The following is a 57,435-nucleotide window of genomic DNA, read 5'->3' as shown; positions in this document are numbered from 1 at the left end:
CTACGCGATGGGCATCACGGTCGGCTACAACTACATCCACGGTGAAATCTTCGCCGAGTACGACCTGTTCGAAGAGGCGCTGGAAGAAGCGCGCGCGGCCGGCTTCCTCGGCGACAAGATCATGGGCAGCGACTTCACGTTCCAGTTGCACGCCTTCCACGGCTACGGCGCCTACATCTGCGGCGAAGAGACCGCGCTGCTCGAGTCGCTCGAAGGCAAGAAGGGCCAGCCGCGCTTCAAGCCGCCGTTCCCGGCCTCGTTCGGCCTGTACGGCAAGCCGACCACGATCAACAACACCGAAACTTTCGCCGCGGTCCCGTTCATCATGAACATGGGCGGCGAGGCCTACGCGGCGCTGGGCAAGCCGAACAACGGCGGCTCCAAGATCTTCTCGATCTCGGGCGACGTCGAGCGTCCGGGCAACTACGAAGTCCCGCTGGGCACGCCGTTCGCGACCCTGATGGACCTGGCCGGCGGCATGCGCGGCGGCAAAAAGATCAAGGCCGTGATTCCTGGCGGTTCGTCGGCGCCGGTGGTGCGCGGCGACCTGATGATGAACACCGACCTCGACTACGATTCGATCGCCAAGGCCGGCTCGATGCTCGGTTCCGGCGCCGTGATCGTCATGGACGAGACGCGCTGCATGGTCAAGTCCTTGCTGCGCCTGTCGTACTTCTACTACGAGGAATCGTGCGGCCAGTGCACGCCGTGCCGCGAAGGCACCGGCTGGATGTACCGCATGATCCATCGCATCGAGCACGGCCAGGGCCGTCCGGACGACCTCGACATGCTCAACTCGATCGCCGACAACATCCAGGGCCGCACCATTTGCGCGCTGGGCGATGCGGCGGCGATGCCGGTACGGGCGTTCGTCAAGAACTTCCGCGAAGAATTTGAATATCACATCGAGCACAAGCATTGCCTCGTGCCCGCTTATATCTAAGGCCAGAGAAATCTCATGGTTGAAATTGAAATTGACGGTAAGAAGGTAGAAGTCCCACCGGGTTCGATGGTGATGGACGCTGCCAACAAGATCGGTACGTACATCCCGCATTTCTGCTATCACAAGAAATTGTCGATCGCGGCGAACTGCCGCATGTGCCTGGTCGAAGTGGAAAAGGCGCCGAAGCCGCTGCCGGCCTGCGCCACCCCGGTCTCGGCCGGCATGATCGTGCGCTCGAACAGCGAAAAAGCTGTCCAGGCGCAGAAATCGGTCATGGAATTCCTGCTGATTAATCACCCGCTCGATTGCCCGATCTGCGACCAGGGCGGCGAATGCCAGCTGCAGGACCTCGCGGTCGGCTACGGCAAATCGAACTCGCGCTACGAAGAAGAAAAGCGCGTGGTGCCGCCGAAAGACGCCGGCCCGCTGATCTCGATGGCCGAGATGACGCGCTGCATCCACTGCACCCGCTGCGTGCGCTTCGGCCAGGAAGTGGCCGGCGTGATGGAGCTGGGCATGCTGGGCCGCGGCGAGCACGCCGAAATCACCTCCTTCGTCGGCAAGACCGTCGACTCGGAAGTGTCGGGCAACATGATCGACCTGTGCCCGGTCGGCGCCTTGACCTCGAAGCCGTTCCGCTACCAGGCCCGTACCTGGGAACTGTCGCGCCGCAAGTCGGTGTCGCCGCACGATTCGCTCGGCTCGAACCTGATCGTCCAGGTCAAGGGCGGCAAAGTCATGCGCGTGCTGCCGCTGGAAAACGACGCGATCAACGAATGCTGGCTGTCCGACAAGGACCGCTTCTCGTACGAAGGCCTCGACAGTGCCGAGCGCCTGACCGCGCCGATGATCAAGCAGGGCAACCAGTGGCAGGAAACCGACTGGCAGACCGCGCTCGAATACGTCGCCCACGGCCTGCGCAACATCAAGCATGAGCATGGCGCCGATGCGGTCGCCGCCGTCGCCACGCCGCACTCGACGCTGGAAGAGATGACCCTGCTGGCGAAAGCCATGCGCGGCTTCGGTTCCGAGAACATCGACTTCCGCCTGCGCCAGACCGACTTCGCCCTCGACGGCCAGGTCACGCCCTGGCTGGGCATGCCGATTGCCGCGCTGTCGACCGTCAAGCGCGCGCTGGTCATCGGCTCGTTCCTGCGCAAGGACCACCCGCTGGTCGCCACCCGCCTGCGCGCTGCCGTCAAGGGCGGCGCCAAGCTGACGGTGCTCAACGGCGCCGACGACGAGCTGCTGATCCCTGGCGCGACCCGCATGAGCGCGGCGCCGTCGGACTGGGTCGCGGCCCTGTCGGACATCATTGCCGCCATCGCGAAAGACAAGGGCATCGACGCCCCGGCCGGTTTCGACGGCATCAAGGCCGACGCGCCTGGCGTCAAGGTTGCCGCCAACCTGGCAGGCGAGGGCGATGCCGTCGTCCTGCTCGGGAACGCCGCGATGTACCACCCGCAGGCGTCGCAGATTCACGCGGCCGCCCAGTGGATCGCCAACGCCACCGGCGCCAAGCTCGGTTACCTGGTCGACGCCGCCAACACGGTCGGCGGCTACCTGGCCGGGGCCACCGCGAAGAACGCGGTCGAACTGTTCTCGCAGCCGAAGAAAGCCTACGTGCTGCTGAACGCCGAGCCGGAACTGGACGCGGCCAACCCGCAACAGGCCGTCGCCGCGCTGAAAGGCGCCGAGATGGTCGTCGCGATGAGCGCGTTCAAGCACGGCATGGACTACGCCGACGTGCTGCTGCCGATTTCGCCGTTCAGCGAAACCTCGGGCACTTTTGTGAACTGCGAAGGCCGCGCGCAAAGCTTCAACGGCACGGTCAAGCCGCTGGCGGACGCCCGCCCGGCCTGGAAAGTGCTGCGTGTGCTGGGCAACCTGCTGGGCCTGAGCGGTTTCGAGTACGAGACTTCCGAAGCGATCCGCGACGAAGTGCTGGGCAAGGGCGTGACCGACCTGTCGGCCAAGCTGTCCAACACCTCGACCATCGCCGTGACCGCCGCCAAGTTCGGCAAGGGTGAGGCGCTCGAGCGCGTCACCGACGTGCCGATCTACTTCGCCGACGCGATCGCGCGCCGTTCCGAGCCGCTGCTGCGCACGGCCGACGCGCAGGCGCCGCTGGCGCACCTGCCGGCCGCGCTGGCTGAAAAGCTGGGCGTGAAAGCGGGCGACACCGTCAAGGTCACCCAGGGAACCGGTTCGGCCATCCTGGTCGCCGCGATCGACAAGGGCCTGCCGGCCAACGCCGTGCGCGTCGCGGCGGCGCACCCGTCGACCGCGATGCTGGGCGCGATGTTCGGCGCCATCAACGTTGAAAAAGCAGGAGAGGGCGCGTAATGAATGACTTGATCGTGAACCTCAACACCCACGGCTCCGCCATCCTCGGCCCGGTGTGGCCGGTGGCGTGGACCCTGATCAAGATCCTGTGCGTGCTGCTGCCGCTGATGGGCCTCGTCGCCTACGCAACGCTGTGGGAGCGCAAGCTGATCGGCTGGATCCAGATCCGTATCGGCCCTAACCGCGTCGGCCCGGCCGGCCTGCTGCAGCCGATCGCCGACGCGCTCAAGCTGCTCTTGAAAGAGATCGTCGTCCCGACCAAGGCCACCACCAGCCTGTTCATCCTCGGCCCGATCCTGACGATCGCGCCGGCGCTGGCCGCCTGGGTCGTGGTGCCGTTCGGACCGCAAGTCGCGCTGGCCGACGTCAACGCCGGCCTGCTGCTGCTGATGGCGATCACCTCGCTCGAAGTCTACGGCATCATCATCGCCGGCTGGTCGTCGAACTCGAAGTACTCGTTCATGGGCGCGATGCGCGCGTCGGCCCAGATGATCTCCTACGAAATCCCGATGGGCTTCGTGCTGGTGGTGATCCTGCTGGTCTCCGGTTCGCTGAACTTCTCCGAGATCGTCGCGGTCCAGCAGCGCGGTGCGATGGTCGATCACGGCCTCGCCTTCCTGTCGTGGAACTGGCTGCCGCTGCTGCCGCTGTTCGTGGTCTACCTGACCTCCGGCCTGGCGGAGTGCAACCGCCACCCGTTCGACGTCGTCGAGGGCGAGTCGGAAATCGTCGCCGGCCACATGGTGGAATACTCGGGCATGTCGTACGCGATGTTCATGCTGGCCGAATACGCCAACATGATCCTGATCGGCGTACTGGCCTCGATCATGTTCCTCGGCGGCTGGGCTGCGCCGTTCACGTTCCTCGAATTCGGCGGTTTCGGCGGCTTCTTCTGGCTGTTCGCGAAGACCTTCTTCATCGTCTCCCTGTTCGTTTGGGTACGCGGCACGTTCCCGCGCTACCGCTATGACCAGATCATGCGCCTCGGCTGGAAAGTGTTCATTCCGCTGACCCTGGTCTGGCTGGTCCTGGTCGCAGGCGTAATGCAGACGTCCTGGAACATTTGGAAGTAAGGAAAAGCAATGGATCGTTTTAAAGATTTTTTCAACAGCATGATGCTGACGGAGCTGTTCAAGGGCATGGCCCTGACCGGCAAGTACATGTTTTCGCGCAAAATCACGGTGCAGTACCCGGAAGAGAAGACGCCGATGTCGCCGCGCTTCCGAGGCCTGCACGCGCTGCGCCGCTACCCGAACGGGGAAGAGCGCTGCATCGCCTGCAAGCTGTGCGAAGCGGTGTGCCCGGCGATGGCCATCACCATCGAGTCCGAGCAGCGTGACGACGGCTCGCGCCGCACCACGCGCTACGACATCGACCTGACCAAGTGCATCTTCTGCGGTTTCTGCGAAGAGTCGTGCCCGGTCGATTCGATCGTCGAAACCCACGTGCTCGAATACCACGGCGAAAAACGCGGCGACTTGTACTACACCAAAGAGATGCTGCTGGCGGTCGGCGACCGCTACGAGAACGACATCGCTGCCGCCCGCGCAGCCGATGCTCCGTACCGCTAATAACTGTAGGCCCCTGGGTTAGACATGGAATTTACAACTGCTTTGTTCTACGCGTTCGCGGCGATTATGGTCCTCGCCGCGACCCGCGTCATCACCGCCCGCAATCCGGTGCACGCGGCGCTGTTCCTGGTGCTCGCGTTCTTCAATGCCGCCGGCATCTGGATGCTGCTGAAGGCCGAATTCCTGGCCATCGTGCTGGTGCTGGTCTACGTCGGCGCCGTGATGGTGCTGTTCCTGTTCGTCGTCATGATGTTGGATATTAATATCGACCGCATGCGCGAAGGCTTCTGGGGCTACCTGCCGCTGGCGTCGGGCATCGGCGCGCTGATCGTGCTCGAGATGGCCGCCGTGCTGTGGCGCGGCTTCCTCAACTTCGAGAACCAGTCGGCCGCCTCGGGCGCCAACATCGGCGGCACCCGCGAACTGGGCCTGCTGATCTACACCAAATACATCTACGGCTTCGAGATCGCCGCCGTGATCCTGCTGGTGGCGATCATCGCCGCCGTCGCCCTGACCCTGCGCAAGCGCAAGGACACCAAGGCGATCGATCCGGGCCTGGCCGTGCGCGTCAAGCGCAACGACCGCCTGCGCATCGTCAAGATGACCGCGGTCGACCAGCCGGCGATCGACGCCGCGTCGGCCGCCGCCGAACTGGCCGCCGCCGAAGCGCAAGCCGTCGTCGCCACCGAACAGGAGAAGAAATGACTTTATCGCTCGCACACTACCTGGTCCTGGGCGCGATCCTGTTCGCGATCTCGATCGTCGGGATTTTCCTGAACCGGAAAAACATCATCATCCTGCTGATGGCCATCGAACTGATGCTGCTGGCGGTGAACCTGAACTTCGTCGCGTTCTCGCATTACCTCGGTGATGCGGGAGGGCAGATCTTCGTGTTCTTCATCCTGACCGTGGCGGCCGCCGAATCTGCAATCGGCCTCGCGATCCTGGTGGTCCTGTTCCGCAACCTGGACACGATCAACGTGGAAGACCTGGACAGCCTGAAGGGCTAAGTTCGCAGCTTCATTCATTCGAATAAATAACGATTAAGGTTCAACATGGCGGGGCAAATTCTCAACCCTAACCTCCTTCTGGCGGTGCCTCTGGCGCCGCTGGCCGGCTCGGCGATCGCCGGCCTGCTCGGCACGAAGTTCCTCGGCGAAGTGGTCGGCCGCAAGGTCTCGACCGCGGCCACCATCCTCGGCGTCCTGATCGCACTGATCATCTCGGTGCACACGCTGATGCTGGTGAACGGCGGCGCCACCTTCAACGGCACCATCTACAACTGGATGACGGTCGGCACCCTGAAGATGGAAGTCGGCTTCCAGATCGACTCGCTGTCGGCGATGATGATGTGCGTGGTGACCTTCGTGTCGCTGATGGTGCACATCTACACCATCGGCTACATGGCGGACGACGAAGGCTACAACCGCTTCTTCTCCTACATCTCGCTGTTCACGTTCTCGATGCTGATGCTGGTCATGGCCAACAACTTCCTGCAGCTGTTCTTCGGCTGGGAAGCGGTGGGCCTGGTGTCGTACCTGCTGATCGGCTTCTGGTATACCCGCCCGACCGCGATCTTCGCCAACATGAAGGCCTTCCTGGTCAACCGCGTCGGCGACTTCGGCTTCATCCTCGGCATTGGCCTGCTGCTGGCCTACGCCGGCACCATGAACTACCAGGAAGTGTTCGCCAAGCGCGACGCGCTGGCCGCGATGACGGTTGCCGCCACCGGCTGGCCGCTCTTGACCGCCGCCTGCATCTGCCTGTTCATCGGCGCGATGGGCAAGTCGGCCCAGTTCCCGCTGCACGTCTGGCTGCCTGACTCGATGGAAGGCCCGACCCCGATTTCGGCGCTGATCCACGCGGCGACCATGGTCACCGCCGGCATCTTCATGGTGTCGCGCATGTCGCCGCTGTTCGAACTGTCCGACACCGCGCTGTCCTTCGTGCTGGTAATCGGCTCGATCACCGCGCTGTTCATGGGCTTCCTGGGCATCATCCAGAACGACATCAAGCGCGTGGTCGCTTACTCGACCTTGTCGCAGCTCGGCTACATGACCGTGGCGCTGGGTTCGTCCGCCTACTCGATCGCCGTGTTCCACCTGATGACGCACGCCTTCTTCAAGGCGCTGCTGTTCCTCGGCGCCGGCTCGGTCATCATTGGCATGCACCACGACCAGGACATCCGCAACATGGGCGGCCTGCGCAAGTACATGCCGATCACCTGGATCACCTCGCTGCTCGGCTCCCTGGCGCTGATCGGCACCCCGTTCTTCTCGGGCTTCTACTCGAAGGACTCGATCATCGAAGCGGTGCACGCGACCCACATCTGGGGCTCGGGCTTCGCCAACTTCGCGGTGCTGGCCGGCGTGTTCGTCACGGCGTTCTACTCGTTCCGCATGTACTTCCTGGTGTTCCACGGCGAAGAGCGCTTCGGCAAGCCGCAGCACCACAGCCATGGCCACGACTCCGATGCGCACGACGAAGACCATGACGACCATCACCACCACGGCCTCGAGCCAGGCCAGAAGCCGCACGAGTCGCCGTTCGTTGTGTGGTTCCCGCTGGTGATGCTGGCGATTCCTTCGGTGGTGATCGGCTACATGACGATCGGCCCGATGCTGTTCGGCGACTTCTTCAAGGGCGTCATCGTGGTCGGCGAAAACCACCACGCGATGCACGAACTGGGCGAAGAGTTCCACGGCGCGATGGCGATGGCGATGCACTCGTTCACCTCGCTGCCGTTCATCCTGGCCGCCGCCGGCGTCGCATCGGCCTACTACTGCTACCTGATTAACCCGCGGGTGCCGGCCTGGTTCTACGCCAAGTTCCACGCGATCCACACCCTGCTGGACAACAAGTACTACATGGACAAGTTCAACGACGTGGTGTTCTCGGGCGGCGCGCGCGTGCTCGGCAACGGCCTGTGGAACGTCGGCGACAAGGGCCTGATCGACGGCCTGGTCGTCAACGGCAGCGCAAAGCTGGTGGGCTGGTTCTCGACGGTGGTTCGCACCGCGCAGACCGGCTACATCTACCACTATGCGTTCGTGATGATCCTCGGCGTGCTGGCCACGCTGATGTACTTCTTCCCGTTCTGGCACGCTTAATCAGACCCGAAAAAAGACAAAGAAAATGATGCAGTCTATTTCCTATCCTCCGTTCCTTAGCCTGTCGATCTGGCTCCCGATCATCTTCGGCATGATCGTGCTGGCCATCGGCCGCGACAAGAACCCGGGCCTGACCCGCTGGGTGACCCTGATCGGCTCGATCATCAGCTTCCTGGTGACGCTGCCGCTGCTGGCCCACTTCGACAATGCCCACCACGGCATGCAGTTCATGGAGAGCACCCCTTGGATCGGCCGCTTCAACATCATGTACGCGCTCGGCGTCGACGGCCTGTCGCTGTGGTTCGTGCCGCTGACCGCCTTCATCCAGGTCATCGTCGTGATCTCGGCCTGGCAGGTGATCGAAGAGCGCGTGGCGCAGTACATGGGCTCCTTCCTGATTTTGTCGGGACTGATGATCGGCGTGTTCTGCGCGCTCGACGGCCTGCTGTTTTACTTCTTCTTCGAAGCCACCCTGATCCCGATGTTCATCATCATCGGCGTATTCGGCGGCGCGAACCGCGTGTACGCGGCCTTCAAGTTCTTCCTGTACACCTTCTTCGGCTCGCTGCTGACGCTGATCGCGATCATCTACCTGTACAACAAGTCGGGCGGCTCGTTCAGCATCCTGGAATGGCACACCCTGAAGCTGACCATGCGCGAGCAGGTCCTGATCTTCCTGGCCTTCCTGATGGCGTTTGCCGTCAAGGTGCCGATGTGGCCAGTCCACACCTGGCTGCCGGACGCCCACGTCGAAGCGCCGACCGGCGGCTCCGTCGTGCTGGCCGCGATCATGCTGAAGCTCGGCGCGTACGGCTTCCTGCGGTTCTCGCTGCCGATCGCCCCTGACGCCTCGCACTACCTGTCCGGCTTCATCATCACGCTGTCGCTGATCGCCGTGATCTACATCGGCCTGGTCGCGCTGGTCCAGAAGGACATGAAAAAGCTTGTCGCCTATTCGTCGATCGCGCACATGGGCTTCGTCACGCTCGGCTTCTTCGTCTTCAATCCGATGGCGGTGCAGGGCGGTATCGTCCAGATGATCTCGCACGGCTTCATCTCCGGCGCGATGTTCCTGTCGATCGGCGTGCTGTACGACCGCATGCATTCGCGCCAGATCGCCGACTACGGAGGAGTGGTCAACCGCATGCCGAAGTTCGCCGCCTTCTTCGTGCTGTTCTCGATGGCCAACTGCGGCCTGCCTGCGACCTCCGGCTTCGTCGGCGAGTTCATGGTGATCCTGGGCGCGGTCCAGTTCAACTTCTGGATTGGCCTGCTGGCCGCCACGGCGCTGATCTTCGGCGCGGCCTACTCGCTGTGGATGGTCAAGCGCGTGGTGTTCGGCGCGATCGGCAACAAGCATGTCGACGAACTGACCGACATGAACAAGCGCGAGTTCTTCATGTTCGCCTTGCTGGCCATCGCCGTGATCGCAATGGGCCTGTACCCGGCGCCGTTCACCGATACGATGCAAACCTCGGTGGCAGACCTGCTCCAGCATGTCTCCGTCAGCAAACTGCCTTAAATCGAAATGAATCAAATGACCAACCCAAACCTGATCCCGGTCTACGCCGAAATCTTCCTGATGGTCGCGGCGTCGGCGATCCTGTTGATCGACATGTTCATGTCGAAGCGCTCGCTCGCCTACTACCTGTCGCTGGCCACGCTGGCCGGCTGCGCGGTATTGAGCTACGCCGACTTCAGCGCCGGCACCACCGTCTACACGTTCAACAACATGTTCGTGTCGGACCCGATGTCGAACCTGCTCAAGCTGTTCACCTATCTCACCATCGGCATGACGCTGATCTACTCGCGCCAGTACGCGACCGAGCGCGGCATGTTGTCCGGTAACCTGGGCGGCGAATTCTACGTGCTCGCGCTGTTCTCGATGCTTGGCCAGATGGTCATGATTTCGGGTAACAACATGCTGATCATTTACCTCGGCCTCGAACTGATGTCGCTGTCGCTGTATGCGCTGGTGGCCATCCGCCGCGACCACGCGGTATCGACCGAAGCGGCAATGAAGTACTTCATTCTCGGCGCGCTGGCCTCGGGCTTCCTCCTGTACGGCATCTCGATGCTGTACGGCGCCACTGGTTCGCTCGACCTGACCGAAGTGTCGAAGGCCGCTGCCGGCGGCATCGCCAACAAGACCATCATGGTGTTCGGCATCGTGTTCGTCGTCGCCGGCCTCGCATTCAAGTTGGGCGCCGTGCCGTTCCACATGTGGGTGCCGGACGTCTACCAGGGTTCGCCGACCGCGGTGACCCTGCTGCTGGGCGGCGCGCCGAAGCTGGCCACGTTCGCGATCTGCATCCGCCTGCTGGTCGAAGGCCTGCTGCCGCTGTCGTTCGACTGGCAGCAGATGCTGATGGTGCTGGCCGTGCTGTCGCTGGCGATCGGCAACCTGACCGCGATTGCCCAGACCAACCTGAAACGCATGCTGGCCTATTCGACCATCGCGCAGATGGGCTTCGTGCTGCTCGGCCTGATGGCCGGCGTGGTCGGCCTCGATTCGGGCAACGCCGCCGCTGCCTACAGCGCCGCGATGTACTACTCGATCACCTACGTGCTGACCACGGTCGGCAGCTTCGGCCTGATCATGATGCTGGCGCGCGCCGGCTTCGAAGCCGAGGAAATCGCCGACTTCAAGGGCCTGGGCAAGCGCAGCCCGTGGTTCGCCATCGTCATGACGATCCTGATGTTCTCGCTGGCCGGCGTGCCGCCGATGATGGGCTTCATGGCCAAGTGGGCAGTGCTGCAGTCGGTGGTCACCGCCGGCTACGTGTGGCTGGCCATCGCCGCCGTCATGTTCTCGCTGATCGGCGCGTTCTACTACCTGCGCATCGTCAAGACCATGTGGTTCGACGAAGCGGCCGACGCGTCGGTCATCGCCGTGCCGGGCGACATGCGCCTGATGCTGTCGCTGAACGGCGTCGGCATCGTGGTCCTCGGCCTGGTGCCGGGCGGCCTGCTGGGCGCCTGCCTGCACGCGATGAGCAAGACCCTCGGCACCTGATGGATGTAGCGCTGGCAGCATGGGTGGTGATCGCCGTCGCACTGGCGCTCGCCAACCTGCCGTTCCTCACTGAGAACGTGTTCGGCCTGGTCCCGCTGAAGGGCGCCAAGCCCCTGTGGGTGCGGCTGGCCGAGCTGCTGGTGCTGTACTTCGTGGTGGGCGCCGTCGCGCGCCTGCTCGAAGGCCGGATCGGCAACGTGTTCCCGCAGTCCAAAGAGTTCTACATGCTCACCGTCCCGTTGTTCGTCACGCTCGCTTTCCCCGGCTTCGTGATACGCTACCTGCGCAAACGCCACCACTGATTTCTCCGGAGCCCCGCATGGACGACCACCTCAAAGAAACCCGCATCGACGGCGAGCTGGCGTACGAAGGCAGCTTCCTGCAAGTGACGCGCGACCGCGTCGCGCTGCCCGACGGCGCCCAGACCCACCGTGAATTCATCCGCCATCCCGGCGCGGTCGTCATCCTCCCGCTGTTCGACGACGGCACCGTGCTGCTCGAGCGCCAGTTCCGCTATCCGCTCGGCCAGGTGTTCGTCGAATACCCGGCGGGGAAGATCGACCCGGGCGAAGATCCGCTGGCCTGCGCCAGGCGCGAGCTGCAGGAAGAAACCGGCTACAGCGCCAGCGACTGGCAGTTCGTCTGCACCATCCACAACGCCATCGCCTACTCGGACGAGCACCTCGACCTGTACCTGGCGCGCGGCCTGACCGAGGGCGAAGCGAAGCTCGACGACGGCGAATTTCTGGAGACGTTCCGCGCCAGCGTGCCGGAGATGCTCGAGATGATCCGGCGCGGCGAGGTGACTGACGTGAAAACCGTGATCGGCACCTTCTGGCTCGAAAAGATCCTCGCCGGCGCCTGGAACCCCGCCTGAGCGACGCGATGAACCGGCTGTTGGCGGCGGCAGCGCTGCTGGCTTGGGCCGGCGCCTTGGCGGCGCAGCCTGCCTCGTTCGAGGCGCGTTGCGAAAGCGGCATCGGCGCCAGCGCCGCGCACCTGTCCGCCAGCGACCAGGGTTACACGATCAACAATACTGTGTCCTATCAGCGCCTGACCGGCATGCGCCCGTCGGCGGCGGGACGCAGCTACGTGCTCGGCCTGACCCGCGCCGAGTCGCGCGTGTCGATCCAGCTCGACGCCAGATTGCTGGCCGATCCGCAGAGCGGGCGCGAGTGCATCGCGCCGCAAATCGGCGTCAGGCTGTCCTACATTCCGATCACGATCTACGTCGGCCGCGAATTTCGGCCCGGATCGTGCGCGTATCAGGAAATTCTTGCTCATGAGATGCGCCATCTCAATGCCTACCTGAACCATTTGTCGAAAGTGGAATCAGTGGTGCGCGCGGCGTTGGACCAACGTTTCGCGGCGCGCCCGGTGTACGCGAAGATCGGCCAGGCAAAGGCGATGCTGGCGCGCGAAATCGACAGCGAATGGATGCCGTACATTAAAAACGAACTGGACCGGGTTGAGCAATTGCAAACGGAAATCGACTCGCCACAGGAGTACGCCCGCCTGAGCAGAGTTTGCAAAGGTGAGGTACAGTTCCTTATCAAGCAGCCGCACCAACACTGACGAAGCACAGCATATGAACCAGCAGGCACCACGTTACTTTGCCTTGATCCCGGCGGCCGGCGTCGGCGCCCGGATGGCTGCGGGCGGACCCAAGCAGTACCTGTCGATCGGCGGCAAGCCGATGCTGCGCCACACCATCGACGCCTTCCTCTCCAGCGAGCGCATCAGCCACACTTTCGTCGTGGTCAGCGCGGAGGACGGCCAGATCGACCGGGTCGCGCCGCGCAACGGCGTGTCGGTGCTGCGCTGCGGCGGCGCCACCCGCATGGAGTCGATCCGCAACGGCCTGGCCGCGATGGCCGGCATGCTGCATGAAGACGACTGGATCCTGGTGCACGACGCCGCGCGGCCCGGCCTGAACGACGCGCTGATCGACAAGCTGATCGTCGAAGTCGGCGCCCACCCGGTCGGCGGACTGCTCGCGCTGCCGGTGGTCGACACCGTCAAGCGCGCCGAAGGCGGCCAGGTCGCCACGATTTCCCGCGCCGGCCTGTGGCTGGCGCAGACACCCCAAATGTTCCGCTTCCGACTGCTGCGCGACGCACTCGATGCCGCCAGCGACGCCGCCGCCATCACCGACGACGCCAGCGCGGTCGAAGCCATGGGCCACGCGCCCATGCTGGTCGAAGGACATCCCCGTAATTTAAAAGTGACGCTGCCGCGCGACATCGAGATCGCCGAAATGTACCTGGCCGCGCCTTAACCTGAGCGAACTGACATGTCTCTAGCATCCTACAATCCCGCCCCTCCGTTCCGCATCGGCACCGGCTACGACTGCCACGCGCTGGTCGAAGGCCGCAAACTGGTCGTCGGCGGCGTCACGATCCCGCACCGCCTCGGCCTGTTCGGCCATTCGGACGCCGACGTGCTGCTGCACGCGATCATCGACTCGATGCTGGGGGCCGCGGCGCTGGGCGACATCGGCAAGCACTTCCCGGACACCGATCCGATGTTCGCCGGCGCCGACTCGCGCACCTTGCTGCGCGAAGTGGCGCACCGCGTGGTGGCCACCGGCTACACGATCGGCAACATCGACGCGACCATCATCGCGCAGGCGCCGAAGATGGCGCCGCACATCGGCCAGATGGTCTCGCGCATCGCCGAGGACATCGGCGTGTCGCCGCAGCAGGTCAACATTAAGGCCAAGACCAACGAGAAGCTGGGCTACCTGGGGCGCGAGGAGGGCATGGCGGCCGAAGCGATCTGCATGCTGATCAAGGCGCCGGCCGCGTAGGGCCGCGGTGCCGGGGTCGGGTCCCGCCGGCCTGACCCCATTGTGACTATTCGATAGATTCGGCGCCGGCGCTTTCAGTATGATGGCGGTTTCCGTTCATCCGAAAGCGCCCCATGTTCCTCAAGAAGTTCGCGTCGCTCGCCAGCACCGCTGCGATGCTGCTGGTCTGCGCCGCCAATGCGGCCGACGTTCCCGTTACTGGCCAGATTCCCGTCGCCACCTTCTTCGCCAAGTCCCACTTTTCGGGCGCCTTGCTCTCGCCCGACGGCGCCAACGTCGCGCTGATGCTGCGCGGCCCCGACGGCAACACGGTTCTGGCGACCAAGCCGACGTCCGGCGGTGCGGCGCGCCAGATCGCGTCGATCCGCGGCATGGACATTGGCGATGTCCACTGGGTCAACAACCACCGCCTGGTGTACTCCGCGGTCAGGATCGACGACGGCGACGAGCGCAAGCTGGCGGTGGGCCCCGGCCTGCACGCGATCGACATCGACGGCAGCAAGCCGGTGCACCTGGTGGCGCACGACTGGTCCGGCGGGGCGCGCGGCAAGGCGCTGCCGCCCAACACCAGATTCCTCAGTTCGGTCCACGACGACAAGTCCAGCGACGTCTACGTGGTGCGTCACGAAGCATTCAAGGAAGACTTCGAAGGCTACGCGCTGTTCCGCTTGAATACCGAGACCTCCAACATGGTGCGCGTCGATGCGCCGGAAAACAGTTTCGGCGTGCTGATCGACGGCGGCGGCGTGCCGCGCATCGCAAGCACGCGGGCCGCGGGCGTGACCACGATTCACTACAACGATCCAAAAACCGGCAAGTGGCGCAAGCTCGCCCAGTTCGACCCCGTGGAATTGAGTGGCTTCACGCCGGCGCTGGTGACGCGTTCCGGCCAGCTGTACGTGCTGGCGTATAACGGCCGCGACACCCAGGGCCTGTACCGCTATGACGTCGATGCCGGCAAGATGGATCCGGAGCCGGTGGTCGGCCTGAAGAACTACGATTTCAATGGCGCGCTGGTGCTGGCGCCCGACCGCGAGACGGTGCTTGGACTGCGCTACGAGACCAGCGAACCGATCACCACCTGGGTCGACGACGGCATGAAGGAGCTGCAGAACAAGGTCGATGCGCTGCTGCCGGCGACCATCAACCGCATCGAACCGGCGCGCGACGTCGCCGCCGATGCGGTTCTGGTGGGGTCTTTTTCCGACACCGAGCCGGGGTACTGGCACCTGTATCATCGTTCTACCGGCAAGCTGACGCGCCTCGGCGCCGCGCTGCCCGGCATCAACCCGCTTGCGATGGCGTCCAAGTCGATGGTGCGCTACAAGGCGGCCGATGGCCTCGAGATTCCGGCCTACCTGACATTGCCGAAAGGGGCCAGCGGCAAGAACCTGCCGATGGTGGTGCTGGTGCACGGTGGCCCTTGGGCGCGCGGGGGCCACATCGCGTGGAACCGCGAGGTGCAATTCCTGGCCTCGCGCGGCTACGCCGTGCTGCAGCCTGAGTTCCGCGGCAGCACCGGCTTCGGCCGGAAGCACTTCGAATCGAGCTGGAAGCAATGGGGCCAGGCGATGCAGGAAGATGTCGCGCAGGGCGCGCGCTGGGCGATCAGCCAGGGCATCGCCGATCCGAAGCGGATCTGCATCGCTGGCGCCAGCTATGGCGGTTACGCCACCCTGATGGGACTGGTGAAGCATCCTGACCTGTTCCGCTGCGGCGTCGACTGGGTCGGCGTCACCGACATCAACCTGCTGTACAACCTGCGTTTCACGAATACCTCGCAGGACGCCAAGCTGTACGGCCTGCCGCGCATGATCGGCGACCAGGACAAGGACGCGGCCATGCTGAAGGCGAACTCGCCGCTGGAAAACGCAGCGCGCATCACGCAGCCATTGCTGATGGCGTACGGCGTCAAGGACCGCACCGTTCCTATCGCGCACGGCAAAAAGTTTTACGAAGCGGTGAAGAAAACCAATCCTCGCGTGGAGTGGATCGAGTATCCGGAAGAAGGGCACGGCTGGTACTACGAGCGCGACCAGATCGACTTCTGGACCCGCGTGGAGAAATTCCTGGCCGAAAATATCGGCAAGAACTGACGCCGGCGACCGAAGCGGGGTCAGGTCCGCCGGACCTGACACCTGGGTTTGGTCCGCGGCTAAAGCATGAAGCGTGTATATGCACTATAATCGGGTCACCGATATGTGCACCTACACCCTTTATGGCTGACCTGATCGAAAACCCGCTCGGCTGCACCTGCTTCAAGCTGCGCAAGCTGACCCGCGCCATGTCGCGCGTGTACGACCACCACATGGCCGGCGTCGGCCTGAAGACCACCCAGTACTCGGTGCTGAAGAACGTCGGCCAGGAGGCGCTGCCGGTGGCCGAGCTGGCCGACCGCCTCGGCATCGAGCGCACGACCATGACGCGCAACCTCAAGCCGCTGATCGAAGCCGGCTGGATCACGCTGGAGGCGGGCGCGGACAGCCGCCAGCGCATCGTCACCATCACCGCGGCCGGCCGCGCCAAGGTCAAACAGGCCTACGGCGCCTGGCGCAGAGCCCAGACCGAATTCGAAACGCTGATCGGCGCCGCCAACGTGCGAGCGCTGCACGCGCAGCTCGACACCACGCTCATCCAACTCACGCCTTTGATCGAGGACCTCCATCATGCCAACCCAGACTGAAATGACGCCGCGCGCCGCATGGCTGCTGATCCTCGCCGCCTCGGCGATCCTGATGATCACGATGGGCGCGCGCCTGACCACGGGCCTGTTCATGTCGCCGATTAATACGTCGACCGGCCTTGGCATCGCCTCGATCAGCTTCGCGCTGGCGGTCGGCCAGTTCATGTGGGGCGCCGCCCAGCCGGTGTTCGGCGCGGTGGCCGACAAGTGGGGCTCGGCGAAAGTCGTCATCCTCGGCGCGCTGATGCTGGCCGCCGGCCTGGCGCTCACGCCCTTGGTCAGCTCGCAGTGGGGCCTGATGTTCACGATGGGTTTCCTCAGCGCCGCCGGCGCGGGCGCGGGCAGCTTCTCGATCCTGATTGGCGCCACCGCGCAGCGCCTGCCGCCGGAGCGCCGTCCGTTCGCGGCCGGCTTCATCAACGCCGGCGGCTCGTTCGGCCAGTTCGTGTTCGCCCCGCTGATGCAGGCGATCATCAGCAGCGCCGGCTGGATCGCCGCGATGCTGACCATGGCCGCGACGACTTTGCTGACGATTCCGCTGGCGTGGCCGCTGCGCCGCAACGCCGGCGTCAAGCCGGGCGCTGCGCCCAAGCCGGCGGAGCAGGGCGGCATCACGCTCGGCCAGCAGGTGAAGGTGGCGCTGAAGGATCCGAGCTACCTGTGCCTGCACGCGGGCTTCTTCACCTGCGGCTTCCACATCGCCTTCCTCGTCACCCACCTGCCGGGCGAAGTCGCGCTGTGCAACCTGTCGGCCGGCGTGTCGGCCACCGCGCTCGGCCTGATCGGGCTTTTCAACATCGCCGGCAGCCTGACCGCGGGCGCCTTGTCGACGCGTTACCGCATGAAGTCCCTGCTGGCCCTGATGTACGGCAGCCGCGCGGTCATCATCGTGATCTACCTGCTGGCGCCGAAGACGCCGCTGACCTTCTACGTGTTCGCCGCCGCGCTGGGTTTCACCTGGCTGGCCACGGTGCCGCCGACCGCGGGCCTGGTGGGCAAGCTGTTCGGCATGCGCTACCTGTCCATGCTGTTCGGCCTCACTTTGCTGTCGCACCAGGTCGGCGGCTTCCTCGGCGCCTGGCTGGGCGGGCTGTCGTTCGTGACGTTCGGCGACTACACCTGGATGTGGTACGCCGACATCGTGCTGGCGCTCGGCGCCGCGCTGGTCAACCTGCCGATCCGCGAAGCGCACGTGGTGCGCGCGCCGGCCGCTGCCGCGAAGGCCTGAGCGATGGCGCGCGACACCTGGGCCTATCGCGAAGTGGCCGTCGAATCGGTGGTGGATCCGCGCACCGGGCGGCTGTCGATCCGGCCGATGGCGGGGCAGGCCTTCGCGCCGACCCTGCCGGTGCGTTGTTCGCGGGCGTTGACGGAGCAGTACCCGGCCGGCACGCGCTTCCTGCTGTCGGCCAAGCTGACGGACCGTCTCGGCGGCCCGCAGTTTTTGTATGCCTACCATGGCGATCCGGTGACGGTGCTGAGCAAGGCGGCGGCGGGCAAATTCCTGGCCGCGTTCCGGCGCGGACGTATCTAGCCTTGCGTGCGCGCTGATCGGTGAAAAGATGCAAAAATAGTCACTTGTATCTACTCACCAACATCGAAGGAAACGTCATGGCCTCACGGAAAATCGCCGTCATCGTCGGCAGCCTGCGCAAGGAATCGTTCAACCGCAAAGTCGCCAAGACGCTGATGCTGCTGGCGCCGCCGCAGCTGGACATGACCATCGTCGAGATCGGCCAGCTGCCGATGTACAACCAGGACGACGACGATGCGCCTCCGGCCACCTACACCGAGTTCCGCGACAAGATCAAGACCTTCGACGGGGTGCTGTTCGTCACGCCCGAGTACAACCGCTCGGTGCCGGGCTGCCTGAAAAACGCCATCGACGTCGGCTCGCGTCCCTACGGCCAGAGCGCCTGGAACGGCAAGCCGGCCGGCGTGGTCAGCGTCTCGCCGGGCGCCATCTCCGGTTTCGGCGCCAACCACCACCTGCGCCAGTCGCTGGTGTTCCTCAACATGCCGGCGATGCAGCAGCCCGAAGCCTACCTGGGCGGCATCAGCAAGCATTTCGACGGCGAAAAGCTGACCGACGAGTCGACCGAGAAGTTCCTCAAGACCTTCATCGACGCCTTCGCCACCTGGGTCGAACGCCACGCCGACTGACATGGCCATCGCGATCCGCGAGATCGACCACATCGTCCTGCGCGTGATACAGCTGGACGCGATGATACGTTTCTACTGCGATGTGCTGGGCTGCCGTATCGAAAGACGCCAGGACGAGATCGGCCTGGTGCAGCTGCGCGCCGGCAATGCGCTGGTCGACCTGGTGCCGGTCGACGGCAAGCTGGGCAGGATGGGCGGCGCCGCGCCGGGGCCGGAAGGGCGCAACCTCGATCACGTCTGCTTTCGCGTCGAGCCGTTCGACGCCGCCGCGATCGGCGCCCACCTGGCCGCGCATGGCGTCGAGGCCGGGCCGGTCGAATCGCGCTACGGCGCCGAGGGCGAGGGGCCGTCGATCTACCTGCATGACCCCGAGGGCAATACGGTCGAACTGAAGGGCCCGCCGGCCGCGCGGCCATGAGCGATCCCGTCACGCCCTTGCCCGAGCAGGAGGCGGCCGCGCAGTTCGGCAAGCCGCCGGCCGGCTGGCGCCGGCGCCTGTACAACGTCATCTTCGAGGCCGACACGCGGGCCGGGCGCAACTTCGACATCGCGCTGGTGATCGCCATCCTGATCAGCATCGTGGTCGTCGTCCTCGACAGCGTGCCGCGCATCCATTCGGTCCACAGCGGCACGATGGACGCGCTGGAGTGGGGCATCACCTTCCTGTTCACCGCCGAATACATCGCGCGCCTGGCCACCGTGCGCCATCCGCTGCGCTACGCCACCAGCTTTTTCGGCATCATCGACCTGCTGTCGGTGCTGCCGACCTACTGCTCGCTGTTCGTGCCGGAAGCGGCGGTCCTGCTCGACATCCGCATCCTGCGCCTGCTGCGCGTGTTCCGCATTTTCAAGCTGACCCTCTACATCGACGAATACACCATGCTGGGCGGCGCGCTGCGCGCCAGCGGCCGCAAGATCCTGGTGTTCCTGTCGGTGGTGCTGATGGCGGTGCTGATTCTCGGCACCGTGATGTACGTGGTCGAAGGGCCCAGGCACGGCTACACCAGCATCCCGGTGGCGATGTACTGGGCGACGGTGACGATGACCACGGTCGGCTACGGCGACATCACGCCGCAGACGGGGCTGGGCAAGTTGATCGCCTCGTTCATGATGCTGCTCGGCTGGGGCATCCTCGCGGTACCCACCGGCATCGTCACCGCCGAAATGACCTCGCTGCGGCTCGGGCGCGGGCGCGGCGCGCGCAGCTGTCCCGGCTGCGACGCCGGCGGCCACGAGCCGACGGCCCGTTTCTGCAGGGATTGCGGCGCCGAACTGCCCGCGCCAAAGCGTTGACCGCAAGCCCGGCACGTTTGATCTGCCGCAAACCCGGGCTGGCGGCGTGCCCTAGTCTTGTACCTCCCATTCCACCACAAGAGGGCCATAACCATGTATCCATTCGCGCCATCCGTCACGCCCGCCGTCCGCACCCATTTGGACGCCCAAATTTCCTTTGCCAACGACGTGAGCAAGTCCCTGTTCCGCTCGTTCCAGCAATTATGCGACCTCAACATCCAGCTGGCGCAGACGCTGCTGGAAGAGAGCACGCTGGCCGGCCACCAGGCCATCACCCATGAGCGCCCGACCGAGGCGCTGTCGGCCGCCAGCACGCGCGCCCAGCCGGCCGCCGACAAGTTGCGCGCCTACCAGCAGCATATTTCGCAGGTCGCCGCCGACGCCCAGGTCGACCTGGCGCGCGTGACCGAGCAGCACGTGCAGGAAACCAGCCGCACCGCGCGCGCGCTGGCCGATGAAGTGCAGAAAGCGGCGTCCGAAGAAACCGAGCGCGGCATCCGCACGCAGCAGGAAACCATCCGAAGCTTCACGGACCCGTTCAAGAATATCGGCGTGGGGATGCGTGGCAACGGCGATGCCCACCAGATGGGAGGAACGGATACCTTCCAGCAGGCGGCGGCGCAGGCGGCGCAGGCTGCGAAATCGGGCGGCGGGCCGCGCAAGGACGCGTAGGCCGGTAATAAGAGGGGGTCAGGTCCGCGGGACCAGACCCCTTGTTTGCTCAGTCGTCGTCATCGTCGACGACGACGTTGTCCTTGACCTTCTTCATGCGCTCGGCGTCGAGCTTCGCCTTCATGTCGCCGACCTTGCCCATGAATTCGTCGACCTTGTGGTCGCGCGCGACCTTGATCGACGGCGGCATCAGCACCGACATGTACAGCTCCGATCCTGTGCGGCCGGTGCGCTGTTCGTTGCTGATTAAAGTCAGGCCCGAACCCAGCGCCCCCAGCACCAGGCAGGTGATGGCGAAGCGCCGCCGGCCATTCGGCTTGACGGTGGACAGGTGGAAGTACAGCATCGCCGCCGCCAGCGCGATGACCAGGTGAGTGCCATAGCGCGTCAGCCACTCCCACGAGAACGCGTAGGCCAGCGTGCTCAGGGTCAGCTGGATCGCCACCAGCGCGGCCAGCGCGGCGCCGAGGATGAACAGGTGCCGTCCGAGCCGCGCGTGGCGCCCGAACAGGCGGTTGGCGAAGGCCCATCCGCCGGCCCAGACCAGGCCCGCGCCGATGCCGAACGCCAGCGCCTGCAGGTAGCGGATCAGCTGGAACGACTGGGTGTCGTTCAGCCACACGCTGAACAGCGCGACCACGCCGATCAGGAACAGTCCGACCAGGCCCGGCATGCCGCCTTCCCACGCGTGCATCGTGCGGTCGACCTGCTCGGCCGGGACGGGGAAGTCGGCGGGGCGCACGCGCAGCGTGGTGTGTCCGAGGCGCACGATCGTGTTGCCGGTCATGACCAGCCGCGACATGCGCTTGCCCAGGTGGACCACGCCGTTTTTGGTGTCCAGGTCGCGCAGCACCATGCGGCCTTCCTGGTCCGCTTCGACGATCGCGTGGCGCGCGGCGCAGTGGGCGTCGTCAACGATGAAGTCGTTGTCGTAGCCGCGCCCGATGCGGATCGGCAGCGCATCGACGCGGTGCCGGTGCAGCACGTCGCCGTTGCGCGCCAGGGTCTCGACGAAGTAGGGCGCGCTCATTGCCTCGCTCCGCGTCCCAGCGACTCGAGGAAAGCGCGCGTGGTGCGCATGCCGTTTTCGAACGAGACGCCGGAGACGTCGATGCGGCTTTGCAGGCTGGCCTTCGGGTCGTCGTTGGTGGCGGTCATCAGGGTGAAGTTGTACAGTCCCGCGAATTTGCGGTAGGCGCGCACGCAGGTCACGGCGCGCAGCGGCACTGTTTTGGTCGCGACGAATTGTTCGGTGCAGGAAGGCCCGGTCATGCGCGTGTCCTTTGCGCGTCCCAGGTTGTCGACCTTGAACAGGGTGCTGGCCAATACCGCGAAGCGGATCTTGTCGAGGCTCGCCGAATGCACGTACTGGTGGCTCATCGCCACGTGGCCGGTCTGCTGCGACTCGGAGACGAAGATCGCCGACTCCATCTGGCAGCTGATGGTGTCGGCGGTGAAGGTCGCCTCGGCCTTCACGTTCGAGCGTCCCCAGCACCGCACCTGTTCGCTCTCGCGCACCGGCACCTGGTACGGCCCCATCGACTTGAGCGACAGCGGCTGCTCGAGCAGCTTGTCGATCATCGCCTTCTGGTGCGCCAGCAGCTGCTGGCCGATCAGCGGGTTGAAGTCCTTCGGCGGCGCCGTTTGCGCGGCGACCTTCTTGAGCAGTTCCTGGGCGTAGCGCACCGGGACCAGGAAGCTCACCAGCTCACCGTCGCGCCGCTTCGACACGTTCACGCCGGCGACCTCGCCGGACTCGGTCACGCTCGGGCCACCGCTCATGCCCGAGTTGATCGGGCCGGTGAACATCAGCTGGTCGTAGAAGCTGCGCGTGACGACGCCGTTGTACGAGCCTTCGGAAATCGCGAACCCGAGGTCGAGCGGATTGCCGAGCGAGTAGAGGTACTGGCCCTGGGTCAGCCTGGCCAGCTTTTCCGGCACGTTGAAAAAACCGGTGCCGTTGCGGGTCACGCGCACCACGGCGAGGTCGTGCAGCACGTCGACGGCCAGCAGTTCGACCGGGCCGCGCTTGCCGTCGGTGTCGACGTATTCGCCGGTGTAGACGTCGGGGTCGAGCGCCATCTGCGAGACGACGTGATAATTGGTCAGCACCAGGTTGCTGGTGCCGACCAGGAAGCCGGAACCGACGGTCGACTGGCTGCGGCCGTTCTTGAGCAGCATGCGGATCTGCAGCAGGTCGCCCTTGGCGGCGGAGTAGACTTTTTGCGCGGCCGAGGAGGGCGGCGGCAGTGCCGCGTTTTCGGCTTCAGGCGCCGGCGGCGTCGCGGCCGGAGGAATCGCGGGCGCCGGCACGGCGGGCGGCTGGACCGGCGGCGGCTTGGGGGCGGCGCCGGCGCCGGCGCCCAGGATCAGGCAGCAAAACAGTGCGGCAGGCGGTACAAATTTCATGCATTCCTTCGGTGACAAGATGCTCTTGCCACCAGCATAACTTATTTGCCGCCGCGCGTGGGGGAATGGGACTTGGAGGTAGTTACAGCTCGCCGTCTTCGGCGACCGCTTCGGCCAGCGGCGTCATCATGTGACCCAGCTTGGCTTCCTTGGTATTGAGGTAGCTGTTGTTGAAGGCGTTGCGGTTGACCAGCAGCGGCACGCGCTCGGACACGCGCACGCCCAGCTTTTCCATGGCGTCGATCTTGCGCGGATTGTTGGTCATCAGGCGCAGCGTCTTGACGCCGAACTGCGCCAGCATCGGCTGGCACAGCTCGTAGTTGCGGGCGTCGGCGTGAAAGCCCAGCTGCAGGTTGGCCTCGACGGTGTCGGCGCCGGCTTCCTGCAGGCGGTAGGCGCGGATCTTGTTGACCAGGCCGATGCCGCGCCCTTCCTGGCGCAGGTACAGCAGGATGCCGCGGCCTTCGTCGGCGATCTTGCGCAGCGCCCCTTCGAGCTGGGCGCCGCAATCGCAGCGCTGCGAAAACAGCACGTCGCCGGTCAGGCACTCCGAATGCACCCGCGCCAGCACCGGCGCGCCGTCGCCGATGTCGCCCAGCGTCATGGCAAGGTGCTCCTTGCCGGTCGCGTGTTCGACGAAGGCGTGCAGCGTGAACTGCGCCCACGGCGTCGGCAGGGCGCACGAGGTGGCGTAGTCGAGCAGGTGATCGTTGGGTGTGGCGGGCATGGCGGTATCTCTGAATCTATTTCTGTAGCCGCAAGTGTAGCGGAAATCGGCCCTTCCCGTAGCCGGACCCTTCCCACCACCGGGGCCAGACCAGCTGGTCTGACCCCTTTGGAGGAATTAATAGGGGAGGTCGAATACCAGCACTTCGGCGTCCGTTGCCTGCGCCAGTTCAATCGCCGCTTCGCCCGTCAGCTTGAGCGCGTCGCCGCCGCTCAGCGCCGTGCCGTTGACGGTGACGTCGCCGCGGATCACGTGGACGTAGCCGGTGCGCCCCGGCGCCAGCGGGTGGCGCGCCTGGTCGCCGCCGCCGAGGATCGCCGCGAAGATCGCCGCGTCCTGGTGGATCAGCACCGAGCCGTCGCGCCCGTCGTTCGAGGCGACCAGGCGCAGCTTGCCCTGCTTGGTCTCCGGGGCGAAGTGTTTCTCTTCGTAGCTGGGCGCGATGCCGCGCACCTTCGGCTCGATCCAGATCTGCAGGAAGTGCACGGGTTCGGTCCGCGAGCCGTTGAACTCGCTGTGGCGCACGCCGCTGCCGGCGCTCATGCGCTGCACGTCGCCGTAATGCAGCACCGATCCCGTGCCCATGCTGTCCTTGTGCTCGAGGGCGCCGTCCAGCACGTAGGAGATGATCTCCATGTCGCGGTGGCCGTGGTTGCCGAAGCCCTGGCCGGGCGCGACGCGGTCCTCGTTGATCACCAGCAGCGGCCCGAAGCCGGTGTGCTCAGGATCGCGGTAGTCGGCGAACGAGAAGGTGTGCTTCGAATGCAGCCAGCCATGGTTGGCGTCGCCCCGATCGTCGCTTTTTCTTACTTGCAGCATGACTTGCTCCATTTCTTGTCAGGTTACGTGCGATAATTTCGATTAACCATCGCCTCAATGAAACCAGTATATTCCTGTGACGCCGTTTCTAAAAACGGAATGTTTTGAATCCTATGATCGAAAAAATCGAATGCTGAAACTCTCGCTGGAAGCGTTGCAGATCGTCGATGCGATCGACCGCCGCGGCTCCTTCGCCAAGGCCGGCCAGGAGCTGCACAAGGTGCCGTCGACGATTTCGTACACGGTCGCCAAGCTGGAGGAGGACCTCGGCCTGCGCGTGTTCGAGCGCAACGGCCCGCGCATCCTGCTCACGCCGGCCGGTCGCGAGCTGCTCAAGCAGGGCCGCTACCTGCTGAAGGCGGCGCTCGACCTCGAGCAGCGCGTCCAGCGCGTCGCGTCGGGCTGGGAGACCGAGCTGGCGATCGGCATGGATTCGATGTTCTCGGCGCTCGCGCTGCGCGACGACATCGCCGCGTTCTACGAGGTCGCCCGCAGCACGCGCCTGCGCCTGGTGCAGGAAACCTTGTCCGGCCCGTGGGAGGCGCTGCTCGACCGCCGCGTCGACCTGCTGGTCGGCGTGGCAGGCGAAGGCCCGGCCGGCGGCGGCTACGTCGCGCGCCCGATCGGCGAGATGCGCTTCGTGTTCGCGGTGGCGCCACGCCATCCGCTGGCGGCCCATCCCGGTCCGCTCGGTCGCGCCGAGCTGCAGGAGCAGCGCGCCATCGTGGTCGGCGACAGCGCCCGTAACATGGTGGCGCGCACCGTCGGCCTGCTGCTCGGGCAGGATGCGCTGACCGTGCCGACCATGCAGCTGAAATTCGACTTCCAGCTGGCCGGCCTGGGCTTCGGCTTCCTGCCCGAGCCGTGCGCGCGCGCCGCCATCGCGCGCGGCCTGCTGGTCGAAAAGCAGGTCGAGGAGGCGCGCGCGCCGGAAACCTTTTATGTAGCGTGGCGCAGCGGCGACGACGGCGCGGCGCTGCGCTGGTGGCGCGAACGTATGCTGCGCGCCGGCCTGTTCGGCCGCCTGTGCGCGGCGCTGCCCGGGGCAAATCCTTCCGAGGTGTAACAATCGGTCCACACCGGCAGGCGAAAAGTTGGTAGAAATCAACACTTCCGAGGTAATATGGTTGCCGATAGTCACCAATATTCACCTTAGCAAATGAACACCATTCCTGTTCCACTGGTCTTTTTCCGGGTGCTGGCCGACCGCAGCGGCAAGCCGGCCGGCCTGCTGGCCGACGCCGGCATGGGCGACGCCACAGCCTTGCTGCCGCTGTTCGGCGCCGAGCAGTTCGAGGCGCTGTCGAACGGCTTGGCCTGCTTCTTCCGGCCGCAGATCGCCGCCGGCGCGGCGAGCGCCCTGCAGGACGCGGGCTGGAAGGAAATGCCCGCCGGCGCCCTGTGCCGCGCCGACGACCGGCTCGACCCCGACTATCTGCCGCCTGCCGCCAAATGGGTCGATGGCGACTGGTGCATGGCGCCGCCGCCCAAGGCCAGCGGCGCCCAGAGCGCGTCGCGCGCCACCGCGCTGCAAATGGTGCAGCTGGTCTCGGCCGACGCCGACACCCACGAAATCGAAGCGCTGATGCGGCGCGATCCGACGCTGTCGTATAACCTGCTGCGGCTGGTGAATTCGCTCGGCGTCGGCAGCGGCCGCCGCATCACCAGCTTCTCGCAGGCGCTGCTGATGCTGGGACGCCAGCAACTGCGCCGCTGGCTCAACCTGATGCTGTTCGCGGCGCGCCAGAACGACGTGCGCTCGGCCATGCTGCTGGCCCGCGTGGCGCTGCGCGCCCGCGCGCTCGAGCTGCTGGCCAGGTCGCGCGGCCTGGACAAGCACACCCAGGAGCAGGGCTTCATGGCCGGCATGTTCTCGCTGCTCGGCGTGCTGTTCGGGATGCCGCTGACCGAAGTGCTGGCGCCGCTGGCGCTGGGCGACGCGGTGCACGCGGCGCTGCTGCGGCGCGAGGGCGAATTGGGCGCGCTGCTGTTGCTGTTCGAGCGCGCCGAACGGGGCGACCTCGAAGGCGTCGCCGCCGAACTCGATGCGTTGCAGATTCCGCGCGAGGAGTTCAACCAGGCGATGCTCGACGCCGCCGGCTGGATGCAGGGCGCGCTGCGCGAGAGCCAGGGTGGCTGACGACGCGCTCGACCGCTGCCTGCGGCTGGCGCGCGCCGCGCGTTCGCTGCAAGGCGCCGCGCTCGACGCCGCGCTGGCCGAACTCGATGCGGCGCTGGCCGCGGCCGGCGCCCGTTCTCCCGCCGAGCCCGAGCCCGAGGCGCCGGCGCTGACGCTCGACCTGGCCGGCTACGTGACCGGCTGGAACAGCGGCGCCGAGGCGCTGTTCGGCTACGCGCGCGAAGAAGCGCTCGGCCGGCACGCGCTGTTCCTCGACGCCGACGACGGCGACGAGCTGGCCGACTGGTTCGCCGAGCAGGGCAGCGCGCCGGTCGATGTCCTGCGCCGCAAGAAAAACGGCGACATCGTGCGCCTGTCGATGGCGCTGTCGATGATCCACGACGACGCGGGCGACCCGGCCGGCGTGATGGTGCGGCTGGCGCCCGCCGCCGGCGCCCTTGCCGAGCAGGACAGGATCGCACTGCATTCGCGCATCATCGAAGACAGCGACCAGGGCGTGCTGATCGCCGACGCCGCGCAGCGCATCGTCTCGGTCAACGCCGCCTTCACGCGCCTTACCGGCTACTCGCAGGCCGAGGCGGTAGGCCAGGGCCCCGAGCTGCTGCGCTCCGGCGTGCACGACGCCGACCTGGACGCCAAGGTGCGCGCCGCGATGGAAGGCCATGGCCCTTGGCGCGGCGAAATCGTCGGCAAGCACAAGAACGGCGAGCTGCTCCCGCAGACGGTGACGATCGGCGCGGTGCGCGACGCGGCCGGCGCCATCACCCACACCTTCTCGCTGTTTTCCGACCTGGCCGTGCACAAGGACGCCGAAGCGCGCATGCAGCGCCTGGCCAATTACGACACCCTGACCGGCCTGCCTAACCGCAGCCTGTTCAACCACCTGGTCGACCAGATGCTCAGCGAGGCGCGCCGCGCCAGCCAGTACGGCGCGCTGCTGGTGATCGAAGTCGACCGGGTCGCCGCCTACCGCGAGTCGCTCGGCGCCGACGTCGCCGACGAGGTGGTGCGCGAGATCGGGCGCCGCTTCCGCGCTGTGCTGCGCGACGCCGACATCCTTGCCCGCATCGACACTGCCAAGTTCGCGGTGGCGCTGCCGAAAATCGAAAAGCGCGAGCACGCCGGCATCGTCGCCCAGAAGCTGCTGGCGACGCTGGCGCAGCCGGTCGGCGCGGGCGCCCACAGCCTGCGCGTGGGCGCCCACATCGGCGTCGCCGTCTACCTCGAGGACAGCACCGACACCGCCTCGCTGATCCGCTACGCCGACGTCGCGATGGCCAAGGTGGAGGCGGGCGCGGACGAGCGCTTCCTGTTCTACAGCGAAGAGATGGACCAGCGCGCCAAGGACCACCTGCGGCTCGAGACCGAGCTGCGCGCGGCGCTGTCCGGTGGCCAGCTCGAGCTGCACTACCAGCCGAAGGTCAGCCTGCGCAGCGGCCGCATGGTCGGCGCGGAGGCGCTGATCCGCTGGCGCCATCCTGAGCGCGGCATGGTGTCGCCGGCCGAATTCATCCCGCTGGCCGAAGAGACCGGCCTGATCTTCGAGATCGGCGCATGGGTAATGGACGAAGCCTGCCGCCAGATTCGCGCGTGGAAGGACGCGGGCCTGGCGATGCCGCCGGTGGCGATCAACCTGTCGGCGCGCCAGTTCGACCGGCGCCTGCCGGGGCGCGTCGCCGCGGTGCTCGACCTGCACGGCGTGCTGCCCGAGCAGATCATGCTGGAGATTACCGAGAGCCTGCTGGTGGGCGGCAGCGACAGCGTGATCGCCATCATGAACGAGCTGGTGGCGATGGGACTGGCGCTGGCGCTGGACGACTTCGGCACCGGCTATTCGAGCCTGGCCTATCTGAAGAAATTCCCGATCAGCACACTGAAAATCGACCGCTCCTTCGTGGTCGGGCTGCCGGAAGAGGAGAACGACTGCGCCATCGCGCGGGCGATCGTGACGATGGCGCAGCAGCTGCGCCAGGAGATCGTGGCGGAGGGCGTCGAGACGCCGGAGCAGATGGCGTTCCTGCGCGACCTGGGCTGCGACCAGCTGCAGGGCTGGCTGTTCAGTGCGGCGGTGACGGGCGGCGAGTTCGCGCGCATGCAGCAGAGCGGCCAGCGCCTCCAGGTTGGGCGCTGACACTGGCAAGCTCCCGCGGCGGCGACAAACCCGGGGACTAGGCGTCCCCGTCGCTCCGCCGGACCTGACCCCCCACTTTGTTCAGCGCCTTAGCGGATCGAGCAAGGACCGCAGGTCGTTGTGATCGAGCTCGTACATCAGCGCGATCAGTTCGCCCAGCTCGCCGCGCGGGAATCCCTCGCGCGCAAACCATCCCAGGTAATGCCCCGGCAGCTCGGCCAGCTTGCGCCCTTTGTACTTCCCATACGGCATTTCGCGCGTCAGCAGCAGTTGCAGGTGTTCCGTTTTCATGCGCGCCACTGTAGCACGCGCCCGCGCTAGAATGCCATCGGAAGGAGGCCCGCCATGGACACCCAATTCAACCTCGACCGCTTCGTCGAAGCGCAGGAACCCGTCTACCGCAAGGTCGTCGCCGAACTCAAGGCCGGCCGCAAGCAGACTCACTGGATGTGGTTCATCTTCCCGCAGATCGCCGGCCTCGGTCACAGCGCGATGGCGCAGCGGTACGCGATCGCGTCGGCCGACGAGGCGGCCGCCTACCTGGCCCACCCGCTGCTCGGCGCGCGCCTGCGCGAATGCAGCGCGCTGGTCGCGGCAATCGACGACAAGCCGATCGGGGAGATCTTCGATTCCCCCGACGACCTGAAATTCCATTCGTCGATGACGCTGTTTTCGGAGGTGGCGCCGGACGAGGCGGTGTTCGTCGAGTGCATCAACAAATTCTTCGACGGCGCGCCCGACCAGGCCACCATCGACCGCCTGTAATCGTCAGGGGTGACGCCATTCGGATGTTGTTGCGTATAATCTGCGGATTGTCAGTTCCACACCTCCACAGAAAACAACATTATGGCTTCATCCCCCGAAAACATCAGCATGGCGGTGTTCTGCGATTTTGAAAACGTCGCACTGGGCGTCCGCGACGCCAACTACGAAAAATTCGACATCAAGCCCGTGCTGGAACGGCTGCTGCTCAAGGGCAGCATCGTCGTCAAGAAGGCTTACTGCGACTGGGAGCGCTACAAGGGGTTCAAGGCCACCATGCACGAAGCGAACTTCGAGCTGATCGAGATCCCGCACGTGCGCCAGTCCGGCAAGAACTCGGCCGACATCCGCCTGGTCGTCGATGCGCTCGACCTGTGCTACACCAAGTCCCACGTCAACACCTTCGTCATCATCTCCGGCGACTCGGACTTCTCGCCGCTGGTGTCGAAGCTGCGCGAGAATAACAAGCAGGTGATCGGCGTCGGCGTCAAGCAGTCGACCTCGGACCTGCTGGTGGCGAACTGCGACGAATTCATTTTCTACGACGACCTGGTGCGCGAAGTGAAACGCGCCGCGGCCAAGCGCGACGAGCGCAAGGCGCAGCCGCAGCAGAAGCGCGCGGCCGCGTCGACCGACGAAGGCGGCAACAAGCGCAAGGAAGAACTGGAGTCGCGCAAGTCGCAGGCGATCGAGATGGTCGTCGAAATGTTCGACGCGCTGGTCTCCGAGCGCGGCGACAGCGGCAAGATCTGGGCGTCGCTGCTGAAGGACACCCTGAAGCGCCGCCGTCCGGACTTCAACGAGACCTACTTCGGCTTCCGCACCTTCGGCAACCTGCTGGAAGAGGCGCAGGCGCGCGGCATGCTCGAATTCGGCCGCGACGAGAAGTCCGGCGCGTACGTGTATCGCAGCAGCGCCGCGGCGCCGAGCGTCCCGGCCGAGCCGGTGGCGGTCGGCGAGGAGCCGGTCGCAACGGCCGAAGTGGCCAATGAAGAAGTCGCCGCCAAGCCGGAGCCGCGCCGCGGCCGCGGACGTGGCCGTAGCGATTTCCGCGCGCCGGCCGAACCGGCCGTCGAGGCGCCCGTCGAGGAAGTGCAGGAGCCGGAAGCGGCGTCCGAGCCGGTCGAACAGGTCGCGCCCCAGCCGGAACCGCGCCGTGGCCGTGGCCGCGGCCGCACCGACTTCCGCGCGCCGGTGGTGAGCGAGCCGGAGTCGCAGCCCGAGATGCCAGCGGAAGCTGCCGAAGCGCCGGCCGCCGAGGCGCAGGAGTGGAACGAAGATTCGCCGTTCCCTCCGCCGGCCGCGGAAAAACGCCGCGGCGCGCGCTCCCCGCGCAAGGGCAGCGCAAAGCAGGCGGGTTCCCTTGAAGCCGTCGAGGTGAACGGCAATACGGTGGCAGCCGAACCGGTCGACGTCGACGGCAATGCGGCGCCGGCCGAAAAACCGCGCAAGACGGCTGCTCGCAAGGCGCCGGCCCGTCCGCGCCGTCCGGCCAAGCCGAAGGCGGCCGAGCAGGGCTGATTTTTGCCGCTCGGCAGGACGAGACGAACGGACGAAATCGGCGCACACTAAGGTGTCGGAAACACGATCATCTTGAGGAGTGCGTCATGCGTTCGCTTGCGGGAGTGGGGTTGTCGCTGGCCTTGGTGTGCATGGGGGCGGGCGCTGCTCCGCCCGCGTCGAATCATCCGATCATCGGCGTGTGGCGCCTGACCTTGCCGGACGGGCGCTGCTCCGAGACTTACCGGTTTCGCAGCGACGGCACCAGCCTGGTGACCAGCGCGCACGAAGTGTCGGAGAGCGAGTTCGCGATCATCGACAAACCGAGCGAGAAAGGCTTCTACCGGCTGGACGACAAGATCGTCAAGGACAACGGCAAGCAGGATTGTTCGGGCGAGGTGATGAAGGTCGGCACCAAGGCGACCAATTACCTCAAGTTTCATCCGTCCGGCCATCTGTTCCTGATGTGCGCCAACGAATCGCTGGAAGCGTGCATCGGGCCGTTCGAACGGGTCAGGGGCGAAGAAATCTAGCGCCGGCGTCAACGGCAGGGTGGTAGCAAGTTGGTCCGGGGCGTCGATGGGTGTATATTGCTGGCGACCTGATCCTTTTGCCCCATTCCTATGTCTCCAGTTTTACTTTTTTGCATCCTGATCGCCTATTTCGCGCTGCTGCTCGGCGTCGCCTGGGCCACTTCCCGCAACGCCACCAACGACAGTTTCTTCATCGGCAACAAGAGCAGCAACTGGATGCTGGTCGCGTTCGGCATGGTCGGCACCACCTTGTCGGGCGCCACCTTCATCAGCGTGCCCGGCGCGGTCGGCCGCGACGGCTTCGGCTACGGCCAGATCCTGCTCGGCTACGTGTTCGGTTACATCGCCGTCGCCTATATCCTGCTGCCGCTGTACTACCGCCTGAAGCTCACCTCGATCTATCACTACCTCGACGTGCGCCTGGGCCGCCGCGCCTACCAGAGCGGCGCCTCGTTCTTCATCCTGTCGCGCCTGCTGGGCGCCACCGCGCGCCTGTACCTGGTCGTCAACATCCTGCAGGTGATCATCCTCGACAGCCTGGGCGTGCCGTTCTGGCTGACCACCCTGGTCATCCTCGGCATGATCCTGATCTACACCTACCAGGGCGGCGTCAAGACCATCGTCTGGACCGACACCTTGCAGACCACCTGCATGCTGATCGGCCTGGTCGCCTGCGTGGTGTACCTGCTCGGCCAGCTGGACCTGTCGGTCGGCGCCAGCCTGGCGCAGATGGACGCACGCGGCCTGTCGCGCATCTTCACCACCGCGCCCGACAGCCCGAGTTTCTGGCTCAAGCAGGTCGTGGCCGGCGCCTTCATCGTGCTGACCATGACCGGCATGGACCAGGAGATGATGCAGAAGACCATCTCGGTCAAGACCCTGGCCGATTCGCAGAAAAACCTGCTCAGCCTGACCGTGGTGCTGGTGATCGTGCTGTCGCTGTTCCTGTTCCTCGGCGGCCTGCTGCACCTGTACGCGCCGCTGGTCGGGGTGACCGCCCAGGGCGACCAGCTGTTCCCGGCCATCGTCACCGGCCACCTGCCGGCCGCGGTGCAGGTGATCTTCCTGATCGCGCTGGTCTCCGCGCTGTTCCCCAGCGCCGACGGCGCCATCACCGCGCTGACCTCGACCGTCTGCATCGACCTGCTGGGCATCAAGCGGCGCGACGACCTGACCGAGGCGCAGAAGGTGAAGTGGCGCCAGCGCGTCCACCTCGGCTTCGCGGCGGTGTTCCTGCTGCTGGTGCTGGTGTTCAAATGGGTCGACAATGCCAGCATGATCGGCGTGATCCTGAAACTGGCGGCCTACACCTACGGTCCCTTGCTCGGCCTGTTCGGCTTCGGCATCCTGACCCGCCGCACCCTGAACGACCGTCTGGTCCCGTTCATCACCATCGGCGCGCCGGTGATCTGCGCCTTGCTTGAGCTTTATCAGGAGCAACTGTTCGGAACTTATCGCCTGGGGCTTGAACTGTTGATGGTCAATGGCATATTGGTGTTTGCCGGCCTGTGGGCGATTTCGCGGCCGGAAAAGCTGGAACCGGTCGCCGCGCCGGCCTGACGTTTATCCTTTACAGTGACAGCTGTTCCACCTAACCCAATGCCGGAGTCCCGATGTCCTTCAAACCCATGACTTCCCTGCGCCGCGGTTTCGGCATGTTCTGGCGCTTCATCGACGCCACGCGCCGCACGCTGCTCAACCTGATTTTCCTCGCCATCGTCATCTTCATCGTGGTGGCGATGTTCGGCGGCGGCGTCAAGCCGCTGGTGCCGAAGACCGCGCTGGTGCTCGACGTCAAAGGCACGATGGTTGAACAAAGCAGCGGCAACGTGCGCGACGCGCTGCTGGCCAATGTCGGCGGCGGCGACGTCAAGCGCACCGTCCAGCTGCGCGACGTCCTGACGGCGCTCGACAACGCGGCCAAAGACGACGCGATCGGCAGCGTGGTGCTGCTGCTCGAGGACATGGACGGCGCCGGCATGGCGATGCTCAACGAAGTGGGCGCCGCGGTCGACCGCGTCAAGGCCGCCAGGAAGCCCGTCATCGCCTGGGCCAACAACTACGACCAGCGCCAGTACCTGGTCGCCTCGCACGCCAGCGAGGTCTACCTGCACCCGATGGGCGTGTTGAACATCAAGGGCTTCGGCCGCCACCGCAATTACTACCGCGACGCGCTCGACAAGGTCGGCGTTACCGTCAACCTGATGAAGGTCGGCACCTACAAGAGCTTCGCCGAGCCGTACATCGGCAACGGTCCGTCGGACGCGGCCAGCGAGGCCGAGTCCTTCCTGTACAACGCGCTGTGGGACGGCTACACCGCGCAGGTCGAGCAGCAGCGCAAGCTGCCGGCCGGCGCCGTCAACACGATGATCAACAACCTGCCCAAGCTGATGGAAGACGCCAAGGGCGACGCCGCCAGGCTGGTGCTGGACGCGAAGCTGGTCGACGGCCTGAAGACGCGCGACGAGCTGCGCGCCATGATGATCAAGCGCGGCGTGCCCGACCTCGAAGGCAAAACCTTCCGCCAGGTGAGCTTCGACGACTACGTCGGGCGCCATCGTCCCAAGCTGTTCGGCGACGCGGTCGGCGTGATCGTCGCGTCGGGCGACATCACCGACGGCACCGCGGGACCGGGCGCCATCGGCGGCAAATCGACGTCAGAGCTGATTCGCCGCGCGCGCGAGGACGAACAGATCAAGGCCATCGTGCTGCGCGTCGACTCGCCCGGCGGCAGCGCCTTCGGCTCGGAGCTGATCAGGCGCGAGCTGGAACTGACGCGCGCTGCCGGCAAGCCGGTGGTGGTCTCGATGGGCAACGTGGCCGCATCGGGCGGCTACTGGATCTCGATGGCGTCCGACGAAGTGATCGCCGATCCGGCCACCATCACCGGCTCGATCGGCGTGTTCGCGATCCTGCCGACGGCCGAGAAGGTGGTCGACAAGCTGGGCATCCACACCGCCGGCACGACGACGACCTGGCTGGCCGACGCCTACAATCCGCTGCGGCCGATGGACCCGCGCTTCGGCCAGCTGGTCCAGAGCAGCATCAACCATATTTACAGCGAGTTCACGACCAAGGCCGCGCTGGCGCGCAAGACCACGCCGGAGAAGATCGACGAAGTGGGGCAGGGACGCGTGTGGACCGGCGCGCAGGCCAAGGAGCGCGGGCTGGTCGACCGGCTCGGCACCTACGGCGACGCGCTGACGTCGGCGGCGGCGCGCGCCAAGCTGGCGCCAGGCTACCGGGTGGCCTACATCGAGCGCCAGAGTTCGGCCGTGGAGCATTTCCTGGGCATGTTCGGCGTGTCGGCCGCGCAGATGTTCAACGTGCAGGTCAAGCTGGGGCTGATGCCGGCCGGCCTGCCGGCGGCGGCGGTAACGGATGTCACGCGCGACCTGGCGTGGCTGTCCGAGCTGGCCGACGGCAAAAAGCCGTACGCCGCCGTAACGCACTGCCTCTGCGCGCTGCCGTATTAAGAGTGGGGTCAGGTCCGCCGGACCTGACCCCGAATTCCCGCCAACGCGCGACAGAGTTGTAGCAGCTTTGTAACGTCATGTAGCCCATCCCTGGCGGAGGCTGCCTCCTGTATTCACAGCGTTTCGCCGATCTTCTCCGTATTTCCTGCCCTCATTTCCCCCTGGTTTTGTCGTGAACAGTGTTCGGTCCGAAACATACCGAACCGTGTGCCCATGCTACAGTTTGGTCACATTTGTTGTGCTTTTGACCAAGGATCAGCATGGAGCTCCCGCCCGTCGTTACCGATAAAACCCTCCCTCGTCGCCATAGCCGGCGCGGCCGGATCATCGGCAGCATCATCGCCGTGCTGGCGATGGCAGGCCTGGGCTACCTCGCCTGGCACCTGACGCATGCTTCGACCGAACCCACAGCCGCCGGCGCCGCCGGCCAGCGCCCGGGTGGAGGTGGTGGCGGAGGAGGAGGCCGCGGCGGGCCTGGCGGCCGCGGCGCCCCAGCCACCACGGTCGGCGTCGCCACGGCCGAAAAGGCCGACATCCCGGTCGTGCTCGACGCCCTGGGCACCGTCACCGCGGCGGCCACCGCCACCGTGCGCCCGCAAGTCTCCGGCGTGATCCAGAAGATCAATTTCACCGAAGGCCAATTGGTCAAGGCCGGCCAGGTGCTCGTCACCATCGACCCGCGCGCATTCGAGATGGCGCTGCTGCAGGCGTCCGGCCAGCGCCAGCGCGACGAAGCGCAGCTCGAAAGCGCCAAGGTCACGCTCGCACGCTTCCGCACCTTGCTGACCCAGGACTCGATCGCGCGCCAGGAGGTGGACACCCAGGCGGCGCTGGTCAAGCAGCTCGAAGGCACCGTGATGACCGATCGCGCTTCCGAAGGCGTGGCCAAGCTCAATCTAAGTTACACGCAAGTGAAAGCGCCGATCAGCGGCCGCGTGGGCCTGCGCGTGGTCGACATGGGCAACCTGGTCGGCAGCGGCGACGCCAATGGCATTGCCGTGATCACGCAGCTGGCGCCGATCGACGTCGAATTCTCGGTGCCGCAGGACCAGGTGCCGGACCTGCAGGCGCGCATCCATGAGGGCGCGCCGCTGCCGGCCATCGCGCTGGACCGCACCCGCACCACCAATCTCGCCAGCGGCAAATTCAACGCGCTCGACAATCAGGTCGACGTGCAGACCGGCACCGTGAAGGCGAAGGCGCGCTTCACTAACGCCGACGGCAAGCTGTTCCCGAGCCAGTTCGTCAACCTGCGGCTCGAGGTGCGCAACATCAAGGATGCGGTGGTGGTGCCGGTGACGGCGCTGCGCCACGGCTCCACCGGCGACTTCGTCTACGTGCTGAACGCGACCGAGCGCACGGTCGCGCTGCGTCCCGTGACGCGCGGCCAGGCGACGGTCGACAAGGTGCAGGTCAAGACCGGCCTGACGGCTGGCGAACAGGTGATCACCGAAGGCGCCGACCGCCTGAAGGATGGCGCGAAGGTCATCCTCCCGGGCGACAAGCCGGCAGCGGGCGGGCAGGGCGGACGCCGCGGCGGGCGACGCAACGCCGAAGGCGCCGCGCCAGCCGCTTCGGCCCCCGCTGCTTCGGCTCCCGCCGCTTCCGCTCCGGCCGAGGGCGAACGCCGCCGCCGCCGTCCCGAGGGCGCCGCGCAATGATTAGCTCCACCAGCCTCGAAACCGTCGCCCCAGCGGATGCTGAAGATGCGCTCGGGCGACTCGCGCTCAGCATGGGTTCCTGCCTTCGCAGGAACGACAGGCTGATGCGATCGGTGTCGCCATGAGTCCGTCCGGCCCATTCATTCAGCGCCCGGTCGCCACCTCGCTGCTGATGCTGGCGATCGTGCTGGCCGGCCTGGTCGGCTTCAAGTTCCTGCCGCTGTCCGCGCTGCCGCAGGTCGACTTCCCGACCATCCAGGTGCAGACCCTGTACCCCGGCGCCAGCCCCGAAGTCATGGCGCGCACCGTCACCGCGCCGCTCGAACGCCAGTTCGGCCAGATGGCCGGCCTCGCGCGCATGAGCTCCACCAGCGCCTCGGGCGTCTCCGTCGTCACGCTGCAGTTCAGCCTGGGCCAGACCCTCGACGTCGCCGAGCAGGAGGTGCAGGCCGCGATCAATGCCGGCGGATCGCTGCTGCCGACCGACCTGCCGGCGCCCCCGGTCTACGCCAAGGTCAACCCGGCCGACGCGCCGGTGCTGACGCTGGCGATCACCTCCGACACCGTGCCGTTGACGGAGGTGCAGAACCTGGTCAACACGCGCCTCGCGCTGAAGATCAGCCAGGTCACCGGCGTCGGCCTGGTCACGCTGTCGGGCGGCCAGCGTCCCGCCGTGCGCATCCAGGCCGACACCGAAGCGCTCGCATCGTACGGCCTCGGCCTCGACACGCTGAGGACCGCGATCACCGCGGCCAACGCCAACAGCGCCAAGGGCAGCTTCGACGGTCCGACTCGCTCCTATTCGATCAACGCCAACGACCAGCTCCTCGCCGTCCCCGACTACAAGAACCTGATCGTCGCCTACAAGAACGGCTCCCCGATACGCCTGACCGACGTGGCTCAGGTGGTCGACAGCGCCGAAAACGTCAAGCTGGCCGCATGGTCCGGCCTGAAGCCCGCGATCATCCTGAACGTGCAGCGCCAGCCCGGCGCCAACGTCATCGCCACCGTCGACGCGATCAAGGCCCGCCTGCCCGAACTGCAGGCGGGCCTGCCGGCCGCGCTGCGCCTCGACGTGCTGACCGACCGCACCACCGGCATCCGCGCCTCGGTGTCCCACGTCGAGATGGAGCTGGTGCTGGCCGTCGTGCTGGTGGTGCTGGTGATCTTCGCCTTCCTGCACAGCGTGCGCGCCACCGTGATCGCCAGCCTGTCGGTGCCGATCTCGCTGATCGGCACCTTCGGCGCGATGTACCTGCTCGGCTACAGCCTGAACAACCTGTCGCTGATGGCGCTGACGATCGCCACCGGCTTCGTCGTCGACGACGCCATCGTCATGATCGAGAACATCTCGCGCTACATCGAGAAGGGCGAGAAGCCGATGGCGGCCGCCATCAAGGGCGCGGCGCAGATCGGATTCACGATCATCTCGCTGACCGTGTCGCTGATCGCGGTGCTGATTCCGCTGCTGTTCATGGGCGACGTGGTTGGCCGCCTGTTCCGCGAGTTCGCCGTGACGCTGGCGATCACCATCCTGATTTCAGCAGTGGTGTCGCTGACCCTGGTGCCGATGATGTCGGCGCGCTGGCTGCGCAGCCACGAGGACGAAAAACCGAACAAGCTGGCGGTGAAGACCCAGGCCTTCTTCGACGGCGTGATCCACCGCTACGACGGCGCGCTGAACTGGGTGCTCGAGCGCCAGGGCCTGACCCTGATCGTCGCGCTGGTCACGCTGATACTGACCGTGCTGCTGTACCTGTTCATCCCCAAAGGCCTGTTCCCGACCCAGGACACCGGCCAGCTGCAGGCGCGCGTCGAAGCGCGCCAGGCGATTTCGTACGACGGCATGGCCGAGCTGCAGCAGGCGGCGGCGAAAGTCATCCTGGACGATCCGGACGTCCTTTCGCTCAGCTCCAACGTCGGCGTGGATGCCGCCAACAACACCATGCTCAACACCGGCCGCATGCTGATCAACCTGAAGGACAAGCGAAGCAGCGACCAGGAAGCGATCATGGCGCGCCTGCGCAACCGTGTGGCGCAGATCGCCGGCGTCACGCTGTACCTGCAGCCGACCCAGGACCTGACCATCGACGCCGAAACCGGTCCGACCCAATACCGCGTGTCGATCGAGGGCGCCGACAACGCCAGCGTCAACGAGTGGGCCGGCAAGCTGGTGGCGCATTTGCAGAACGACGCCAAGGTGCGCAACGTCGTCACCGACGCTGGCGCCACCGGGGTGGCGGCCTTCGTCAGCATCGACCGCGACAGCGCCTCGCGCCTGTCCGTCACCGCCGCCAATATCGACGACGCGCTGTACAGCGCCTTCGGCCAGCGCATCGTCTCGACCATCTTCACCGAGACCAACCAGTACCGAGTGATCCTGGAAGCGAAGCGCGACGCCGGCATGTCGATCGAAGCGCTCAAGCGCCTGCCGATCAAGACCGGCTCGGGCAAGCCGACCCCGCTCGAAGCCATCGCCACCATCACCGAGCAGCCGGCGCCGCTGCAGGTCACCCACGTCGCGCAGTATCCGGCCACCACAATCGGCTTCGACACGGCGCCCGGCGTCTCGCTCGGCACCGCGGTCGATTCGATCAAGGCCGCCTCCAGGGAGATCAAGCTGCCGGCGTCGGTCAGCCTGACCTTCCTCGGCGCTTCCGGCGCCTACCAGGCCTCGCTGTCGAACCAGCTGTGGCTGATCCTGGCCGCCGTGGTGTGCGTCTATATCGTGCTCGGCGTGCTGTACGAGAGCTACATTCACCCACTGACGATTCTCTCGACATTGCCGTCGGCCGGCGTCGGCGCGCTGCTGGCGCTGATCATCTTCGGCCAGGACTTGGGCGTGATCGGCATCATCGGCATCATCCTCCTGATCGGCATCGTCAAGAAGAACGCGATCATGATGATCGACTTCGCGATCGAGGCCGAGCGCGATGAAGGCATGGCGCCGCGCGAGGCGATCCACCAAGCCGCGATGCTGCGCTTCCGACCGATCCTGATGACGACGCTGGCCGCGCTGTTCGCCGCCGTGCCGCTGATGCTGGGCTGGGGCGAGGGCGCCGAACTGCGCCGTCCGCTGGGCCTGGCCATCTTCGGCGGCCTGATCGTCAGCCAGCTGCTCACGCTGTTCACGACGCCGGTGATCTATCTCGGCTTCGACCGCCTGGCGCGCCGCGTCGAGGCGCGCGCTTCGGCCAAGCGGGGAGAGGCGGCGGCATGAACCTGTCGCAGCCATTCGTGCGGCGCCCGATCGCCACTGTGCTGCTGACTCTTGGGATCGCGCTGGCCGGCATCGGCGCGTTCTTCGTGCTGCCGGTGTCGCCGCTGCCGCAAGTGGACTATCCGACCATCTCGGTATCGGCCTCGCTGCCGGGCGCCAGTCCGGACACGATGGCCAGCAGCGTCGCCACGCCGCTGGAGCGGCGCCTGGGCGTCATTGCCGGCGTCAACGAGATGACCTCGAACAGCGGCAGCGGCTCGACCCGCGTCAGCCTGCAGTTCGACCTGAACCGCAAGATCGATTCGGCCGCGCGCGAAGTGCAGGCTGCCATCAACGCCTCGCGCGCCGACCTGCCGTCGACCCTGCGCAGCAACCCGACCTACCGCAAGGCCAATCCGTCCGACGCGCCGGTCATCATCCTGGCGCTGACGTCGAAGACCCGCACGCCCGGCCAGATCTACGAAACCGTGTCCAACCTGGTGCAGCAGAAGCTGGCGCAGGTGCAGGGCGTGGGCGACGTCGAGATCGGCGGCGGCTCGCTTCCGGCGGTGCGGGTCGACCTGCTGCCGTATGCGCTGAACAAGTACGGTGTCTCGACCGAGGACGTGCGCGCTGCGATCCAGGCCACCAACGCCAACCGCCCGAAAGGCGCGATCGAAGGCAACGGCAAGCGCCTGCAGATTTATTCGCAGGCGGCCGGCGCCAGCGGCGGGCGCAGCGCCGCCGACTACCGCAGCATGGTCGTCGCCTGGCGCGACGGCGCCGCGATCCGCCTGCAGGACGTGGCCGCGGTCACCGACGGCGTCGAAAACGTCAACACGCTCGGCCTGTTCAACGGTGAGCCGGCGGTCATCGTGCTTGTCACGCGCCAGCCCGGCGCCAACGTGATCGACACCGTCGACGGCGTGCGCGCCTTGCTGCCAACCCTGCAGGCGCAGATGCCGGCCGACGTGAAAATCGAAGTCGCATCCGACTCCACCAACTCGATCCGCTCCTCGCTGCACGAAATCGAGATGACGCTGATGATCTCGATCCTGCTGGTGGTCCTGGTCGTGAGCGTGTTCCTGCGCAGCGTGCGCGCCACCATCATTCCGGCGGTCGCCACCATCGTCTCGCTGCTCGGCACCTTCGGCGTGATGTACCTGCTCGGATTCAGCCTGAACAACCTGTCGCTGATGGCGCTGACCGTGGCCACCGGCTTCGTCGTCGACGACGCCATCGTCGTGCTGGAAAACACCAGCCGCCACATCGAGGACGGCATGGACCGCATGAAGGCGGCGCTGCTGGGCGCGCGCGAAGTCGGCTTCACGGTGCTGTCGATCAGCCTGTCGCTGGTGGCGGTGTTCATCCCGCTGCTGTTCATGGGCGGCCAGGTCGGGCGGCTGTTCCGCGAATTTGCCGTGACGCTGTCGGCTGCGGTCATGATCTCGCTGGTGATTTCGCTCACCACCACCCCGATGATGTGCGCCTGGCTGTTGAAGAAGGGTGGCATCGAACGCAAGCCGGGCAAGCTGGCGCAGTGGGCCGAGCGCGGCTTCGACAAGGTGCTGAAGGGTTACGAGCATTCGCTCGACTGGGCGCTGCACAGTAAGCTGCTGGTGATGCTGATCCTGGCCTTCGTGGTCGGCCTGAACGTCTACCTGTTCTCGGCCGCGCCCAAGGGCTTCTTCCCGCAGCAGGACACGGGGCAGATCAACGGCGGCCTACGCGCCGACCAGTCGATCTCGTTCCAGGCGATGCAGGGCAAGCTGCGCCAGCTGGTCAATATCATCAAGAGCGACCCCGCCGTGGCGACCGTGGTCGGCTTCACCGGCGGTTCGCGCGCCGGCGGCGGCTTCATGTTCATCAACCTGAAGCCCGCGTCGGAACGCGCCAAGGGCGATGCCGGACAGGCGGTCATCGCGCGCCTGCGGCCGAAGCTGGCCCGGGTCACCGGCGTGTCGATCTTTCTCAATCCGGTGCAGGACCTGCGCATGGGCGGGCGCCAGTCCAATTCGAGCTACCAGTACACCCTCAAGAGCGACAACCGCGCCGACCTGAAACTGTGGGCTGCCAAGCTGGCCGACGCGATGAAACGCCAGCCGGCGCTGGTGGACGTCGACACCGACCAGGCCGAGAACGGCGTCGAGACGTTCGTCAAGATCGACAAGGACAGCGCCACGCGGCTCGGGATCTCCACGCGCGACGTCGACAACGCGCTGTACAACGGCTTCGGCCAGCGCCAGGTCGCCACCATTTACGATGAGCTGAACCAGTATCACGTGATCATGGGCGTGGCCAAGGAATACGCGCAGACGCCGGAAGCGCTGCGCGACGTCTACGTGCCGTCCAGGGCCACAGCCGCATCGACCGGCGCGCCGGCGAACCTGACGGCGGCGCGCGATCCTTCCAGCGGACAGGCGCTGTCCGGGGCGGCGACTGCGATGGTGCCGCTGTCGGCGATCGCCAACTTCTCCGAAGAGTCGACGCCGACCTCGGTCAACCACCAGGACGGCGAACTGGCCACCACGGTGTCGTACAACCTAGCCGAGGGCAGCAACCTGGCCGACGGCCAGGCCGCGGTGCACCAGGCCGAAGCCGACATCGGCATGCCGACCAATGTGCGCGGCAGCTTCCAGGGGACCGCGCGCGCGGCGCAGGAATCGAACCAGCAGCAGCCCTTGCTGATTCTCGCGGCCATCGTGGTGATCTACATCGTGCTCGGCATCCTGTACGAAAGCCTGGTGCATCCGATCACGGTGCTCTCGACCCTGCCGTCGGCCGGCGTCGGCGCGGTGCTTGCGCTGCTGCTGTTCAAGATGGAGTTCACCATCATCGCGCTGATCGGCGTGTTCCTCCTGATCGGCATCGTGAAGAAGAACGCGATTCTGATCATCGACTTTGCGCTGGAAGCGGAGCGTTCGCGCGGACTCAGCGCCGTGGAAGCGGTGCGCGAAGCCTGCCTGCTGCGTTTCCGGCCGATCCTGATGACGACGATGGCCGCCGCCCTCGGCGCCTTGCCGCTGGCGATCGGCTTCGGCGAAGGATCGGAGCTGCGCCAGCCGCTCGGCATCGCCATCATCGGCGGCCTGATCGCCAGCCAGCTTCTCACGCTGTTGACCACCCCAGTGGTCTACATCCTGCTCGACAAACTGCGCCGCCGCAGCCCCGAAGAAGGCGCCTTGAGCCGCGTGCCGGCGCCAACCTGACCATGAGAACCAAGCCTATGACTCCACGCCACGCCACCATCGCCGCCTGCCTGCTGGCAGCCGGCCTATTCAGCGGCTGCGCGGTCGGCCCGGCCTACAAGCTGCCGTCGACGCCGCAGCCGGCGGCATTCAAGGAGGCCGGACCCTGGCAGCCCGCGGCCCCGGCCGACACGCTCGACCGCGGCCCGTGGTGGACGCTGTTCCGCGATCCGCTGCTGAACGATTTGGCCAGCAGCGTCGAGGTGAACAACCAGAACGTCGCGGCGGCCGTCGCGAATTACGCCCAGGCGAGGGCGCTGGTGCAGCAGCAGCGCGCGTCGCTGTTCCCGACCCTGTCCCTCAACGCCGGCGCCGACAAGAGCGGCGGCCCCGGTTCGTCCGGCTCGTCGGACAAGCGCTACCACCTGACGCTGGGAGGCAGCTGGGAGCCGGACGTGTGGGGCCGCCTGCGCGCCGGCGTCAACGGCGCCAACGCCAGCGCGGCGGCCAGCGCGGCCGACCTGGCCGCGGCGCGCCTGTCGGCCCAGGGCGAACTGGCCGCCAACTACTTCACGCTGCGCGAGACCGATGCGCAGCGCGAGCTGCTGGCGCAGACCATCGCGGGCTACCAGCGCGTGCTGCAGATCACCCAGAACCGCTTCAATGCGGGCATCGCCGCCAAGTCCGACGTGCTGCAGGCGCAGACCCAGCTGGCCAATGCGCAAAGCGACGACCTGACGCTGGTGCGCCAGCGAGCCCAGCTCGAACATGCGATCGCGATCCTGCTGGGTAAGGCGCCGGCCGACTTCACCCTGGCCGTGGCGCCGTGGCAAGCGAACATTCCCGACGTGCCGGTTGGCGTGCCGTCGGCGCTGCTCCAACGGCGTCCCGACATCGCGGCGGCCGAACGGCGCGTCGCAGCAGCCAACGAGCAGATCGGCATCGCGCGTTCGGCGTACTACCCGAACATCGGCTTGAGCGGATCGTACGGCACCGGCGGCAGCAGCGTGGCGAACCTGTTCAGCGTTTCGAACGCGGTATGGTCGCTGGGCCTGTCGGCCGCGCAGTCGATCTTCAACGGCGGCGCCACCCGCGCCGCGGTCGCCGGCGCGGAAGCGGCGCAGCAGGCGGCAACGGCGCGCTATCGCCAGACCGTGCTGGTGGCGTTCGGCGATGTCGAGGACCAGCTGGCGGCCACGCGCGTGCTGTCGCAGCAGACCGTATTGCGGCGCCAGGCGGCCGATGCGGCCAACCTGGTCGAAGAGCAGATGCTGAACCGGTACAAGGCGGGGCAGGTAAGCTACACCGAAGTCGTGCAGGCGCAGGCGACGGCGCTGTCGGCGCGGCGTGCGCTGGTGCAGGCGCAGGCCGATCGCCAGACCACCGCCGTTGCGCTGATCCAGTCCCTCGGCGGCGGTTGGCACACGCCCCAGTGAAACCGGGTCTGACCCGTTGGATCAGGCCCTTTTGTATCGTATGATCTGAGCTTCTCAATTCATCGACAGGTTTATTCATGCGCCGCGACCTTGCCTGCATCCCCTTCCTGATTGCCAGCCTTTCCGCTTGCGCGCCTTTGCCGCCGGCGGCGCCGGTCCAGCCATGGCGCGTTGAGGCGAGCGGCACCACCGCCGAACTGCGCGGCCTGTCGGTCGTCAGCGAAACCGTGGCCTGGGCCAGCGGCGCCAGGGGCACCGTGCTGCGCACCACCGACGGCGCGCACTGGCAGGCGATGCAGGTGCCGGACGCCGACAAGCTCGATTTCCGCGACATCCACGCCATCGACGCAAAGTCCGCGCTGGTGATGAGCGCCGGCCCCGGCGCCGCCTCGCGCATCTACCGCACCGACGACGGCGGCGCGACCTGGCGCCTGATGGCGACCAACCAGTTCTCCGAAGGCTTCTGGGACGCGATCGCGTTCTGGGATGCGAATAACGGCATCCTGTTCGGCGACCCGGTCAAGGGCCGCTTCCAGACCTACGTGACGTCGGACGGCGGCGCGACCTGGCGCCAGATGGACGGCAAGGGTCTCGACGCGCTGGCGAACGAGGGCGCCTTCGCCGCCAGCGGCACCTGCCTGTCGGTGGCCGGCGCCAGCGACGCCTGGATCGTCACCGGCGGCGCAAGGGCGTCGCGCGTATTCCATTCGAGCGACCGTGGCGCCAGCTGGCAGGCCGCGTCGCTGCCGATCCCTGCCGGCTCGGCCGCGCGCGGCGCTTTTTCGGTCGGCTTCGCCAATCCGCGCCTCGGGCTGGCCGCGGGCGGGGACTACAAGGAGCCGGCGCTCGCCGCAGTCAACGGCGCGCGCAGCGAAGACGGCGGCGCGACCTGGGCCCCGGTGTCGATCCTGCCGACTGGTTATATGTCCGTGGTGATGCCGGTGAAGGGCGCACCAATGAGCTTTGTGGCGGCCGGCCTGGCCGGATCGGGCTATACGCTCGACGCGGGCAGGAGCTGGACCGCGCTCGATCGCACGCCGATGAACACCGTCGCATTCGCCTCGCCGGTAACCGGATGGGCGATCGGACCGAAAGGACTGCTGATGAAGTACACGGGGCCCGCACTCAATCGCTAACCGGGGAAACCGATATCGAACCGGGTTTCGCCTTCGTCGGCCGCGAGCTTGTACGAGAAGCCGTGGCGGGATAGCACCTCGCGCACAAACATCAGGCCGATTCCCTGGCCACCTTTCTTGGTGCTGAAAAACGGCATGAACAGCTGGCGCGCCGGCACTTGGCCCAGCTGGTTGCCCGAATCGATCACCGACAGCGTGGCGCCGCTGCCCGCATCGGCCGCCAGCGCCAGGTGCACATGGCCACCTTCGCGCTTGCCCGCTTCGACCGCTTCGATGGCGTTCTTGACGATGTTGATCAGCGCCTGCTCCATCAGCTGGCTGTCCATCGGCTGCGGCGCAACCTCGTCGCAGCGGGTCCAGCCGATGTGGATGCCGCGCCGCTTGCAGTGTTCGCGATTGAGCCAGACGATATCGTCCATGATGTCCTTGATGCTGGCAGGGCGCAGTTCCGGCTCGGGCATCTTGACCACGCGGGTGAAACGCTCGATGAATTCGCCCAGGCTGGCGTTGCGCCGCTTGACCGCATCGATCGCGGTGGCGAAATCGACGCCGTCGCGCTCGGCCAGCTGCGCGCGGTAGAACAGCAGCGAGTCGAGCACCGAGCCGGTGGCGGCCACCGTGTTGTTCACTTCATGCGCCAGCACCCGCACCAGCTTCTCGTAGGTCGCGCGCTCCGAGCTCTCCAGTTCCGCCGTCAGTTCCTCCACCATCAGGAAGTGGCGCGCGAAGCCGCGATCGAAGAACTGGCCGCGCTGGCTGCGATAGCGGCGGCCGTCAAGGTCGGTCAGCAACCGGCTGTCGCCGAGCGGCAGCGCGTCGAGCTGGGCGAGCAGGTCGCGCGACCGGTCGCCGTTGCCGCAATCGGGTAGCCGCTTGCCCTGCGGACGATCCAGCTCCAGCAGCGCCAGTGCGCTGGCGTTGACCAGGCTGACCGCGCCGTCGAAGTCCAATACAATCACCGCGCCCGGCGTCGCTTCGAGCAGGCGGTCGAGGAAGCCGCGCTGTTCGCCAATCTCCAGGCGTTCGCGATACAGCATGCCGAGCATGGTGTTGAAGACCGCAACCAGCTCGTCGAGCTCCGGGACCTCGGTGCGAGTCAGCCGCCCGGCGTAATCTTGGTCCTGCAGCAGGTCGTGGAAGCGCTGGGTGTAGGCGAGCGGTTCGAGCGCGCGCGCGATCAGGCGAAAGCCCAGCGCGAGGCTGGCCACCAGCAGCAGTTCGGCGCCGACGAACAGCAGCGGGTCGCGCAGCCATAGCAGCGCTGCCACGCCGATGAACAGCAGGTGCATGGCGAGCAGATAGGCGTGCAGCCGGCGCCGCAGCGTCATGCGTCGCCCTCAGCCGCGCCGTCGCCGAAGCCATGGCGCTCGAGCCGGCGGTACAGCGCGGTGCGCGACAGGCCCAGCGCCTTTGCCACGCGCGAGATGTTCCCGGCGTGCTGTTCCATCGCCGCCTCGATCATGTGGCGCTCGACTTGTTCCAGCGTCATGCCGTCCACGCCCAGCCGGTTTGCGGCGCCGTCGTCGACCTGGCCGGCGGCGATGAAGTCGGCCTGGGTCAGCTGGCTTTTCCCGACTAGCAGCAGGGTGCGTTCCAGCGTTTGTTTGAGCTGGCGGATATTGCCCGGCCACGGCTGCGCGCTGAGCCACTCCATGGCCTGCGGCGTGATCGACGCTTCGCCCAGTCCGTAGCTGGCGGCGACGCTGGCGACGATGTGCGCGGCCAGCAGCGGAATGTCGCTGCGCCGTTCGCGCAATGGCGGCAGCCGGATCGTGATCAGGTTCAGGCGGTAGAACAGGTCTTCGCGAAAGTCGCCCGACGCCACCAGCTCGGCCAGCTCCTGGTTGGTGGCCGAGACCACGCGGATATCGGCCTGCTCGCTTCGGCTGGCGCCGACCGGCTGGTAGCGCTGGTCCTGCAGCACGCGCAGCAGCTTGACCTGGTCGGCGCGATTGAGCTCGCCGATCTCGTCGAGGAACAGGGTGCTGCCGTCGGCGCAGGCGACATGTCCCTTGCGGTCGGCCCTGGCGTCGGTGAAGGCGCCGCGCACGTGGCCGAACATCTCGCTCTCGAACAGCGACGGGGTGATCGCGCCCATGTTGATCTTGACCGCCGCCTTTTCCGCCCGCGGGCTGTTGCGATGAATCGCGTCGGCCACCAGCTCCTTGCCGGTGCCGCTTTCGCCGAGGATCAGCACTGGCGCGCGCGTGGCCGCGACCTGGCCGATGGTCGACAGCACGCGCAGCAGCTTCGGATGCTCGCCGACGATGCCTGCGAAATCGAACTGGGCGTCCAGCGAGGCGCGCGTAATGCGCGAAGGCGAGGGCGCCTGCGCCTGCAGGGTGGCGCCCACCAGCTGCGCCAGCTGCAGGTTGTCCCACGGCTTGGTGAAGAAGTTGGCGGCGCCGGCCTGGACGCCTTTCACGGCCAGGCCGATCGAGCCCCACGCCGTCATCAAGAGCACCGGCAGCTGCGGCTGGCGTTCCTTGATCCGCGCCAGCAGTTCGAGGCCTTCCTCGCCGCTGGTCTGCAGCGAAAAATTCATGTCCTGCAAAACCAGGTCGAACGGCTCGGCGACGAGCAGCGCCAGGGCTTGCTGCGCGTCGTCGCAGCAGCGCGCCTGGTAGCCGGCTTGTTTCAACAGGAGTGCCAGCGAGACCTGGACCGCCTGGTCGTCGTCGACGACCAGGATGCGCTGCGTACGGGGTGAGTCGATCATCTTTGTTGCAAGGTTCCTTGGTTCGCTATTCTGCATGCAGCGCTTCGTTCGGCGTGAGCCGGCTGGCGCGCCAGCCCGGGTAGACGGAGCACAGCAAGGATATCAGATAGATCACGCCCATCGACACCAATGACGCCGCGGCGAAGACCTGCCAGTTCATGCTGTCGCCAAACGCGCCTGTCAGCGGCAGCTGCGCCAGCAGCGCCAGCGCCACCAGCATCGCCAAAGAACTGAGCAGTACCTGCTCGCCGATGATCTGGCGGTAGATCATCGCGCTGGTGGCGCCCACGGCGCGGCGCAGGCCGATCTCGGGGATGCGCAGCGTGGTGTTCTGCCACAGCACGCCGAACAGCCCGAAGCCGACCATCGCGAGCATGAAGGCGCCGATCACGCCCAGCACGATCAGCGGCGTGAACTGCGCCCTGATCAGGGAGCTGCGCAGCTCCGACAGCGGAGTGATCTCGTAACTGAGGTCGCTGCGGATCAGTTTAAGCTTGCTGTTCAAGGCCTGCTCGAAAATGCGCGCGGTGCCCGCCCTGACCTTCAGCAGGATCGTGTTGACCCCGCGTTTGTGCGTTGCTGGCACGAAGCGCATGAAGATGAAGTGACGCGGCGTCATCAGCTCGCCCTGGCTGCGGAACGCCTCGGTCACGCCGGTGACTTTCAAGATGCGTTTTTCCTTGGCGTCCGGTTCGCTGTCGGTGAACTGCTTGCCGATGGCCGACTGGCCGGGGAACAGCCGCTCGGCCATGCTGCGGTTGATCACTACCGGCACCGTCGTCGCGCCGTCGTCGAGGGCGGAAAACCAGCGGCCTTCGGCCAGCTTGATGCCGGCCACGCGGAGGTAGTCGTCGCTGGCGTCCAGCATGTCCGCATCGACGCGCGCGCCGCCGCCCGGCGCGATAAAATCGGTGCGCATGATCTGCATGCGGTAAGGCGAGAACGTCGCGAAGGCCACGCCGCGCACTTCGGGCATGCCTTCGAGGCTGCGCTTGATGGTGTCGTAGGCGGCCGGATCCAGCTTCGCCCCGCCATCCGCGCCGCTGCTCATGCGCACGGACCAGACGTCCTGCGCATCGAAGCCGACCGGCATCCGGTACAGCTGCAGGAAGCGGGCGCCGACCGCGGCGATCGCAAACACGATCAGGAAAGCGATCAGGATTTCGACGGTGAGCATCAGGTTGCGCGATTTGCGCTTCCAGATCAGTTTAAGCATGTGGCGCAGCATCAGGTGGTTCCCTTCAGGGCGTGGACAGGATCGAGGCGCGACATCTTCCAGGCGGGGATGACGCCGGACATCAGGCCGAAGACGAGCGAGAGCAGCATGCCGTAGCCGAAGATGGCCAGGTTCATGTCCACCTTCAGGTAGGGGATCAGGCCCGAGTGCTCGAGCCACCACAGCGCGGCGTTGGCGCAGGCGAGGCCGAGCAAACCGCCGGCCGCGCACAGCAGCATGTTTTCGACGATCAGCTGCCACACCAGTTGCGCGCTGGTGGCGCCGAAGGCCTTGCGCACGCCGATTTCGGAGCGCCGCTCGATGATGCGGCCGGTGTTCAGGTTCACCAGGTTCAGCGCGGGCAGCACCATGAACAGCAGCATGAAGGCGCTGATGATGGCAATCAGCGTGCCGGCGCCCGAGGCGGCGGTGCGCGTGTTGTTGAGCAGGTTGCGGGCGAACAGGTCGACCTTGCTGTCGGCCCAGAACTGAATCTTGGTGATTTCGCGCGGATCGTCGAACTGGGCGCCGGCGGCGATCGCCTCGACTTCGCGCCGCACCTGCGGCAGGTCGGCCTTGTCCTTCGCCAGCAGCAGGGCGGTGAAATCGCCCGTGTACTTCTCGCGATAGTCGGACGAAGGCGAAGTCGTCACCGGCGTCCACAGGTCGGCATAGGCGTTGATGTGCATCTCGTTGGCGACCACGCCGACGATGTCGAACACCTGCCCGCCGACGCTGATTTTCTGGCCGATCGCGCTGGCGGCGCCGAACAGCTGGTGCGCGGTAGCGGCGTTGATCACGGCGGCCATGCGGCCGTGCGCGACGTCGTCGGCGTTCAGAACGCGTCCGGCCAGCACGGTGAAATCGAGCACCTTCCAGTACTCGGCGTCGGTCATGCGCATCTCGAGCTGGCTGACGCGCCCGTCCTGGTACACCGCGACGGTGCGCGGCATGCTGGTGATGGCCACTGTCTCGACCGATTTCATCGGCTTGAGATACTTTTCGATCAGCTTGTAGCCGAGCGGGCTGTTGATGCGGGTGTGCGGTCCGCTCGCGTCGAGCATCATCACTTGCAGGAAGCGCTCGCTCTTGCCTTCGACGCCGCGCGGGAACATCGCGTTCTCCAGCAGCGCGGTGATCACCATCAGCACCACCAGCGTGAGCACGATGCACAAGAGGTTAATCGCGGTGAACAGCTTGCGCCGCATGAACACGTTCCATGCGGTCAGCAGGTAATTTCGTAGCATGCGCTTCCCCTTACGCGACCAGCTGGCCGTCGAACACGCGCACGATGCGCCCGGCCAGCTTGGCCTCGCGCTCGTCGTGGGTCACCATCACCACGGTGGTGCCTTCGGCGTTCAGCGACAGCAGGATGTCCATCACCTCGGCGCCCATCTTGCTGTCGAGGTTACCGGTCGGCTCGTCGGCCAGCAGCACCTGCGGCCGGCCCACCATCGCGCGCGCGATCGCCACGCGCTGCTGCTGGCCGCCCGACAGCTGGTTCGGATAGTGGTCCATGCGCGCGCCCAGGCCGACCCGTTCGAGCGCTTCGCGCGCCGCCTGGCGCCGCGCGGCCGCGCCCATGGTGCGATACAGCAGCGGCAGTTCGACGTTGTCGATCACGCGCAGGTCGGGGATCAGGTGAAAGCTCTGGAAGATGAAGCCGAAGGTGCTGTTGCGCAGCTGCGCCACCTGCTTGTCGCGGTAGGACTTGAGCGGGATGTCGTCGATGCTGACGACGCCGGCGCCTGGCCGGTCGAGCAGGCCGATCACGTTGAGCAGCGTGCTTTTGCCGCAGCCCGAAGGCCCCATCATGGCGACGAATTCGCCCTTCTTGACGTGCAGGTCGATGCCGTTCAGCGCCAGGGTTTCGACCTTGTCGGTCCGGTAGGTTTTGCTGACGTTCTTTAGCTGGATCATGGTGGCTTTCGGTGGAAAGGAATCAGTTGGAGATGCGAAGGGTGTCGACGTCCTTGAATCGGGCGACGTCGGAAACGATGAGGCGTTCGCCGGCACGCGCGCCGGAGAGGATTTCGACCGACTTGCCGTCGCCGGCGCCGAGGTCGATAGTGCGTTTGCGCGCCACGCCGCCGTCGACCGCGAAGGCCGCCTGCGGGCCGCGGCCATTGAAGGCGGCGCCGGCGTCGATGAGCAGGGCGCCGGTTTTCTGCTCGGTGACGATGTTGACGTCGACCCGCATCTTGTTGCGCAGCTGCGGATCGTTCGGCTGGTCGAGCGCGACCAGCAGCTTGATCGCGCCGTTCTGGATTTCGGGCAGGATGGTCTGGACCCGGCCGGCCAGCTGCCTGCCGTTCTGCTCGACCCGCACCTGTTGCCCGGTCTCGATCGAGCGCGCGTGGAAGTCCGACAGCGTGGCCTCGACCCGGTAGTTGTTCAATTCGGAGACCTTGGCCACCAGCTGGCCGGTGGCGACGCTGGCGCCTTCCTCGGCCATCAGCGCGGTCAGCATGCCTGCGAACGGCGCCCGCACGCTGGCCTGGGCCAGCAGCGCTTCCTGCTGCGCCAGCTGCTTTCGCAGTATCGCCTGCTGCAAGCGGGTGCCGTCGATGCTGCTGCGCGTGGCGCGCTTGCCGTCTTCGATCAGCTCGCGCTGCTGGCGCAACTGGATCTCGGTGCGCTTGACGTTCAGTTCCGCCGTCAGCATGTCCTCGCCCGACACCGCGCCGCTCTTGCGCAGGGTCTGGAAGCGCTGCCACTTGACCTGGGTGCTTTGCAGGTCCAGTTCGAGCAGCTCGATGCTGCTGACAAGCTGCTTGCGCTTCTGCTCCATCTCCAGCGTCAGCGCGAGGATGCGGTTGTCCTGCTGCGCCAGCTGCTCCTTGACGCCGTCGAGGGCCAGGCGGATCGCGCGGTCGTCCAGCTGCAGCAGCAGCTCGCCGGCCTTGACCTGCTGGCCAAGCTTGGCGTGCACCTTGGCGACATGGGTCTGGATCGGGCTCGATACCAGCTCCTCGTGGACCGGGATCACGACGCCGGAGGCGCTGATGGTGTTGGCGATGGCGCCGCGATGGACTTCGGCGACGCGGATGTCGGCGGCGCCGACGCTGGGCCGGACGGCGCGGTTGATGCCCCAGGCGGTCGCGCACAGCGTCGCCAGCAGCGCCGCGCCGGCGGCTAACTGGATATTTCGGCGGCGCCGCGTGGCGGCCTGGCTGACGGGTTGGTCCATGTGCTCATTAGATAAATGTTGTGCTTGCGGCTATCCATTGCAATTAGCGTGCCAGAGCGTCGCACGGGCATGAGGGCGACGGCGAGGGCGGTGTATTGACCGCAGACGGGCACCGGTGTCCGGATCCGGGCAGTCGGCGCAGCAAAAACCGATTCCCAGCCGTTTCCAAGGCAGCTATACTCCCCGCTTGCTTTTTATAATCCGGGGACACCATCTTGTTCAAATCAATCGTCTTGCCAGTCGCCTTGCTCGGCGCCTGCGCCACCGCCAGCGCCGACGAAGGCCAATGGCAGCCGCACCAGCTCACCCAGCTCAAGTCCGAACTCAAACGCATCGGCATCACCATGCCGGCCGAAAAACTGGCCGACCTGTCGAAGCATCCGATGAGCGCAATCGTCTCGACCGGCGGCTGCTCGGCCTCGTTCGTGTCGCCGGACGGCCTGATCGTCACCAACCACCACTGCGGCTACGCGGCGATCCAGCGCAATTCGACCCCGGAGCACAACTACATCGCCAACGGCTACCTGGCCAAGGACCGCGCGTCCGAGCTGGCTGGCGGCCCGACGCTGCAGGTGTACGTCACCGAGAAGGTGGAGAACGTCACCGACCGCGTATTGAAAGGCCTGTCGCCTTCGATGCCGGGCCGCGAGCGCCATGAAGAAGTGCAGTCGCGGATCAAGGCGCTGATCGCCGAGTGCGAGACCGACAAGGCGTACCGCTGCTCGGTGCCGGCCTTCCACCGCGGCCTCGAGTACTACCGCATCCGCCAGATGATGATCCGCGACGTGCGCCTGGTGTACGCGCCATCCGACAAGATCGGCAACTACGGCGGCGACATCGACAACTACGAATTCCCGCGCCACACCGGCGACTTCTCGTTCCTGCGCGCCTACGTCGGCAAGGACGGCCGCCCGGCCGATCCGTCGCCCGACAACGTGCCGTTCAAGTCGAAGGACTTCCTGGTGGTGTCGGCCGAAGGCCTGAAGAACGGCGACCCGGTCCTGCTGGCCGGCTACCCTGGCCGCACCAGCCGCTACAAGCTGCCATCGGAAATCCGCTTCGCGCGCGACGCCGACTTCCCGCTGCGCGTGGCCGGCATGCAGGCCGACCTGGCCGTGATCGCCGCCGCCACCATGGGCAATCCCGCCTACGACGTGCGCTACGCGAACAACGTCAAGAGCATCAACAACGTGCTCAAGAAAACCCAGGGCCTGATGGACGGCTTCGCGCGCAAGGACATCGCCGCGATCAAGGACGTGCAGGACGCCGAGTTCCGCGCCTGGCTGGCCAAGAACCCTTCGGCCGCGCCGAAGACCCTGATGGCCGACCTGGACGCGGTGATCGCCGCCGACATGGCGTTGTCGGAAGAGGAGTACGCATGGTCGGTCGCCACCCACAGCGACCTGCTGGCCAGCGCGCGCACCTTGTACCGCCTCGCACTGGAACAGCAGAAGCCGAACGCCAGGCGTGAAGCCGGCTACCAGGAACGCGACCTGTCGTTCATCAAGGCGCGCCTGGCCCGCCTGGAGCAGTCGTTCGTCGCCAGCGTCGACGAAGCGCGCTATTCGGCCGCGCTGCAGCGCTACAGCAAGATGGCGCCGCGCATGCATCCGCAGGGCCTCGACGCGCTGGTGCCGGCGCAGGCCGCCGTGCCTGCGCTGTACAAGGCGACGGAGCTGGGCGACACCGCCAAGCGCCTGGCCTGGATCGGCAAGGACGCGGACGCCTTCCGCAAGTCGGACGACGCCTTCATCAGAATGGCCGTGCACATGAGCGACGTCGGCATGAACCTGGAAAACCGCCGCAAGGAAGTATCCGGCAACCTCGAACGCATCGTCCCGCAGTACATGGCGGCCGTGATCGCGTGGAAGAAGAGCCAGGGCAAGCCGGTTTATCCCGACGCGAATTCGACGCTGCGCGTCACCTTCGGCACCGTGGCGCCGTACGTGTCCCGCGATGGGGTGACCAAGGGCCCGTTCACCACGGTCGAAGGGATCACCGAGAAGCACACCGGCAAGGATCCGTTCATCGCGCCGAAGGAGCTGCTCGAGGCGATCAAGGACAAGCGTTATGGCGTATTCAAGGATCCGGTGCTGGGCACGGTGCCGGTCAACTTCCTGTCGAGCGCCGATACCACCGGCGGCAATTCCGGTTCGGCCGTGATGAACAAGCGTGGCGAGCTGATTGGCCTGAACTTCGATTCGACCTACGAGTCGATCACCAAGGACTGGTATTTCGACCCCGCCATCACGCGCGCGATCCACGTCGACATCCGCTACATGCTGTGGGTGATGAAGGAAGTCGACCACGCCGACAACCTGCTCAAGGAAATGACGATCAAGTACCCGAAGAAGTAATCGGCTGCCAGTCGAAAAAAAGGCCAGGTCTGTCGAACCTGGCCTTTTTCTTTTAGTGCCCGATATGCTTGTCGAGGAAGGCCGCGAGCGTCTCGTAATACTGCTTGCGGTGTTCCTCGTCGTAGAAGCCGTGCCCCTCGTCCTTCACCAACATCCACTGCGGCGGCCGGCCAGCCTTGGTCAATTCGTCGCGCATCGTTTCTGCCTGGCCGAGCGGGGTGCGCTTGTCCTTGTTGCCATGAACGAGCAAGACCGGAATCTTGATGCGTGCGGCCAGGTTCACCGGCGAAATGGCCTTCAGCTCCGAAATATCCTCGCCCACCGTCTTCTTCAGGAAATTGGTAATCTGCTTGTTTCCCTTGACGCCTTCAAAGTTGAACCGGTCGGCCAGGTCGTAGAGTCCCGAATAGCCCGCGGCGCACTTGAACAAGTCCGGCTCGCGCACGGCCAGCATCATCGCCGCGTAGCCGCCGTAGCTGCCGCCGGAGACGCACACGCGGGCCGGATCGATGCCGGCCTGGCCGTTGGCCCATTTCACGCCATCGGTCAGGTCGTCGATCATTTTGCCGCCCCACTGGCGGTAGCCGGCGCGCCGGTAAGCCGGACCGCGCCCCTCCGAGCCGCGGTAATTGATCTGCAAAACGGCGTAACCGCGGCTGGCGAGGAACTGCGCATTGTCATCGAAATACCAGGTGTCCGACACGTCGAGCGGCCCGCCGTGCGGCATCAGCACCATCGGCAGCTTCTTCCCGGTCGGGTTCTTCGGCATGGTCAGGAAGCCGGTGATGGTGAGCCCGTCGCGCGCGGCGAACTGGATCGGGCGCCGCTCGGCCATCTGGTCCGGGTCGATTTGCTCCATGTTCGCAAACAGCATCTGGGCCTTGCCGCTCTGTTTGTCGAACAGGTAGTACGAACCCGGGTCGCGGTCGCTTCTCACGCTGAACACCAGCTTCTGGCCGTCGTCGCTGAAATTGAGGAAGTGGACGAACTCGCCGGGGAATTGCGCGGACAGGGTCTTGTGCAGGATAGCGTCGGCGCTGTTCTCGTCGAAGTAGCGCACCAGCGGTTTGCCGTTCGAGGCGGAATACGCGAACGGTGTCGCCGGCCGTCCGCTGCCGAAGTACAGCTCCTGAATGCTGGCCACCGGGTCTTTCGCGATCACCGTGCGCGCGCCGGTCGCCATGTTCTCGCGCACCAGCGCCCACGGCCCGCCTGCGGTGCTCAGCCAGCCATACACCTCGCTATTGTCAGGCGTGAAAGCGCGCGGATGGAAGCGCGGCGTGCGCGGCTCGCGTTCGATCTTGCGCCACTCGCCGCTGGCGTCGTCGAGGCGGTATACGAACGCTTCGTTGTCGTCGTCCTCGCCAAATGCAAAGCGCGGCTTGGCGTCGTTCTGGAACACGAAGTTCGCGTCCTTCATCGGGATGTCCGCCACCAGCTTGCGAACCGAGGTGTTCGAATTGATGTCGTATAACATGCTGTGGCCGCTTTCGCCCCACAGATGGCCACCGAGGAAGATGTGGCCGTCGCGGCTCAGCGGGATGTGTTCCACTTCGCCCCAGCCGTGATCGTCGCCGTAACGGTCGCCCCGGCTCGACTGCCGGAAGCCCTTGTAGCCGTACAGGTACTCCGGCTTGGTGCCGTCCAGGTCGACCGCCACCACTTCGCCGGTGCGCATCGGCCGTTCGCGCAGGCCTACTTCCATGCCCTTTTCGACGATCAGGCGGCGGTTGCTGATCCACTGGAAATCGACCGGGATTTCGAAACCGGGCAGGCCGATGGTGCTGACGACCTGCAGGCCGGGCAGCGCATACACCCGCATGGTCGGCACGCTGCGCTCACCGCGCTGGATGCGGACGTTGACGGCGATGTGTTTGCCGTCCGGCGAGATGCGCGGCTGGCTGAAGCGGATCGGCTCGACGAAGGCGTCGATCGGCACCAGCGGATCGGCCGCGTGGGCGAGTGTCTGGACTGCGGCGGCAAGGATGGTGCAGGGTAGCAGGTGGCGCAGGCGCATCTTCGGACTCCAAGGGTGGCGCGCCGCCGGTTGCGGCGCGGGAAAGATTGCGAAAAAGTATATCCACGACTTTCCTAAAAGCAAAGCAACTTTTTGTACAGAGCAAGAATGCGACAATTATGCGAGATCTTGCATAATTTCATCGCCTGCCGCATACTGGACCGGCCCATGAACCAACTCAATCATCCCGCCCCCGAAGAACTTTCCATGCGC

At 66.0% G+C, this 57,435-nt stretch carries 49 protein-coding genes (2 of these 49 only partly in view); 37 read left to right on the top strand and 12 right to left on the bottom strand.

The annotated features are described in order from the left end of the window. From nuoF to AC1D02_RS05635, 22 genes are all read left to right on the top strand, one after another. A protein-coding gene (gene nuoF / locus AC1D02_RS05740) for an NADH-quinone oxidoreductase subunit NuoF (RefSeq protein WP_477314622.1) crosses the window boundary here: on the top strand, window positions 1-943 show its 3' portion. It extends 353 nt beyond the left edge of the window; the window shows 943 of its 1,296 coding nt (coding positions 354-1,296); the start codon falls outside the window, past its left edge; the stop codon is at window positions 941-943. A gap of 15 nt (window positions 944-958) precedes the next feature. Continuing rightward, window positions 959-3,289 carry an NADH-quinone oxidoreductase subunit NuoG gene (nuoG, locus tag AC1D02_RS05735; protein ID WP_477314620.1) on the top strand — a complete coding sequence of 777 codons (2,331 nt, stop codon included), beginning with the start codon at window positions 959-961 and terminating at the stop codon, window positions 3,287-3,289. Next, window positions 3,289-4,362 carry an NADH-quinone oxidoreductase subunit NuoH gene (gene nuoH, locus AC1D02_RS05730; protein WP_477314618.1) on the top strand — a complete coding sequence of 358 codons (1,074 nt, stop codon included), beginning with the start codon at window positions 3,289-3,291 and terminating at the stop codon, window positions 4,360-4,362. The genes nuoG and nuoH overlap by 1 nt, the downstream gene beginning before the upstream one ends. Before the next feature lie 9 nt (window positions 4,363-4,371). Further along, on the top strand, window positions 4,372-4,860 hold the full coding sequence (nuoI, locus tag AC1D02_RS05725; RefSeq protein WP_305504511.1) for an NADH-quinone oxidoreductase subunit NuoI: 489 nt from the start codon (window positions 4,372-4,374) through the stop codon (window positions 4,858-4,860). A gap of 24 nt (window positions 4,861-4,884) precedes the next feature. Next, window positions 4,885-5,565, top strand: a complete 681-nt coding sequence (locus tag AC1D02_RS05720) for an NADH-quinone oxidoreductase subunit J (protein WP_477314615.1) — start codon at window positions 4,885-4,887, stop codon at window positions 5,563-5,565. Then, window positions 5,562-5,870: an NADH-quinone oxidoreductase subunit NuoK gene (nuoK, locus tag AC1D02_RS05715; protein WP_477314613.1), complete on the top strand. Its 309-nt coding sequence runs from the start codon at window positions 5,562-5,564 to the stop codon at window positions 5,868-5,870. Before AC1D02_RS05720 ends, nuoK begins: the two co-directional genes overlap by 4 nt. Before the next feature lie 45 nt (window positions 5,871-5,915). After that, window positions 5,916-7,970 carry an NADH-quinone oxidoreductase subunit L gene (gene nuoL, locus AC1D02_RS05710; protein ID WP_477314611.1) on the top strand — a complete coding sequence of 685 codons (2,055 nt, stop codon included), beginning with the start codon at window positions 5,916-5,918 and terminating at the stop codon, window positions 7,968-7,970. Between the two features lie 25 nt (window positions 7,971-7,995). Beyond that, window positions 7,996-9,492 (top strand): NADH-quinone oxidoreductase subunit M, encoded by a 1,497-nt coding sequence (locus AC1D02_RS05705; RefSeq protein WP_477314609.1) that lies wholly within the window; start codon window positions 7,996-7,998, stop codon window positions 9,490-9,492. Between the two features lie 15 nt (window positions 9,493-9,507). Beyond that, window positions 9,508-10,986, top strand: a complete 1,479-nt coding sequence (gene nuoN / locus AC1D02_RS05700; protein WP_477314607.1) for an NADH-quinone oxidoreductase subunit NuoN — start codon at window positions 9,508-9,510, stop codon at window positions 10,984-10,986. Then, complete coding sequence (locus tag AC1D02_RS05695; protein ID WP_477314605.1) at window positions 10,986-11,288, top strand: DUF2818 family protein; 303 nt, start codon at window positions 10,986-10,988, stop codon at window positions 11,286-11,288. Before nuoN ends, AC1D02_RS05695 begins: the two co-directional genes overlap by 1 nt. A 17-nt stretch (window positions 11,289-11,305) precedes the next feature. Next, window positions 11,306-11,863, top strand: a complete 558-nt coding sequence (locus AC1D02_RS05690) for an NUDIX domain-containing protein (protein WP_477314603.1) — start codon at window positions 11,306-11,308, stop codon at window positions 11,861-11,863. 8 nt (window positions 11,864-11,871) lie between these two features. Further along, complete coding sequence (locus AC1D02_RS05685; RefSeq protein WP_477314601.1) at window positions 11,872-12,561, top strand: hypothetical protein; 690 nt, start codon at window positions 11,872-11,874, stop codon at window positions 12,559-12,561. Window positions 12,562-12,574: 13 nt separating this feature from the next. Continuing rightward, window positions 12,575-13,264, top strand: a complete 690-nt coding sequence (gene ispD / locus AC1D02_RS05680) for a 2-C-methyl-D-erythritol 4-phosphate cytidylyltransferase (RefSeq protein ID WP_477314599.1) — start codon at window positions 12,575-12,577, stop codon at window positions 13,262-13,264. Window positions 13,265-13,279: 15 nt separating this feature from the next. Continuing rightward, window positions 13,280-13,795 (top strand): 2-C-methyl-D-erythritol 2,4-cyclodiphosphate synthase, encoded by a 516-nt coding sequence (gene ispF, locus AC1D02_RS05675; RefSeq protein WP_477314597.1) that lies wholly within the window; start codon window positions 13,280-13,282, stop codon window positions 13,793-13,795. Between the two features lie 113 nt (window positions 13,796-13,908). Beyond that, entirely contained in the window at window positions 13,909-15,891 is a 1,983-nt protein-coding gene (locus AC1D02_RS05670) for an alpha/beta hydrolase family protein (RefSeq protein WP_477314595.1), read from the top strand. Window positions 15,892-16,013: 122 nt separating this feature from the next. Then, entirely contained in the window at window positions 16,014-16,478 is a 465-nt protein-coding gene (locus tag AC1D02_RS05665; RefSeq protein WP_477314593.1) for a MarR family winged helix-turn-helix transcriptional regulator, read from the top strand. Beyond that, window positions 16,462-17,706 carry an MFS transporter gene (locus AC1D02_RS05660; RefSeq protein WP_477314591.1) on the top strand — a complete coding sequence of 415 codons (1,245 nt, stop codon included), beginning with the start codon at window positions 16,462-16,464 and terminating at the stop codon, window positions 17,704-17,706. Before AC1D02_RS05665 ends, AC1D02_RS05660 begins: the two co-directional genes overlap by 17 nt. A 3-nt stretch (window positions 17,707-17,709) precedes the next feature. After that, entirely contained in the window at window positions 17,710-18,012 is a 303-nt protein-coding gene (locus AC1D02_RS05655) for a hypothetical protein (protein ID WP_477314589.1), read from the top strand. 77 nt (window positions 18,013-18,089) lie between these two features. Continuing rightward, window positions 18,090-18,641 (top strand): NADPH-dependent FMN reductase, encoded by a 552-nt coding sequence (locus AC1D02_RS05650; RefSeq protein ID WP_477314587.1) that lies wholly within the window; start codon window positions 18,090-18,092, stop codon window positions 18,639-18,641. A gap of 1 nt (window position 18,642) precedes the next feature. Next, window positions 18,643-19,059 carry a VOC family protein gene (locus AC1D02_RS05645; RefSeq protein ID WP_477314585.1) on the top strand — a complete coding sequence of 139 codons (417 nt, stop codon included), beginning with the start codon at window positions 18,643-18,645 and terminating at the stop codon, window positions 19,057-19,059. Next, entirely contained in the window at window positions 19,056-19,934 is an 879-nt protein-coding gene (locus AC1D02_RS05640; protein WP_477314583.1) for an ion transporter, read from the top strand. Before AC1D02_RS05645 ends, AC1D02_RS05640 begins: the two co-directional genes overlap by 4 nt. A gap of 93 nt (window positions 19,935-20,027) precedes the next feature. Further along, a complete protein-coding gene (locus AC1D02_RS05635) occupies window positions 20,028-20,606 on the top strand; it encodes a phasin family protein (RefSeq protein WP_477314581.1) in 579 nt (192 codons plus the stop codon). A gap of 49 nt (window positions 20,607-20,655) precedes the next feature. Here the strand turns inward: AC1D02_RS05635 and AC1D02_RS05630 are convergent, their stop codons facing one another. From AC1D02_RS05630 to AC1D02_RS05615, 4 genes are all read right to left on the bottom strand, one after another. Then, window positions 20,656-21,636 carry an FHA domain-containing protein gene (locus tag AC1D02_RS05630; protein WP_477314579.1) on the bottom strand — a complete coding sequence of 327 codons (981 nt, stop codon included), beginning with the start codon at window positions 21,634-21,636 and terminating at the stop codon, window positions 20,656-20,658. Further along, window positions 21,633-23,015, bottom strand: a complete 1,383-nt coding sequence (locus AC1D02_RS05625) for a S1 family peptidase (protein WP_477314577.1) — start codon at window positions 23,013-23,015, stop codon at window positions 21,633-21,635. The genes AC1D02_RS05630 and AC1D02_RS05625 overlap by 4 nt, the downstream gene beginning before the upstream one ends. An 82-nt stretch (window positions 23,016-23,097) precedes the next feature. Continuing rightward, entirely contained in the window at window positions 23,098-23,742 is a 645-nt protein-coding gene (ribA, locus tag AC1D02_RS05620; RefSeq protein WP_477314575.1) for a GTP cyclohydrolase II, read from the bottom strand. Between the two features lie 117 nt (window positions 23,743-23,859). Next, window positions 23,860-24,561 carry a pirin family protein gene (locus AC1D02_RS05615; RefSeq protein ID WP_477314573.1) on the bottom strand — a complete coding sequence of 234 codons (702 nt, stop codon included), beginning with the start codon at window positions 24,559-24,561 and terminating at the stop codon, window positions 23,860-23,862. Window positions 24,562-24,691: 130 nt separating this feature from the next. Between AC1D02_RS05615 and AC1D02_RS05610 the strand changes: the two genes are divergently transcribed. The 3 genes from AC1D02_RS05610 (at window position 24,692) to AC1D02_RS05600 (ending at window position 28,832) form a co-directional block, all read left to right on the top strand. Continuing rightward, window positions 24,692-25,627, top strand: coding sequence for a LysR family transcriptional regulator (locus AC1D02_RS05610; RefSeq protein WP_477314571.1), 936 nt, complete (start codon window positions 24,692-24,694; stop codon window positions 25,625-25,627). Window positions 25,628-25,720: 93 nt separating this feature from the next. Further along, window positions 25,721-26,701: an EAL and HDOD domain-containing protein gene (locus tag AC1D02_RS05605; RefSeq protein WP_477314569.1), complete on the top strand. Its 981-nt coding sequence runs from the start codon at window positions 25,721-25,723 to the stop codon at window positions 26,699-26,701. Then, the gene (locus tag AC1D02_RS05600; RefSeq protein WP_477314567.1) at window positions 26,694-28,832 is read left to right on the top strand and encodes a putative bifunctional diguanylate cyclase/phosphodiesterase; all 2,139 of its coding nucleotides are present in this window, start codon (window positions 26,694-26,696) and stop codon (window positions 28,830-28,832) included. Before AC1D02_RS05605 ends, AC1D02_RS05600 begins: the two co-directional genes overlap by 8 nt. 81 nt (window positions 28,833-28,913) lie before the next feature. Here AC1D02_RS05600 and AC1D02_RS05595 read toward each other — a convergent pair whose 3' ends face one another. Further along, a complete protein-coding gene (locus tag AC1D02_RS05595) occupies window positions 28,914-29,123 on the bottom strand; it encodes a DUF3820 family protein (protein WP_477314565.1) in 210 nt (69 codons plus the stop codon). Between the two features lie 54 nt (window positions 29,124-29,177). Here AC1D02_RS05595 and AC1D02_RS05590 point away from each other — a divergent pair, with 54 nt between their 5' ends. The 10 genes from AC1D02_RS05590 to AC1D02_RS05545 all read left to right on the top strand — a co-directional run bounded on the left by AC1D02_RS05590 (window position 29,178) and on the right by AC1D02_RS05545 (window position 45,723). After that, window positions 29,178-29,597 (top strand): DUF1810 domain-containing protein, encoded by a 420-nt coding sequence (locus AC1D02_RS05590; RefSeq protein WP_477314563.1) that lies wholly within the window; start codon window positions 29,178-29,180, stop codon window positions 29,595-29,597. Between the two features lie 81 nt (window positions 29,598-29,678). Then, window positions 29,679-31,115 carry an NYN domain-containing protein gene (locus AC1D02_RS05585; protein ID WP_477314561.1) on the top strand — a complete coding sequence of 479 codons (1,437 nt, stop codon included), beginning with the start codon at window positions 29,679-29,681 and terminating at the stop codon, window positions 31,113-31,115. Window positions 31,116-31,201: 86 nt separating this feature from the next. Next, the gene (locus tag AC1D02_RS05580; protein ID WP_477314559.1) at window positions 31,202-31,627 is read left to right on the top strand and encodes a hypothetical protein; all 426 of its coding nucleotides are present in this window, start codon (window positions 31,202-31,204) and stop codon (window positions 31,625-31,627) included. A 90-nt stretch (window positions 31,628-31,717) separates the two neighbouring features. After that, window positions 31,718-33,187: a sodium:solute symporter gene (locus tag AC1D02_RS05575; protein ID WP_477314557.1), complete on the top strand. Its 1,470-nt coding sequence runs from the start codon at window positions 31,718-31,720 to the stop codon at window positions 33,185-33,187. 53 nt (window positions 33,188-33,240) lie between these two features. Next, entirely contained in the window at window positions 33,241-35,103 is a 1,863-nt protein-coding gene (gene sppA, locus AC1D02_RS05570) for a signal peptide peptidase SppA (RefSeq protein ID WP_477314555.1), read from the top strand. A gap of 260 nt (window positions 35,104-35,363) precedes the next feature. Further along, window positions 35,364-36,764: an efflux RND transporter periplasmic adaptor subunit gene (locus AC1D02_RS05565; RefSeq protein ID WP_477314553.1), complete on the top strand. Its 1,401-nt coding sequence runs from the start codon at window positions 35,364-35,366 to the stop codon at window positions 36,762-36,764. A gap of 121 nt (window positions 36,765-36,885) precedes the next feature. Beyond that, window positions 36,886-39,984, top strand: a complete 3,099-nt coding sequence (locus tag AC1D02_RS05560; protein ID WP_477314551.1) for an efflux RND transporter permease subunit — start codon at window positions 36,886-36,888, stop codon at window positions 39,982-39,984. Further along, window positions 39,981-43,172, top strand: coding sequence for an efflux RND transporter permease subunit (locus tag AC1D02_RS05555; RefSeq protein WP_477314549.1), 3,192 nt, complete (start codon window positions 39,981-39,983; stop codon window positions 43,170-43,172). Before AC1D02_RS05560 ends, AC1D02_RS05555 begins: the two co-directional genes overlap by 4 nt. Window positions 43,173-43,189: 17 nt before the next feature. Continuing rightward, the gene (locus AC1D02_RS05550; RefSeq protein WP_477314547.1) at window positions 43,190-44,587 is read left to right on the top strand and encodes an efflux transporter outer membrane subunit; all 1,398 of its coding nucleotides are present in this window, start codon (window positions 43,190-43,192) and stop codon (window positions 44,585-44,587) included. A 77-nt stretch (window positions 44,588-44,664) separates the two neighbouring features. Further along, a complete protein-coding gene (locus AC1D02_RS05545; protein ID WP_477314545.1) occupies window positions 44,665-45,723 on the top strand; it encodes a WD40/YVTN/BNR-like repeat-containing protein in 1,059 nt (352 codons plus the stop codon). On the opposite strand, the gene AC1D02_RS05540 is transcribed toward AC1D02_RS05545, so the two are convergent. From AC1D02_RS05540 to AC1D02_RS05515, 6 genes are read right to left on the bottom strand one after another with little or no spacing between them, the layout of a single operon-like run. After that, window positions 45,720-47,051, bottom strand: coding sequence for a sensor histidine kinase (locus tag AC1D02_RS05540; protein ID WP_477314543.1), 1,332 nt, complete (start codon window positions 47,049-47,051; stop codon window positions 45,720-45,722). The two genes, AC1D02_RS05545 and AC1D02_RS05540, sit on opposite strands and share 4 nt — an antisense overlap. Continuing rightward, a complete protein-coding gene (locus tag AC1D02_RS05535; RefSeq protein ID WP_477314541.1) occupies window positions 47,048-48,442 on the bottom strand; it encodes a sigma-54-dependent transcriptional regulator in 1,395 nt (464 codons plus the stop codon). The genes AC1D02_RS05540 and AC1D02_RS05535 overlap by 4 nt, the downstream gene beginning before the upstream one ends. A 25-nt stretch (window positions 48,443-48,467) precedes the next feature. After that, window positions 48,468-49,658, bottom strand: coding sequence for an ABC transporter permease (locus tag AC1D02_RS05530; protein ID WP_477314539.1), 1,191 nt, complete (start codon window positions 49,656-49,658; stop codon window positions 48,468-48,470). Window positions 49,659-49,669: 11 nt separating this feature from the next. Then, window positions 49,670-50,905, bottom strand: a complete 1,236-nt coding sequence (locus tag AC1D02_RS05525) for an ABC transporter permease (protein ID WP_477314537.1) — start codon at window positions 50,903-50,905, stop codon at window positions 49,670-49,672. A gap of 10 nt (window positions 50,906-50,915) precedes the next feature. Continuing rightward, window positions 50,916-51,578 carry an ABC transporter ATP-binding protein gene (locus AC1D02_RS05520; RefSeq protein WP_477314535.1) on the bottom strand — a complete coding sequence of 221 codons (663 nt, stop codon included), beginning with the start codon at window positions 51,576-51,578 and terminating at the stop codon, window positions 50,916-50,918. Between the two features lie 22 nt (window positions 51,579-51,600). Then, complete coding sequence (locus AC1D02_RS05515; protein ID WP_477314533.1) at window positions 51,601-52,848, bottom strand: efflux RND transporter periplasmic adaptor subunit; 1,248 nt, start codon at window positions 52,846-52,848, stop codon at window positions 51,601-51,603. A gap of 215 nt (window positions 52,849-53,063) precedes the next feature. Between AC1D02_RS05515 and AC1D02_RS05510 the strand changes: the two genes are divergently transcribed. Further along, on the top strand, window positions 53,064-55,205 hold the full coding sequence (locus AC1D02_RS05510) for a S46 family peptidase (RefSeq protein ID WP_477314531.1): 2,142 nt from the start codon (window positions 53,064-53,066) through the stop codon (window positions 55,203-55,205). Between the two features lie 52 nt (window positions 55,206-55,257). Here the strand turns inward: AC1D02_RS05510 and AC1D02_RS05505 are convergent, their stop codons facing one another. After that, window positions 55,258-57,222, bottom strand: a complete 1,965-nt coding sequence (locus AC1D02_RS05505; RefSeq protein WP_477314529.1) for a S9 family peptidase — start codon at window positions 57,220-57,222, stop codon at window positions 55,258-55,260. A 168-nt stretch (window positions 57,223-57,390) separates the two neighbouring features. Between AC1D02_RS05505 and AC1D02_RS05500 the strand changes: the two genes are divergently transcribed. Then, window positions 57,391-57,435: the start of a helix-turn-helix domain-containing protein gene (locus AC1D02_RS05500; RefSeq protein WP_477314527.1), read on the top strand. It continues 204 nt past the right edge of the window; 45 of the gene's 249 nt are visible here — the first part of the coding sequence; the start codon lies at window positions 57,391-57,393; its stop codon lies off the right edge, out of view.

The organism is Massilia sp. P1_C10, assembly GCF_056406475.1.
This window is presented reverse-complemented; position numbering and strand designations above follow the sequence as displayed.

Coding starts and splice junctions, on each gene's coding strand:
- AC1D02_RS05505 (WP_477314529.1), bottom strand. CDS start 57,222: ATGCGCCTGCGCCACCTGCTACCCTGCACCATCCTTGCCGCCGCAGTC.
- AC1D02_RS05590 (WP_477314563.1), top strand. CDS start 29,178: ATGGACACCCAATTCAACCTCGACCGCTTCGTCGAAGCGCAGGAACCC.
- AC1D02_RS05690 (WP_477314603.1), top strand. CDS start 11,306: ATGGACGACCACCTCAAAGAAACCCGCATCGACGGCGAGCTGGCGTAC.
- AC1D02_RS05520 (WP_477314535.1), bottom strand. CDS start 51,578: ATGATCCAGCTAAAGAACGTCAGCAAAACCTACCGGACCGACAAGGTC.
- AC1D02_RS05610 (WP_477314571.1), top strand. CDS start 24,692: ATGCTGAAACTCTCGCTGGAAGCGTTGCAGATCGTCGATGCGATCGAC.
- AC1D02_RS05580 (WP_477314559.1), top strand. CDS start 31,202: ATGCGTTCGCTTGCGGGAGTGGGGTTGTCGCTGGCCTTGGTGTGCATG.
- AC1D02_RS05685 (WP_477314601.1), top strand. CDS start 11,872: ATGAACCGGCTGTTGGCGGCGGCAGCGCTGCTGGCTTGGGCCGGCGCC.
- AC1D02_RS05720 (WP_477314615.1), top strand. CDS start 4,885: ATGGAATTTACAACTGCTTTGTTCTACGCGTTCGCGGCGATTATGGTC.
- AC1D02_RS05555 (WP_477314549.1), top strand. CDS start 39,981: ATGAACCTGTCGCAGCCATTCGTGCGGCGCCCGATCGCCACTGTGCTG.
- nuoG (WP_477314620.1), top strand. CDS start 959: ATGGTTGAAATTGAAATTGACGGTAAGAAGGTAGAAGTCCCACCGGGT.
- AC1D02_RS05605 (WP_477314569.1), top strand. CDS start 25,721: ATGAACACCATTCCTGTTCCACTGGTCTTTTTCCGGGTGCTGGCCGAC.
- AC1D02_RS05535 (WP_477314541.1), bottom strand. CDS start 48,442: ATGATCGACTCACCCCGTACGCAGCGCATCCTGGTCGTCGACGACGAC.
- AC1D02_RS05660 (WP_477314591.1), top strand. CDS start 16,462: ATGCCAACCCAGACTGAAATGACGCCGCGCGCCGCATGGCTGCTGATC.
- AC1D02_RS05630 (WP_477314579.1), bottom strand. CDS start 21,636: ATGAGCGCGCCCTACTTCGTCGAGACCCTGGCGCGCAACGGCGACGTG.
- AC1D02_RS05550 (WP_477314547.1), top strand. CDS start 43,190: ATGACTCCACGCCACGCCACCATCGCCGCCTGCCTGCTGGCAGCCGGC.
- AC1D02_RS05670 (WP_477314595.1), top strand. CDS start 13,909: ATGTTCCTCAAGAAGTTCGCGTCGCTCGCCAGCACCGCTGCGATGCTG.
- AC1D02_RS05665 (WP_477314593.1), top strand. CDS start 16,014: ATGGCTGACCTGATCGAAAACCCGCTCGGCTGCACCTGCTTCAAGCTG.
- AC1D02_RS05705 (WP_477314609.1), top strand. CDS start 7,996: ATGATGCAGTCTATTTCCTATCCTCCGTTCCTTAGCCTGTCGATCTGG.
- AC1D02_RS05625 (WP_477314577.1), bottom strand. CDS start 23,015: ATGAAATTTGTACCGCCTGCCGCACTGTTTTGCTGCCTGATCCTGGGC.
- ispD (WP_477314599.1), top strand. CDS start 12,575: ATGAACCAGCAGGCACCACGTTACTTTGCCTTGATCCCGGCGGCCGGC.
- ribA (WP_477314575.1), bottom strand. CDS start 23,742: ATGCCCGCCACACCCAACGATCACCTGCTCGACTACGCCACCTCGTGC.
- AC1D02_RS05545 (WP_477314545.1), top strand. CDS start 44,665: ATGCGCCGCGACCTTGCCTGCATCCCCTTCCTGATTGCCAGCCTTTCC.
- AC1D02_RS05650 (WP_477314587.1), top strand. CDS start 18,090: ATGGCCTCACGGAAAATCGCCGTCATCGTCGGCAGCCTGCGCAAGGAA.
- AC1D02_RS05530 (WP_477314539.1), bottom strand. CDS start 49,658: ATGCTTAAACTGATCTGGAAGCGCAAATCGCGCAACCTGATGCTCACC.
- AC1D02_RS05645 (WP_477314585.1), top strand. CDS start 18,643: ATGGCCATCGCGATCCGCGAGATCGACCACATCGTCCTGCGCGTGATA.
- nuoK (WP_477314613.1), top strand. CDS start 5,562: ATGACTTTATCGCTCGCACACTACCTGGTCCTGGGCGCGATCCTGTTC.
- sppA (WP_477314555.1), top strand. CDS start 33,241: ATGTCCTTCAAACCCATGACTTCCCTGCGCCGCGGTTTCGGCATGTTC.
- AC1D02_RS05575 (WP_477314557.1), top strand. CDS start 31,718: ATGTCTCCAGTTTTACTTTTTTGCATCCTGATCGCCTATTTCGCGCTG.
- AC1D02_RS05655 (WP_477314589.1), top strand. CDS start 17,710: ATGGCGCGCGACACCTGGGCCTATCGCGAAGTGGCCGTCGAATCGGTG.
- AC1D02_RS05525 (WP_477314537.1), bottom strand. CDS start 50,905: ATGCTACGAAATTACCTGCTGACCGCATGGAACGTGTTCATGCGGCGC.
- nuoN (WP_477314607.1), top strand. CDS start 9,508: ATGACCAACCCAAACCTGATCCCGGTCTACGCCGAAATCTTCCTGATG.
- AC1D02_RS05595 (WP_477314565.1), bottom strand. CDS start 29,123: ATGAAAACGGAACACCTGCAACTGCTGCTGACGCGCGAAATGCCGTAT.
- AC1D02_RS05615 (WP_477314573.1), bottom strand. CDS start 24,561: ATGCTGCAAGTAAGAAAAAGCGACGATCGGGGCGACGCCAACCATGGC.
- AC1D02_RS05515 (WP_477314533.1), bottom strand. CDS start 52,848: ATGGACCAACCCGTCAGCCAGGCCGCCACGCGGCGCCGCCGAAATATC.
- AC1D02_RS05695 (WP_477314605.1), top strand. CDS start 10,986: ATGGATGTAGCGCTGGCAGCATGGGTGGTGATCGCCGTCGCACTGGCG.
- nuoL (WP_477314611.1), top strand. CDS start 5,916: ATGGCGGGGCAAATTCTCAACCCTAACCTCCTTCTGGCGGTGCCTCTG.
- AC1D02_RS05640 (WP_477314583.1), top strand. CDS start 19,056: ATGAGCGATCCCGTCACGCCCTTGCCCGAGCAGGAGGCGGCCGCGCAG.
- AC1D02_RS05540 (WP_477314543.1), bottom strand. CDS start 47,051: ATGACGCTGCGGCGCCGGCTGCACGCCTATCTGCTCGCCATGCACCTG.
- ispF (WP_477314597.1), top strand. CDS start 13,280: ATGTCTCTAGCATCCTACAATCCCGCCCCTCCGTTCCGCATCGGCACC.
- nuoH (WP_477314618.1), top strand. CDS start 3,289: ATGAATGACTTGATCGTGAACCTCAACACCCACGGCTCCGCCATCCTC.
- AC1D02_RS05585 (WP_477314561.1), top strand. CDS start 29,679: ATGGCTTCATCCCCCGAAAACATCAGCATGGCGGTGTTCTGCGATTTT.
- nuoI (WP_305504511.1), top strand. CDS start 4,372: ATGGATCGTTTTAAAGATTTTTTCAACAGCATGATGCTGACGGAGCTG.
- AC1D02_RS05560 (WP_477314551.1), top strand. CDS start 36,886: ATGAGTCCGTCCGGCCCATTCATTCAGCGCCCGGTCGCCACCTCGCTG.
- AC1D02_RS05565 (WP_477314553.1), top strand. CDS start 35,364: ATGGAGCTCCCGCCCGTCGTTACCGATAAAACCCTCCCTCGTCGCCAT.
- AC1D02_RS05635 (WP_477314581.1), top strand. CDS start 20,028: ATGTATCCATTCGCGCCATCCGTCACGCCCGCCGTCCGCACCCATTTG.